The sequence below is a fragment of the Janibacter hoylei PVAS-1 genome (genome assembly GCF_004025845.1).
GTDB classification, from domain to species: Bacteria; Actinomycetota; Actinomycetes; order Actinomycetales; family Dermatophilaceae; genus Janibacter; species Janibacter hoylei.
On sequence record NZ_PIPF01000003.1, the window covers coordinates 111,629 to 166,755 of the forward strand.

Below are 55,127 nucleotides of genomic sequence, written 5' to 3' on the forward strand. Positions count from 1 at the left end.
GCTCACGACGAGACCGGCCACCTGGGAGATCCACCACAGGAGACTGCCCGGCGGCCCACCGATGCCCTTCGCGCGCTTCGACTCCGGCCCGGCCACGGTCAGCGGACGCTGTAGTTGGGTGCCTCGACGATCGCCTCGATGTCGTGCGGGTGGCTCTCCTTGAGGGAGGCGGAGGTGATCCGGACGAACTTCCCCTTCGCCTGCAGCTCGGGGATCGTGCCCGCGCCGACGTAGAACATCGACTGCCGCAGCCCGCCGACCATCTGGTGGGCGACCTGGGCGAGGGTGCCGCGGTAGGCGACGCGCCCCTCGATGCCCTCGGGGACGAGCTGGTCGTCGCTCGTCACCTCGGCCTGGAAGTAGCGGTCCTTGCTGAAGGACTTCTTGCCGCGGCTGCTCATGGCGCCGAGGCTGCCCATGCCGCGGTAGGCCTTGAACTGCTTGCCGCCGACGAAGATCAGCTCGCCCGGGCTCTCCTCGCAGCCGGCGAGGAGCGAGCCGACCATGACGCTGTCGGCACCGGCGACGAGCGCCTTGGCGATGTCACCCGAGTGCTGCAGGCCGCCGTCGGCGATGACCGGGACGCCGGCCGGGCGCGCGGCGAGGGAGGCGTCGTGGACCGCGGTGATCTGCGGGGCACCGACACCGGTGACGATGCGGGTCGTGCAGATCGAGCCCGGCCCGACGCCCACCTTGATCGCGTCGACGCCGGTGTCGATGAAGGCCTGCGCCCCCTCGCGGGTGGCGACGTTGCCGCCGATGATCTGGACGTGGCGGGTCGCCGGGTCCTTCTTGAGCCGCTCACACATCTCGAGCAGCAGGCGGACGTGCCCGTGCGCCGTGTCGGCGACGAGGACGTCGACGCCGGCGTCGATGAGGGTCGTCGCCCGCTCCCAGGCGTCGCCGAAGTAGCCGATGGCCGCGCCGACGAGCAGGCGGCCCTGCGCGTCCTTGCTCGCATTGGGGAACTGCTCGCTCTTGACGAAGTCCTTGACCGTGATGAGCCCGGCCAGCTTGCCCGCGTCGTCGACGATCGGCAGCCGCTCGCGCTTGTGCTGGCGCAGCAGCAGGGTCGCGTCCTCGTGGGAGATGCCGACCGGGGCGGTGATGAGGGGCATCGGGGTCATGACGTCGCGCACGAGTGTCGTGGACCACTCGGCCACGGGCGTGAAGCGCAGGTCGCGGTTGGTGATGATGCCGATGAGCACGTTGTCACCGTCGACGACGGGCAGACCCGAGACGCGGTACTCGCCGCACCGCTGGTCGAGGTCGTCGAGGGTGGCCTCGGGGCCAATGACGACGGGGTTGGTGATCATGCCGGTCTGGGTCCGCTTGACGAGGTCGACCTGGTAGGCCTGGTCCTCGATGGAGAGGTTGCGGTGGAGCACCCCGATGCCACCCTGGCGCGCCATGGCGATGGCCATCCGCGACTCGGTCACGGTGTCCATGGCCGCCGAGATGAGGGGCGTGCGGATGGAGATCTCGCGCGTCAGGCGCGTCGTCGTGTCCAGGTCCCCGGGCGCCAACTCGCTGTAGCCGGGCAGCAGGAGGACGTCGTCGTAGGTCAGCCCCAGCTTGGCGAAGGGGTCCGGGACACCGGCCCCGGAGTCGTCACGGGTGGTCGGGTCACCGAAATCCATCTCCATATCCTAAGCCACCTCGAGGGCGTCGCTGACCTGACCATTTCCTGACCAAAGGCCGCATTTCCGGGGGGAATCCATACCCTGCAGACGACCTGCGTTGGCCTCGATCTCCTTAGGTTGTCCCTCAGGAACGCGGAGGCGACGGGGTCCCTCCACACGGCTTCTCTGGAGGGACAGACATGGGACACGACGGCACCGCACCCGGACCGGTGGCAGACCTGTGGGAGTGGCAGTTCGAGGGAGCCTGCCGCGAGACCGGCAGCGAGTCCTTCTACCACCCCGACGGCGAGCGTGGCGCCGCCCGCCGTCTGCGTGACGCCGCCGCCAAGGAGATCTGCTCCTCCTGCCCCGTCATCGCCGCCTGCCGCGCGCACGCGCTGGCCATCCGCGAGCCCTTCGGGGTCTGGGGCGGCATGACCGAGGACGAGCGTCAGGTCGTCCTCGCCGGGCGGGACATCTCCCGGGCCGGCCTCGCGGGCTGAGCGCTCCCCCTTCGCCACCTAGTCTGGTGGCGTGAGCTCTCCCGCACCGGTCCACATCCGCGACGAGTCGATCCGCCTCGGCCAGCTGCTCAAGCTGGCCGGCCTGGTGGAGGACGGCGTCATGGCCCGTGAGGTCATCGCCGCCGGTCAGGTGAGCGTCGACGGCGCCCCCGAGACCCGCCGCGGCGCCCAGATCCGCGCCGGCAGCGTCGTCGAGATGGGCGGTCAGCAGATCGAGGTCGTCACCGGCGAGGCGGAGATCGACGTCCCCTGGTGACCACGGTCCCTGCCCTTCGAGAAGCTCGCCCGCTGCGCGGACTCGCTCCTGAGGGCGCGGAGGTCGCGCAGCGACCGTCTCCACCACCCACGGCCCCTGAGGAGGTCGCGCAGCGACCGTCTCCACCACCCACGGCCCCTGCCCTTCGAGACACTCGCCCGCTGCGCGGACTCGCTCCTCAGGACCCGGAGGTCGCGCAGCGACCGTCTCGAAGGGTCAGCCCTCCGCGAGCATCCAGGTGAGCGCCTCGTCGACGTGCACGGCCGTGGTGTCGTGCAGCGGCACCGGGCAGTCGTCCTCCTCGAGCAGCAGCCCGAGCTCGGTGCCCGCGAGCACGACGCCCTCGGCGCCCCGATCGGCCATGCCCTGCATGATCCGCCGCAGTTCCTTGCGCGAGCTGTCCTTGATGATCCCGGGGACGAGCTCCTCGTAGATCATCCGGTCGACCTCCGGCCGGTCGGCCGGGTCCGGCAGGACGACGTCGATCCCGCGCCGCTCGAAGGGGGTCGTGTAGAAGTCGCCCCCCATCGTCGTCGCCGTCGCGAGCAGACCGACCCGGCGCTGGTGGGCGCCGGCCACCCGCTCGGCCGTGGCCTCGGCGATGTGGAAGAAGGGGATGTCCAGGTCCGCCGAGATGCGGTCGGCGACCGCGTGCATCGTGTTGGCGGCCAGGAGGATGCCCTCGGCGCCACCGGCGCGCAGGCTCCGGGCGGCCTCGACGAGGATGTCGGCCATCGCGTCCCAGTCGCCGGACTCGTCTGCGTCGTCGACGGCCTGGAAGTCGACGCTGTGGATGAGCACCCGGGCGCTGTGCAGGCCCCCGAGCCGGGCCTCGACCCCTTCGTTGAGACGGCGGTAGTACTCCGCCGTCGCCGACCAGCCCATTCCACCGAGGACACCCAGGAGACGCATGCCCACACCCTAGCCAGCGGCCCTGCGCCCGTGGGGCCTTGGTTCCGCATGGCGGGCGCGTGCGAGGTCGCATCGGGGGCGGGCATACCCTGCCGACGTGAAGGTTCTGCTGCTGGAAAACATCCACGAGGCCGCCCGTGAGGCGCTCACCGACGCCGGCTTCGAGGTCGAGACCCGCTCCGGTGCGCTCGACGAGACCGAGCTGATCGCCGCGCTCGAGGGTGTCGACATGGTCGGTATCCGCTCCAAGACCAAGGTCACCCGGGCGGTCATCGAGGCCCGGCCCGAGCTCAAGGCCATCGGCGCCTTCTGCATCGGCACCAACCAGATCGACCTCGACGCCGCCGCCCAGGCCGGCACGGTCGTCTTCAACGCCCCCTTTTCCAACACCCGCAGCGTCGTGGAGCTCGCGCTCGGCGAGATCATCTCGCTGGCCCGCCGCCTGACGGACAAGAACGCCGCGCTCCACGCAGGCGTCTGGGACAAGTCGGCGAAGGGCGCGCACGAGGTCCGCGGACGCACCCTCGGCATCATCGGCTACGGCAACATCGGCGCCCAGCTGTCGGTCGTCGCCGAGGCCTTCGGCATGCACGTGTCCTTCTACGACCTCGAGGACAAGCTCCCGCTCGGCAATGCCAAGAAGTGCGAGACCCTCGACGAGTTGCTCGAGACCTGCGAGACGATCACCCTCCACGTCGACGGCCGCGCGGGCAATGCGGGCAACTTCGGCGCCGAGCAGTTTGCCAAGATGCGCCCGCGCAGCCTCTTCCTCAACCTCTCGCGCGGCTTCGTCGTCGACCTCGAGGCGCTGCGCGACAACCTCCTGTCGGGGCACATCGCCGGCGCGGCCGTCGACGTCTTCCCGAGCGAGCCCAAGAAGGCGGGCGACCCCTTCCACAACTGCCTGCAGGGCATCCCCAACGTCATCCTCACCCCCCACGTCGGCGGGTCCACCGAGGAGGCCCAGCTCGACATCGGGCGCTACGTCTCCGGCAAGCTGCGCGACTGGGCGAGCACCGGTGCGACAACCATGTCGGTCAACGTCCCGGCGGTCGCGGCACCGGTCGCCGACGGCGGCACCCGCATCCTCCACCTGCACAAGAACGTCCCCGGTGTCCTCGCCCGGGTCAACACGATCCTCTCCGAGGGCGACGTCAACATCGACAGCCAGCAGCTGAGCACCAAGGGCGAGTACGGCTACGCCGTCACCGACCTGGCGAGCGGCCTGCCCGCCGACACCGAGCAGCGCCTGCGCGACCTGCCCGAGACCGTCGAGGTCCGCGTCATCGTCACGGCCTGACACTCCCTTCGCGCGAACGGGGTCACTCCCGGTCGCGGATCCGTCGAGCACCGGTGGCGCTCGGCAGCGCACGGCCCCCGACCCACGCCGCGAGGCCGACCGCGGCCAGCAGAGCCACCCAGATCCCGGCGAGCCGAGCCCACTCGACCCGGCCCAGGAGTGAGGCATTGCCGGTGAGCGTCACCGAGAGCACCGGGACAGCCGCGCCGAGGAGCAGCGCCACCGTCGTCACAACGGCGGCTGGGGTGGCCGTCTCGACGACCAGTGCCGTGCGGATGACGCGACGTGGGACCCCCAGGGCCACCTGCCTGGCCAGGTCGGCGCCTCGCAGCGAGACCTGCTCGGCGACGGCGACGAGCAGACCGATCGCGGCGAGCCCGCCGGCCACCACGGCCAGCACCTGCGCGGCGACGACCGGCAGCGAGTAGTAGAGCAGGTCGAGCGTAGGCACGCTGTAGACGATGGACCCGCCATCGGTCCGCTGCGCCATGTACTCGGACTCGATGACACCCTGCAGCGGGACGGCCAGACCGGCGACGAAGCCGACGAGGACGAGGGAGACCGCTGACCGGGAGGCCAGACCCGGCTGCGCCTGCATCCGGCGCCCCGCGAGGAGACCCACGGCCCCACCCCGACGGACCAGGACCCGGCCCACCCGGGCCGCCGTACCGGAGGCGAGCACGACGAGGGTGCACAGCCCCAGGACGAAGGTCGCGAGCACGAAGGGGACGAAGAGCCACCCCATCACCTCGCCCTGCCAGCTGTCGCCGGCCACGGGGACGAAGATCATCGCCAGCACGCAGGCCCCGGCCACCACGGCGCTGCCGAGGTAGATCGCGGCGAGCCGCGGACTCATCGGGCGCCCGTCCGGGGGCGGGGCCGACGCGAGCACCGGCGCCCGTCGGACCACACGCGGCACGAGCAGCGAGGCGAGGCACGGGATGGCGGCTGCTGCCGCCACGAGCACGAGCGGGTGCGGCCAGACGTCGAGCCCGAGCACGGGCACGGTGCCGGCCAGCTCGCCGCTCCCTCGCACCTCGTCCTCGCGATCTGCGTACTGGACCTGCAGCACGTGCGGCGCGACGCGCAGGGCTGCGACGTAGGTGACGAGACCCGGCGCGGCACCGAGGGAGCACCAGACCAGCGCCTCCGTGCGCACGACCCGCCGCACGTCGGCGAGGGTCGCGCCAGCAGCCCTCAGGGCCATGAGCCGCCGGTCGCGCGCGGGCGCCCCGACCTGCACGGCCTGGACCGCCAGGTGGGCCACGGGCAGCGCCATGACGAGGAGGGCGACCAGCACCCCAACCGAGACGTCGCGGTCCACGAGCAGCAGGCCGAGCACCGAGGAGTTGCCGACGCCCTCACCCCACTGCGACGGCACGGTGGCGGCCGCGGCCGCGAGCACCGCCCCCAGTGCGGAGCAGACGAGCATCAGGCCACGGCGCAACCGGTCTGCGGGGCCTCCCTTCGCCCCGAGCCGGGCCGCCTCCGACCACGCGAGGCTCATCGGACCGGCGCCGTGTCGTCGACGTCGAGCCGGCCGTCGCGCAGGATGACCTCGCGGTCGGCGTAGGCCGCGATGCGGGCGTCGTGGGTGACGAGGACGACCGTCAGCCCCTCCTCGGCGGCGACGTCGGTGATGAGCTCCATGACAGACTCGCCGGCGCGCGAGTCGAGCGCCCCGGTGGGCTCGTCGGCGAAGAGCACCCCCGGGTTGGTCACGAGCGCTCGCGCGAGGGCGGCCCTCTGGGCCTGCCCGCCACTCACCTGCGTCGGCAGGTCATCGGCCAGGTCCCCGATGCCGACCCGGGCCAGCCAGGCCCCGGCCGTCTCGAGCGCCTCGCCCCGCCGGCGCCCCTCCAGCAGCAGCGGCAGGGCGACGTTGTCGGCCAGGGTCAGCTCGTCGAGCAGCTGCCCGAACTGGAAGAGCACGCCGACCTGCGTGCGGCGCAGTCGCGAGCGCTCGTCCTCCGACATCGAGGTGACCGCACGGTCACCGACCCTCACCTCCCCTTCGTCCGGCCGGATGACCCCGGAGAGGGCGTGCAGGAGCGTCGACTTGCCGGAGCCGCTCGGCCCGGTGACCGCGACGAGCTCTCCCTCCGCGACCGACAGGTCGACGCCGCGCAGCGCCGGCCGACGCCCGTAGTCGTGCACGACGCCTGTCGCGTCGACGGGTAGCGCGTGGCCCTCGTGCGGTGTCGTCATCCCTGCTCCCCTTCGAGGTCGTGGACGCGCTCGAGCGCGTCCTCCATCCACCGGACGTCGGCGTCGAGGTGGCTCAGTGCGTAGTCGGCGGCGAGGACCCGGTGCAGGTCCCCCTTCGCCTCCCGCTTGTCGCGGGTCAGCGAGCGCATGCGCTCGAGGTGGGCCGCGCGCTGGCGGCGCAGGTAGGTCGCGGCGGCGTCGGGTCCACCCACGAGCAGGGCGACCGCGACCTTGGTGGCGAGCGGGTTGGCGACGTGCTCGCCGGGACCGTCCGGGGCTCCTGCCCAGGCGTCCACCTCCGCGCGGCCGGCGTCGGTGAGCTCGTAGACGAGCCGCTCCGGGCCGCTCCCCTGCTCCGTCGTCGCCTCGGCCACGAGCCCCTTGCCGGCGAGCCGCCCCAGCGCCGCGTACACCTGCCCGAAGGCCATCGGTCGCGCCGCCGGGAGCAGCTCGTCGTGGTGACGCTTCAGGTCGTACCCGTGCTGCGGCCCCCTGCTCAGCAGCCCCATGAGCACGTGTCCGGTCGTCACGAGGGCCACTATTCACTATGTGAATAGTGGCGTCAAGGTCCCTTCGAGCAGTCAGGCCACGCCCGGTCCGACACATCAGGTGGGCGTGTCGTGCGGCATACCGACGCGTACCGAGCACGACACGCCCACCGGACTCCCCCCTCCGAGACGGGCGACCTCTCAGAGCACCGGCGGACGACGAAGGGGGCGGCGCACCGGATCGGTGCGCCGCCCCCTTCGTGGGGTCGGACGTCAGTGCGAGTGGCCGTGGCCCTCGTCCTCGTCTTCCTTCTTGTCCACGACGAGCGTGTCGGTGGTCAGGACCATCGACGCGATCGAGGCGGCGTTGACGAGCGCGGAGCGGGTGACCTTGACCGGGTCGATGACGCCCTGGCCGATGAGGTCGCCGTACTCGCCGGTCGCGGCGTTGAGGCCCTGACCGGGGGTCAGCTCCTGCACCTTGGCGACGGCGACGTAGCCCTCGAGACCGGCGTTCTCGGCGATCCAGCGCAGCGGCTCGACGCCGGCGGTCCGCACGATGTTGGCGCCGACCTGCTCGTCACCCTCGAGGCCGAGGCTCTCGACGACGGAGACCGCGTGGGCGAGCGAGGAGCCACCGCCGGCGACGATGCCCTCCTCGATGGCCGCGCGGGTCGCGGAGATCGCGTCCTCGATGCGGTGCTTCTTCTCCTTGAGCTCGACCTCGGTGTGGGCACCGACCTGGATGACGCAGACGCCACCGGCGAGCTTCGCGAGGCGCTCCTGGAGCTTCTCGCGGTCCCAGTCGGAGTCGGTCCGCTCGATCTCGGACTTGATCTGGTTGACCCGACCGGTGACGTCGTCGGCGGCACCCTGGCCGTCGATGATCGTCGTCGCGTCCTTGGTGACGACGACACGACGGGCCTGACCGAGGTCCTCGAGACCGACCTGGTCGAGCTTGAGGCCGACCTCCTCGGCGATGACCTGACCGCCGGTGAGGATGGCGATGTCCTGGAGCATCGCCTTGCGGCGGTCGCCGAAGCCCGGGGCCTTGACGGCCGCGACGTTGAAGACGCCCTTGAGCTTGTTCACCACGAGGGTGGAGAGGGCCTCGCCCTCGATGTCCTCGGCGATGATGAGCAGCGGCTTGCCGCTCTGGACGACCTTCTCCAGCACCGGGAGGATGTCCTGGATCGTGGAGATCTTGCCCTGGTTGATCAGGACGTAGGCGTCCTCGAGGACACCCTCCATGCGCTCCGGGTCGGTGACGAAGTAGGGGCTGATGTAGCCCTTGTCGAACTGCATGCCCTCGGTGAAGTCGAGCGCGGTCTCGGCGGTCGAGGACTCCTCGACGGTGATGACGCCGTCCTTGCCGACCTTGTCGAAGGCGTCGGCGATGATCCCGCCGATGCCCTGGTCCTGGGCGGAGAGGGAGGCGACCTGGGCGATCTCCTCCTTGCCCTCGACCTCGCGGGCGATCTCGAGGAGGCGCGCGGAGACGGCCTCGACGGCCTTGTCGATGCCCCGCTTGAGGCCGGACGGAGCGGCACCGGCGGCGACATTGCGCAGGCCCTCCTTGACCATGGCCTGGGCGAGGACGGTCGCGGTCGTCGTGCCGTCACCGGCGACGTCGTTGGTCTTGGTCGCGACCTCCTTGGCGAGCTGCGCGCCGAGGTTTTCGTACGGGTCCTCGAGCTCGATCTCGCGGGCGATGGTCACGCCGTCGTTGGTGATCGTCGGGGCGCCCCACTGCTTGTCGATGACGACGTTGCGACCCTTGGGGCCGAGCGTCACCTTGACGGCATTGGCGAGCTGGTCGACGCCGCGCTGGAGGGCGTCACGGGCGGAGTCGTTGAACTCCAGTTCCTTGGCCATGTCTGTCCTTAGGTTCTTGACGAAGGGAGATGAAGCGCGACGCCCCGGCGGGCCCGGGAGAGGGCCGCACCCGGGGCGTCAGCTGTGTGTCGTGCGCAGGCTCAGGCGAGGATCGCGAGCACGTCGCGGGCGGAGAGGATGAGGTACTCCTCGCCACCGTGCTTGATCTCGGTGCCGCCGTACTTGGAGTAGATGACGCGGTCGCCGACGGAGATGTCCATCGGGACGCGCTCGTCACCGTCGTCGTTGAAACGGCCGGGGCCGACGGCGACGACCTCGCCCTCCTGCGGCTTCTCCTTGGCGGTGTCCGGGATGACGAGGCCGGAGGCGGTGGTCTGCTGCGCCTCGATGCCCTTGACGACGATCCTGTCCTCGAGCGGCTTGATGGAAACCGACACGGTGACTCCTTCTGTGGGACGAATGTGAGTTCTGGGGCGAAGCCTGGCCGGGCGCCGTCGCGGGGGTCGTCCAACCGTGGCATCTGGCACTCGCCAGTGGTGAGTGCCAAGATCAATCTAGGACGCCATTTGGCACTCGGTCAACCCGAGTGCCAGCGAGGGTGGCGGCTGCGGATCGGGCACCCACCATGGACAATGCGCCTGTGGACATCCAGACCGTGCGTTGGCTCGCCTCCCCCGAGGGGCATGCCCACCTGCACGATCTCCCCGAGTACACGGAGGCGGAGGCCGTCACGGTCACCGACCGCCTGCGCAGGGATGGACTCACCGCCGAGCAGGCCGCCGGCCTGATGACGCAGAAGCGCCTCCAGGGCCGGGCCCGCGACAAGTTCGGCGAGTTCGCCGATGGCATGCTCTTCACCCCCGACGGCCTCGAGCAGGCCAGCCGGCTCGAGGTCGCCGCCACCCACGCCGGCCGCTACGCCGCGGCGAGCCTCGCGACGGTCCACGACCTCGGCTGCGGCATCGGCTCGGACGCAATGGCGATGAGCGCTCTCGGCGTCACCGTCCACGGCGTCGACGCCGACCCGCTCACTGCCGCCATTGCCGACGTCAACCTGCGGCCGTGGCCCGACAGCCGGGCGCGCACGGGCGTGGCCGAGGACTTCGAGGCGCCGCTGGACCCCCTTCGCTCCCGCGCCGGCGTGTGGCTCGACCCCGCCCGCCGCACCCCGGGCGTGGCCGACCGCTCCGGGCGCACCCGACGGGTCTTCCGGCTCGACGAGATCTCACCGTCGTGGGACTTCGTGCTCTCCGTCGCCCGCGACGTGCCCGCGACCGGGGCCAAGCTCTCCCCGTCGCTCCCCCACGACATCCCACCGCTCGGCACCGAGGCCCAGTGGACCTCGTGGCAGGGCACCGTCCTCGAGTGCACCGTCTGGTGGGGGCCGCTCGTCAAGGAGGCCGGCCGGTCCGCCCGCGTCCTGCGCAAGGGGGCCCCGCCCGTCGAGGTCGACCAGCGCACCTGCGAGGAGGACCCCGGCGTCGCGCACTCCCTCGACGACACGGGCACCTGGCTCTACGAGGCCGACCGTGCGGTCACGCGGGCCGGGCTCATCGGCACCGTCACCGGCGCGGTCTCGGGCATCGAGCTCGAGACCGGCCTGGGTTACGTCACGAGCGATCAGGCGCTCGACCTCGGCCACGCCCGCCGCTACGAGGTCCTCGAGGCGATGCCCTTCACCGTCAAGGGCCTGCGCGCCTGGCTGCGCGAGCGCGGCATCACCGGGCTGACGGTCAAGAAGCGCGGGATCCGGCTCGACGAGGACCAGCTGCGCAAGCAGCTGAAGATCGGCCGCGGCGCAGGGTCCGGCGAGAGCGCGACCATCGTGCTCACGCGCGTCGGCGGCGACCAAGTTGTCCTCGTCGTGCGCCCGGCTGCTCTCGCCGACGGCTAAGTCTGCCGCCCCGCGTCAGTGGCGTCGGCTCGGCCGCATCACGCTCCACCGCAGGGCGAGCAGCAGACCCAGACCGGCCGCACCGGCGAGGACCACGAGTGCGCCGCCTGACGCGGAGTCCATCGGCCCACCGTCGGTCTGGACGACGTCAGGTGTCTCCGGGCCACCGGAGACGGTCGCCGTCGGCCCCCCGGTCGTCGTCGAGGTCGGCTGGCTCGTGGTCGCCGTCGGGTCGCTCGTCGTCGTCGACGTCGGGGTGGAGCTGGTCGAGGTGGAGGTGGTGCTCGTCGACGTGCTGCTCGACGATGTCGTCGAGGTGGAGGTCGAGGTCGTCGAGGTGGCGGTCGTCGGGCTCGCTGCCGTGACGGTGACCGGGGCGGTGTCCTCGGCGGCGACGACGGTCACGCCCTCGCCCGTCGCACTGGCCGTGTTGGTGTACGTCCCTGCGACGTCGGAGACGGTGGCCCGGAAGCTCAACGACACCGAGCCCGGGGTGTCGCCCGTCGCCGCAGGTACCTCGATGTCATCCGTCCACGTCAGGTCGGTGGTGCCCGTCGGGTCGTTCGTCGTCGCGCCGGTCGTCGAGCCCGGCACGTAGGTGAACCCGGCGGGCAGCGAGTCAGTCACCGAGCTCACGACCTGGCTCGTCGCCCCGGGATTGGAGACCCGGATCGTGTAGGTGACCTCGGAGCCGGCCGACACCTCGGACTGGTCAACCGTCTTGCTCACGGTGAGCGGAGTCGTGCCGACGGGTGAGAAGAAGGTCAGGCTCGACAGCGTCACGGTGGCGCCCTGGCTGATCTCCCGAGTCCACGAGATCGCGATGCCGTTGTCGATCCGCTCGTCGCAGCGACAGGTGTTGGGCAGCATCTCGCCTCTGCCGATCGCCTCCCACACCTGGTTGTACCCGGCCTCGATGTAGGCGGCACCGCTGCTCAGTGGCCGCATGCCCTCGACCCGCTCGGGGTTGACGGAGTCAGGCTGCGCCTTGCAGACCGGGGAGTTGCCGTCGAGGACCTGCCCGAGCCCGAAGTCGCTGTCCTGGAGGTAGCAGTCGCCACCGCGGAAGACCACGGCATCACCGGTGGTCGCACCGCCGGTGATGCGGATGTCCGTCCGGTAGGCGGTCGCCCCGGCGACGTAGGTGTCGACCTGCGTTAGCGTCGCCCCGGTGTCACCCAGACCGACCGTCGTGGTGACGGTGTAGGGACTGGCACTCGTTCCGGCCCCGGTCGGCCCGCTCTGCGAGACCGCGGTGAAGGGCTCGTAGTTGTCGACCAGGGTGGCATCGCCACCCGCCGGGACCCTCTCGGGGCCGAAGAGCCGGTCGTCGAAGGCGACGAAGGTGCCGCAGGCGATGTCGTCGTACCACTCACCCATCACGTCGCCCTCGTAGCGCACGTCGCAGTTGAGCACCGGCGAGATGTCGATCGAGGTGAGCGGTCCCCCCGACTCGATCTCTGCGGCGGACGACGACGGCGCACCGGCCACGGCACCGAACATGGTCAGGACGGCGGCAAAGAACCACCGGGACATCGACGTACGTACACGCATCGCGCCTCCACAGACGTGTGTCGTGGGACACGGTAGCGGCAACGGCGCGCCGCGTACAGGGGTCTGCGCGCCCGAGCCCGGGGCCCCCCTTCGCCCTCGCAGGTAGCGTGCATGCCATGTCGACCCGAGCCCGTCACCTGACCCGCGCCGCCGCAGGCCTCGCCGTCCTCGCCCTCGTCGGGTGCGGCGGCGGGACCGGAGAGGACCCGACCGGCTCGACGTCGTCTCCGGCGAGCTCCGGGTCGAGCACGTCGACCTCGACCTCCGCGTCGTCGTCGCCGACCTCCTCGAGCACCTCCTCACGGTCCTCGAGCTCGGCCTCCGCGACCGCGGACGGCCCGAAGGCCAGCGCCTGCGTCTCGCGGGTACGCGACGCCATGACGCCCACCCAGCAGGCCGGCCAGCTGATCATGGCCGCCATGCAGCCGGGCCCGGCGACCAGCCTCGACCAGGTCATCGGGGCGCAGGGCCTGGGCTCGATGCTCTACCTCGGCGGCTGGCAGGACCGCTCCACCGCGGCTGCCGCCAGTCAGCACCTGCAGGAGGTCGCCCCGACCGTCGACGGCACCAAGGTCGGCATGCTCGTCGCGGCCGACCAAGAGGGTGGCGAGGTCCAGCAGCTCACCGGCACGGGCTTCACCCCGATGCCCTCCGGCCTCGAGCAGGCCCAGGACGCCGACCTGCGGGCCTCGGCCCAGGCGTGGGGCAGCGAGCTCAAGCAGGCGGGTGTCAACGTCAACCTCGCCCCCGTCGCCGACACCGTCCCGGCGGACATCGGACGGGCCAACGAGCCGATCGGCAAGTGGGACCGGCAGTACGGCTCGACCCCGGTGGCCGCCGGCAAGGGCTCGCTCGCCTTCGCCCGCGGCATGCAGGACGCCGGCGTGGAGCCGACGGTCAAGCACTTCCCGGGCATCGGTCGGATCACCGGCAACACCGACCTGCAGGCCACCGGCATCACCGACTCCACGGCGACGACGAAGGACCCCTACCTCGCCCCCTTCGCCGAAACCATCGAGGGCGGGACCAAGATCGTCATGGTCGGCTCCGCCAGGTACTCGAAGATCGACGGCGAGACGCCCGCCCTGTTTTCGCAGAAGATCGTCACCGGCATGCTCCGCGAGGACATGGACTTCGACGGCGTCGTCATCACCGACGACGTCGGTGCGGCCAAGGCGGTCGCCGCGACCCCGGTGCCGGAGCGGGCGACGAAGTTCGTCGCTGCCGGTGGCGACATCGTGCTGACCGCCGACCCGAGCCAGGTCCCGACGATGGTCTCCGCGATCGAGACCAAGGCGAAGGGCGACACGGCCTTCGGCAAGCAGGTCACGGCCTCGGTGACCCGGGTGCTGACTCTCAAGGAGGACATGGGCCTGCTGCGCTGCGGCTGAGCCCACCTGCGCATTTTCCTAGGGAAATACGGCCCCACCTACGCATTTCCCTAGGGAAATACGGCCCCACCTACGCATCTCCCTAGGGAAATACACAGGCGAAGGGGGTCAGTGGGCGTGGTCGTGGTCGACGTGCACCGGCAGGCCGGTGCGCACGTCGGTCACCGGCAGCGAGCTGTCGGCCGGCAGCGAGACATCGCTCGCCGGGCGCCCCTTGAGCATCATCTGCGCGCCGAGGCTCGCCACCATGGCGCCGTTGTCGGTGCACAGGCCGGGCCGCGGGACGCGCAGCTGGATGCCTGCGTCGTCGCAGCGCTGCTGTGCCATGGCCCGCAACCGCGAGTTGGCCGCCACCCCACCACCGACCTGCAGGGCAGCGACGTCGTGCTCGGTGCACGCGAGCACCGCCTTGCGGGTGAGCACGTCGACGACCGCCTCCTGGAAGGACGCGGCGACGTCGGCCACCGGCACCTCCCGACCAGCGGCGCGCTCGGCCTCGATCCACCGGGTGACGGCGGTCTTGAGCCCGGAGAAGGAGAAGTCGAAGCGGTGGCGCTCCATGTCCTTGCGATTGGACAGCCCCCGGGGGAAGTCGATGGCGATCTGCCCGTCGCTCGCCGCCCGGTCGATGTGCGGGCCCCCGGGGAAGGGCAGCCCGAGCACCCGGGCCACCTTGTCGAAGGCTTCCCCCGCCGCGTCGTCGATCGTCGACCCGAGGCTGCGGATGTCGTGCGTGACGTCGGGGACGAGCAGCAGCGACGAGTGCCCACCGCTGACGAGCATCGCCATCGTCGGCTCGGGCAGCGGGCCGTGCTCGACGATGTCGACGGCGACGTGGCTCGCGAGGTGGTTGACCCCGTAGATCGGCAGGCCGAGAGCGACGGCCAAGGCCTTGGCCGAGGCGACGCCGACCATGAGCGGACCGGCGAGCCCCGGGCCAGCGGTCACGGCGATGCCGTCGAGGTCGGTCAGGGCCACGCCGGCCTCACGGCAGGCCCGCTCGATGGTCGGGACCATCGCCTCGAGGTGCGCCCGGGAGGCGACCTCGGGCACGACGCCTCCGAAGCGGGCATGCTCCTCGACGCTCGAGGCGACGGCGTCGACGAGCAGCTCGGTGCCGTGGACGATGCCGACGCCGGTCTCGTCGCACGAGGTCTCGATGCCGAGGACGAGTGGTGCATCCGTCATGCCTGCGTCTCCTGCGTCAGGTCGAGGGCGAGGACGAGCGCGTCGACCCCACCCGGGTAGTAGCCGCGTCGGGACTGCAGCAGCCCGAACCCGGCGGAGTCGTAGAGCCCGCGCGCCGCGACGTTGTCGGCCCGGACCTCGAGCACGAGCCGCTCGGCCCCGGCGGCCCGGGCCCGGTCGACGAGCTCGGCGAGCAGCCGGCGGCCCAGGCCGGTGCCGCGCGCCCGGGGCAGCGTCGCGATGGTCATGACGTCGCTGGTGTCACCCGCGTGGTCGAGCCCGCCGTAGCCGGCGATGCCGTCGGCGTCCTCCGCAACGACGTACTCGCGCCGCGGCCGTCCGGCGAGCTCGCCCCACCACGAGGCGAGGCTCCAGGCCTCGGCCCCGAAGAGCTCCCGCTCGTGGTCGGCGAGCACCGCGAGGTCCTGCCACCGCGCCTCCCGCAGGCGAAGGGGGGTCACCGTCGCCGTCGTCACCGGGTCCCCCCGGCCGCGCCGGCTCCGCCGGCAGCAGCGGGCGCCACGGCATCGGGTCGGCGCAGGTAGAGCGGCTCGACGGGCATGTCCGCGCCGGCGGCGATGCGAGTGGCGGCGAGGGCCGCGAGCGCACCGGCGTCGACGTCGAGCAGGTCGACCCCCGGCAGGGTCAGGGCCGCGGGGAGCAGCTCGGGGTAGACCACGGGCCCACGGCCGATGGTCGGCAGGGCGCGCACGGGCTCGGGCAGGTCGGCCGGCTTGGTGACGGCGGGCCCCTCCTGGAGGACGACCTCCCCTGCGGTGCAGTCGTAGCGGGCCCAGTACACCTCCTTGCGACGGGCATCGGTGGCGACGAGCAGCTCGCCCTCGTGCCCGTGGGCGGCGGCGGCTGCCGCGAGCGCGTCGAGGGAGCAGACGCCGTGGACGGTGATGCCACGGGCGTGGGCGAAGGTCTGCGCGGTGACGAGACCGACGCGCAGCCCGGTGAAGGGCCCCGGCCCGGTGCCGACGGCGACGTGCGTGACCTCGGTGACGTCGGTGCCGGCCGCGGCGAGGGCGTCGACGATCATCGGCGCGAACAGCTCGGTGTGGCGTCGCGCGTCGACGGTGGTGCGGGTGGCGAGCACCTGCTCGCCGTCGTGGACGGCGACGGTGATCGCGGAGGTGGCGGTGTCCAGTGCGAGCAGCCTCATCGGTCGCTCCCTTCGTCACGCAGGTGGGCCTCGACGTCGACACCGGCCCAGCGGTCCCCGACGCCGACGACCTCGAGGGTGCGGGCCTCGGTGGCGGGGTCGGCGGTCAGGGTGATCTCGAGTCGGTCGTCGGCCAGGCCCTCGACGAGCCCTGCCCCCCACTCGACGACGGTCACCGCCTCGTCGAGCTCGGAGTCGAGGTCGAGGTCGTCGAGCTCGGCGGCCCCGCCGAGCCGGTAGGCGTCGACGTGCACGAGCTCGGGCCCCCCGACGAGCGAGGGGTGGACCCGGGCGATGACGAAGGTCGGTGAGGTCACCGCTCCCCGGACCCCGAGGCCCGCGCCGAGACCACGGGTGAGCGTGGTCTTGCCCGCGCCGAGGCCTCCGGTGAGCAAGACGAGGTCACCGGCGCGCAGCAGCGTCGCCAGGCGCCGCCCGAGGGCCGTCGTAGCGTCGGTGTCCGGCAGGAGCAGGCTCATGCGGTCTGCCCCGTGACCGCCTCGCCGGCCCGCTCCGCGTCCTCCTGGGGGTCGATGCCGCGCGGCCGCTCGAGCAGCCCGAGGATCGCGTCGGTGACCGCCGCGGGACGCTCGAGCTGGAGCAGGTGACCGACACCGGGGATGACGACGTGCTCGGCGGCGGGCAGGGCCTCGGCGAGCCGCTCGCTGTGCGCGGGCGGGGTGAGCACGTCCTTGGAGCCGGCGACGATGAGCACGGGGGTCTCGACGAGCCCCGCCAGGGCCTCGCGCACGTCGAGCTCGTCGAGCTCCGGCAGGAAGGCCCCGATCGTGTCCAGGCGCGTCCCGAAGACCATGGTGGCGACATTGCGCAGCATCTCGCGCGGCATCGCCCCGCCGAAGGCATAGCGCTGCACGGTGCGGTCCTCGACCGCGCGGCCGGCGGCCCGCAGGACCCCCCAGACGCCCTCGCGCGCACCGAGCCCGCCGAGGAAGCCGGGCCCGAGGCGGGCGATGATCCGGTCGAAGGTCCGCCCCAGCCCGAGCTGGACCAGACTGCCCCCGCCGGCACTCGTCGCGATGAGCGCCGCTCCGCTCACCCGGGCTCGGGTGAAGTCGGGGTAACGACCGGCGAAGCTCATGATCGTCATGCCGCCCATCGAGTGCCCGACGAGGACGAGCTCGCCCTCGTTCGTCGTCGCGTCGATGACTGCGCGCAGGTCCCTGCCGAGCTGGTCGATGGTGCAGTGCTCGAGGTCGCCGACCTCGGAGACACCGTGGTTGCGCTGGTCGTAGCTGACGACGCGATAGCCCTCGGCGACGAGCGCGCGCCGCTGGTGGACCCACGAGCTGAGGTTGAGCACGAACCCGTGGATGAGCACGACGGTGGGTCCCGCGGCGGGCGTCCACCCCTCCGGCTCGTCGATCTCGACGTGCAGCACCAGTCCGTCGCTCGCCGGCACCGCGAGCACCTTGTCCGCGACGAAGGGGAAGACGTGCACCCGGTCGTGGGCGGTCACGGCGTGGGCGCGCGAGCGCCGCACCGCCGATCGGCCGGCCCACCCGGCGCCGGCGATGACGACGCCCCCGGCCGCGGCGGCGGCCAGCCCGAGGCCGGTGGCGGCTGCTGCGCCGAGGCCCTTGTCGCCGGTCGTGCCGCCGTCAGTGTGCTGCGGGTCCATCACGCGCCCTCCAGGTAGCGGCGCGGGACACGGGGTCCGAGCCGGGTGACGATCTCGTAGTTGATGGTGTCGATGGCCGCCGCCCAGTCCTGCGCGGTCGGCTCGCCGTCGGCCTCGCGGCCGATGAGCACGACCTCGTCGCCGGCCTGCGCCGTGCTCTCGGGTCCGAGATCGAGGACGACCTGATCCATGCACACCCGACCGGCGACCGTGTACCGCTGCCCACCGACCTGCATCGGCCCGACGCCGGAGGCGTGCCGCGGTATGCCGTCGGCGTACCCCAGGGGGACGAGGCCGAGGCGGGTGTCCCCCGTCGTCGTGTAGAGGTGGGCATAGGAGACGCCCTGGTCGGCGGGGCAGTCCTTGACGTTGATGAGCCGGGCCACGACGCGCATGGCCTCGCGCAGGCCGAAGTGGGTCGGGCCGCCGATGTGCGGCACCGGGCTCAGCCCGTAGAGCGCGACGCCCGGGCGCACCATGTCGAAGTGCGACGACGGGTTGGTCAGCGTCGCCGCGGAGTTGGCCAGGTGGCGGATGCGTGGTCGCAGCCCCGCCCGCTCGGCGTCGGCGAGGATCGCGACGAAGGTCTCCTGCTGCGCCCGCACCGTCGGGTGGTCCGGCGCGTCGGCGTAGGCGAAGTGGCTGAAGATGCCCTCGACGTCGAGCACGCCCTCGGCCTCGAGCCGGGCGGACTCGACGAGCATGCCGGCGAGGTCGTCGCGCCAGGCACCGCCACGACCCAGGCCGGTGTCGACCTTGAGGTGCACGCGGGCGGTGCGGTCCGTCGCGCGGGCTGCGGCCGCGATCTCGGCGAGCGCCCACGGGGCGCCGGCCGAGAGGGTGAGGTCGGCGCGTACGGCGGCGGCGAGGTCGGCGCCGGGCGGGAAGAGCCAGGTGAGGATCGGCGCCGTGACCCCCGCGGCCCGGGCGGCGAGCGCCTCGCCGAGCTGGGCGATCGCAAGGTGCGTGGCGCCGCCGGCGAGCGCGGCCTCGGCGACCGGGACGAGGCCGTGGCCGTAGGCGTCACCCTTGACGACCGCCATGACGGCGGCATCGCCCGCGAGCTCGTCGAGGCGGGCCACGTTGTCGCGGATCGCACCGAGGTCGATGTCCGCCCACGCCGAGAGGCCGACCGTGGACGCATCGCTCGGCAGGACCGAGGGGGTCGCGACGGACGGGAGGGCGGTGTGCGGGGTCGAGGTGTCCATGGGCACCCAAGGAGTCTAGGACGGCGAAGGGAGGCAGACTGGCAGGCATGACCTACCGCACCGACGACTACCAGGCCGACCGCACCCGCTACGACGCCACGGACTACCGCCGGTGCGGGCGCTCGGGGCTGCTGCTGCCCCCGATCTCGCTCGGGATGTGGCACAACTTCGGGGACGCGGAGCCGCTCGCGACCCAGCGCGCCGTGCTGCGGCGCGCCTTCGACCGGGGCGTCACCCACATCGACCTGGCCAACAACTACGGCCCGCCCTACGGCGCCGCGGAGCGCAACTTCGGCACGATCTTCGCGCAGGACTTCCGCCCCTACCGCGACGAGCTGATCCTCTCGACCAAGGCGGGGTGGGACATGTGGCCCGGCCCCTACGGTCGGGGTGGCGGCTCGCGCAAGTACCTCCTCGCCTCGCTCGACCAGTCGCTGGAGCGGATGGGCGTCGACTACGTCGACATCTTCTACAGCCACCGCTTCGACCCCGACACCCCGCTCGAGGAGACGATGGGTGCGCTCGATGCCGCGGTCCGCGCCGGCAAGGCGCTCTACGTCGGCATCTCCTCCTACGGCCCCGAGCGCACCCGCGAGGCGCACGCGATCCTGCGCGAGATGGGGACTCCGCTGCTCATCCACCAGCCGTCGTACTCGATGATCAACCGCTGGATCGAAGACGAGCTGCTCGACACCCTCGACGAGCTGGGTGTCGGGACCATCGCCTTCACCCCACTCGCCCAAGGCCTGCTGACCGACAAGTACCTCCGCGGCATCCCCGAGGACTCGCGCGCCGCGCGCGAGGGCACCGGTATCGCCGACCAGCTGACCGACGACAACCTCACGCGCATCCGCGCGCTCGACGCCATCGCCCGGGAGCGGGGCCAGACCCTCGCCCAGATGTCGCTGGCCTGGGCGCTGCGCGACGAGCGGGTCACCTCGCTGCTCGTCGGCGCCCGCACCGTGGAGCAGCTCGACAACAGCCTGGACGCGCTGGAGCGGCGCGACTTCACCGACGCCGAGCTCGACCGCATCGACGACCACGCCGTCGACGGCGGGGTCAACTGGTGGGCGGAGTCGGCCGAGGGCTGACGGCTCAGGCCGTGAGCAGCCGCGCGACGGTCGCGCCGAGGGCGTGCGCGACGTCGAGCGCGCGCACGGGGCCCCCGGGGTTGGCGTCGTGCGCCGCCCGACCGTGGACGAGCGCGGCGAGCGACGCGGCCTCGGCGGGGTCGAGCCCGCCGGCGAGCAGCACCCCGGCGAGTCCGGCGAGGACGTCGCCCGACCCGGCCGTCGCCAGCCACGCCGGGGCGTCGTCCTGCACGTGTACCGGGCCGTCCGGGGCGACGACGAGCGTCGTCGCCCCCTTGAGCAGCACGGTCGCGCCGGTCAGGCCGGCGAGCATCCGCGCGTGCTCGAGCGGCGAGCCCTCGACCTCCTCGCGGGTGAGCTCGGTCGAGCGCCCGCGCAGCCGGGTGATCAGCCGCGCGCACTCCCCCGCGTGCGGCGTGAGGAGGGTGGGCGCCGCGCGCGGCCCGGTCACGAGGTCGAGGCCGCCGGCGTCGACGAGCACCGGCAGGTCGGAGGCCAGCGCCGCCCGGGCGACGTCGAGCTGCGCGCGGGCCGCGTCGTCGCTCGCCGTCGTCTCGAGACCGGGGCCGACGACCCAGGCCTGGACCCTCCCTTCGCCGACGACGGCCTCGGGGACCGCCGCGCGCACGAGAGCGGTGGGTGTCGGGGTCCCGACGTAGCGGACCATGCCGGCACCGGCGGTGACGGCCGCGGTCGTCGTGAGCATCGCTGCGCCGGTGTACTGCTCACCGCCGGCGACGACGCCGAGCACGCCGCGCGAGTACTTGTCGTCGTCGGGTCCGGGGGTCGGCCACAGCAGGGGCACGTCGTCGGGGGTGACCCGCACGACCGCAGGTGTCGCGTCGGTGAGGTCGAGCCCGATGTCGATCACCGTGAGCACCCCGCAGGCCGCCTCGGTCGGCGGCAGCAGGTGCACCGGCTTGGGCGCCCCGAAGGTCACCGTCTCGTCGGCGAAGACCGCTTCGGCGAGCGCGTCCCCGCCCTCGACGGGCTGACCGCTCGGGGTGTCGACGGAGATCACCCAGGTCCGGTCGCGGATCGCGTCAACCCACGGGCGGGCGAAGGGCGGCAGCCCCGGCCGTCCGCCGATGCCGGTGATGCCGTCGAGGACGACCTCGGCCCGGGAGATCGCGGTGAGCGCCTCGGGTCCGTCGTCGAGCAGTCGGACCCCGCGGGCGCGGGCGAGGTCGGCCGCCTCGGTCTGCACCTGCGAGGCGCTCGTGTCGACGCACACGGCCGCGGTCTCGAAGCCGCGCTTGGCCAGGCGGGCGATGGCGAAGAGGGTGTCGGCGCCGTTGTTGCCCGGCCCGACGAGGGCACACACCCGTCGGGCGCCGCGCTCGCGCATCCGCCCGGCGGCGATGCGCGCGACGCCCCGCGCCGCGCGCTGCATGAGCTCACCGCTCTCGAGCAGCTCGGGCAGGGCCGCCTCGGCGGCGCGGACGGTCTCGACGGAGTACCCGGTGATCACGCTCGCGACGGTAACGTTCCGCCCTTCGCCCGGTCGTGGCCGGTCCGACGTAGGGAGGTCAGGCCGACTCGGCGACGACCATCGCCGTGGCGATGCCCCCGTCGTGGCTCAGCGACAGGTGCATCCGGGCGACGCCGAGCAGCTCGGCACGCTCGGCGACGGCACCGCTGATGGCCAGCACCGGCTCGCCGTGCTCGCCGTTGGTCACCTCGACGCCCTGCCAGGGCAGGTCGCCGGGGGTGCGCAGCGCCTTGCCGACAGCCTCCTTCGCGGCAAACCGGGCCGCGAGGGAGTGCAGCGGCAGCCCCTGCTCGCTCGGCGTGAAGACGCGACCGCGCAGGGCCGGGGTGCGGTCGAGCCGCTCCCCCAGCCGGGCGATGTCGACGACGTCGACGCCCACCCCGACGATCATCGGGTCACTCGACGGTGACGGACTTGGCTAGGTTGCGCGGCTGGTCGACGTCCAGACCCTTGGCGGTCGACAGGTGCAGGGCGAAGATCTGCAGCGGGACGACGGTGAGCAGCGGCTGCAGCAGCGGCGAGGTGTGCGGGACGCGGATGACCTCGTCGGCGAAGGGCAGGACCTCCTCGTCGCCCTCCTGGGCGATGACGAGGGTGCGGGCACCGCGAGCGCGGATCTCCTGGATGTTGGAGACGACCTTCTTGTGCAGCTCGTTGGGCGTGTCCGGGCCCGGGACGACGATGAAGACCGGCTGGCCGGGCTCGATGAGCGCGATAGGGCCGTGCTTGAGCTCGCCCGCCGCGAAGCCCTCGGCGTGGATGTAGGCGAGCTCCTTGAGCTTGAGCGCGCCCTCCATGGCGATCGGGTAGCCGACGTTGCGACCGAGGAAGAGGACCGAGCGGGTGTCGGCCATGAAGCGGGCGATCTCCTTGACCCGGTCCATCTCGGTGAGCAGCGAGGCGATCTTGTCCGGCACCTCGTGCAGCTCGGCCATGACCGTCCGGGCGTCGTCGGCGAAGGTGCCGCCGCGCAGCTGGGCGAGGTAGAGACCGAGGACGTAGCAGGCGGTGATCTGGGCGAGGAAGGCCTTGGTCGAGGCGACGGCGATCTCCGGGCCGGCGTGCGTGTAGAGGACCGCGTCGGACTCGCGCGGGATCGTCGCCCCGTGGGTGTTGCAGACCGAGACGGTGAGCGCGCCGAGGGAGCGGGCATGGCGCACGGCCATCGCCGTGTCGGCGGTCTCGCCGGACTGGCTGATCGAGACGACCAGGGTGCGGTCGGAGACGATCGGGTCGCAGTAGCGGAACTCGTGCGCGAGGGAGACCTCGACCGGGATGCGGGTCCAGTGCTCGATGGCGTACTTGGCGACCATGCCCGCGTAGGCGGCGGTGCCGCACGCGACGATGGTGATCCGGTCGATGTCCTTGAGCTTGGCCTCGTCGATGCGCAGCTCGTCGAGGACGAGCTTGCCGTCGGCGTCGGTGCGGCCGAGGAGGGTGTCGCCGACCGCGTGGGGCTGGTCGTTGATCTCCTTCTCCATGAAGGTGTCGTAGCCGCTCTTCTCGGCAGCTGCGGCGTCCCAGGTGACCTCGTAGGGCTTGCCCTCGGCGGGCGTGCCGTCGAAGTTCATCACCGTGTGCGACGTCGGCGTGATCGTGACGATCTGGTCCTGGTCGAGCTCGACGGCCTGCTTCGTGTAGCCGATGAAGGCCGCCACGTCGGAGCCGAGGAAGTTCTCCCCTTCGCCCAGACCGACGACGAGCGGGCTGTTGCGGCGGGCCGCGACGACCGTGTCCGGGGCGTCGGCGTGCACGGCGAGGAGGGTGAAGGCGCCCTCGAGACGGTTGACGACCGAGCGCATCGCCTCGGTGAGGTCGCCCGACTCGGCGAAGGCCGCGGCGAGCAGCTGCGCGGCGACCTCGGTGTCGGTCTCCGACGTGAAGGTGACGCCCTGGGCCAGCAGCTCCTGCTTGAGCTGATGGAAGTTTTCGACGATGCCGTTGTGGACGACGGCGAGCTTGCCGTCCGCCCCACCGCGGTGGGGGTGCGCGTTTTCGTCCGTCGGGCCGCCGTGGGTGGCCCAGCGGGTGTGCCCGATCGCGGTCGCGGCGGAGGGCACCGTGTCGCCCTCGAGGGCCTCGCGGAGGTTCGCCAGCTTGCCGGCGCGCTTTTGCGTGTAGACCTCGTCACCGGCGACGAGCGCGACGCCCGCGGAGTCGTACCCGCGGTACTCGAGGCGCGCGAGGCCCTCCATGACGACGTCCAGGGGGCGGGCTCCCGTGTCGGGGCCGACGTATCCAACGATTCCGCACATGCGGGACAGGCTATCCGTCGGATCGCTCTGCGCAGAAAAGGTGGGACACAATGGGCGCGTGTCCACCGCCGCCACCTCGACCCTGCCCTCCCCCTTCGTCGAGCTCGACCGGCAGGCATGGGCCCACCTGCGCGAAAACCACCCGCTCAACCTCGACGAGGGCGACCTCTCCCGGCTGCGCGGCCTGAGCGACCCGATCGACCTCGAGGAGGTGCAGGAGGTCTACCTGCCGCTGTCGCGGCTGCTGACCTTCTACGTCTCGGCGACCACCCGCCTGCACCGCATCACCTCGACCTTCCTCGGCGAACGCCCGCCCAAGGCCCCCTTCGTCATCGGGGTCGCCGGGTCGGTGGCGGTCGGCAAGTCGACGACCGCCCGCATCCTGCGCGAGCTCATGCAGCGTTGGCCGGACACGCCCAAGGTCGACCTCGTGACGACCGACGGCTTCCTCCTGCCCAATGCCGAGCTCGAGCGACGAGGCCTGCTCCAGCGCAAGGGCTTCCCGGAGGCCTACGACCGGCGGGCGCTGCTGCGCTTCATCTCGGCGGTCAAGGCCGGCCAGCCGGAGGTCTCCGCGCCGGTCTACTCCCACCTGACCTACGACATCGTCCCGGACGAGCGCATCGTGGTGCGCCAGCCCGACGTGCTCATCGTCGAGGGGCTCAACGTGCTCCAGCCGCCGGGGGTGCGCAGCGACGGGCGCACCGGCCTCGCCGTCAGCGACTTCTTCGACTTCTCCGTGTACGTCGACGCCAACCTCACCGACATCAAGCGCTGGTACGTCGACCGCTTCCTGCGGCTGCGCCAGACCGCCTTCGCCGACCCCGCCTCCTACTTCCACCGCTACGCGGACCTGACCGACGAGCAGGCCGAGGCCCGCGCGCTGCACATCTTCGAGACGATCAACCAGCCCAACCTCGTCGACAACGTCCTCCCGACGCGCGGCCGCGCCACCCTCGTCCTGACGAAGGGGGCCGACCACCAGGTCCGCCGCATCCGCCTGCGGAAGCTCTAGCGCCTCCACGCCTCCGAGCCCGAGTGGCCGAGTCCCCTCTTCCGTGCCGGCGGGGTGTTGGTGACGTCGGCGCCGACAGCGACGGACGAAAGATGGTGTCGGCGCACATCAAGCCGAAGTCAGTCACGACGACCGCCGGCCATCGATGAACGCAGGACTTCGGCGGGCGCCGACATCTTCTTTCGTCCGGCGCCATCCAGCCAACGACGCAGCCCCCGCGACCTCGTGGTCGCGGGGGCTGCGTCGGGGGCGGCTCAGTACCAGTGCGGGTTGTTGCTGTCCCAGAAGGCCTTGGCCTGGCAGGGGCTGCCGTAGGAGGCCTTGATGTAGTCCATGCCCCAGATCATCTGGGTGACCGGGTTGGTCTTCCAGTCCGGGCCGGCGGTGGCCATCTTGTCGGCCGGCAGCGACTGCGGGATGCCGTAGGCGCCCGACGAGGAGTTGGTCGCGTCCCAGGTCCAGTTGCTCTCGCCGTTCCACAGGCTGATCAGGCAGGACCACTCACCCTCGCCCCAGCCGTACTCGCCGAGCAACTGCTTGGCGTAGGGCTGCGGGTCGCGCTGGATGATCTTGATCTCGGCGTCGGTGAAGTCGCGCTCGGAGATCGGCTTGGCCTTCTCCTCGGCGCGCTTCTTCTCCTCGGCCTTCTTCTTGGCGGCGGCCTTGCGCTCGGCAGCCGCCTTCTTCTTCGCGGCGGCCCGCTTCTTGGCCTCGACGGCCGAGAGGCGGTCCTGCTCGCGTGAGGCGCTGCGGGAGACGTTGGTGGCGCGGCGGCTCTCGGCCAGCCGCGCGGTGTCGACGGTCTCGGAGTCCGCGGCGGGGCTGGCCGACTGCTCGGGGGAGGTCAGGGTGGTGGCCGTCTCGCCGGTGTCGTGCGAGGGGTCGCCGATGGCGACGGTGGCGCCGACCGAGCCGAGCATCGCGACGGCGATGGCACCGCCGACGACGGGGCGACGGACGGCCGACAGGCCGGTGCGCTTGCGCGCGTGACGCGCCGCGCCGTGTCTGGGCGTGTAGCTGTCCGAGCGCACGTCACCAGCTCCTTCCATGGGACAGCCACCCGCGAGGAGTGGCTGTGGTGTGCCGGGCGCTTCAGGGGTGCGTGACCGGCCGTTATGCTTTTGAGACCCTAACCCACCGTCCGCGGCCGAGCAAAGGGCCGTCCACAACCCCAGCACGAAGGGGAGGCCCCGCCCGATCGCCGGGCGGGGCCTCCCCCTTCGTCCCGGCGTCAGACGTCCAGGCCCTCGAGCAGGTCCGTGACGAGTGCGGCGATCGGGCTGCGTTCGCTGCGCGTCAGGGTGACGTGGGCGAAGAGGGGGTGCCCCTTGAGCGTCTCGATGACGGCGGCGACGCCGTCGTGGCGCCCGACCCGCAGGTTGTCGCGCTGGGCGACGTCGTGGGTGAGCACGATCTTGGAGTTCTGCCCGATGCGCGACATCACCGTGAGCAGCACGTTGCGCTCGAGGCTCTGCGCCTCGTCGACGATGACGAAGGCGTCGTGCAGGCTCCGGCCGCGGATGTGGGTCAGCGGCAGCACCTCGAGCATCTCGCGGTCGATGATCTCGTCGACGACCTCCTTGGAGACGAGCGCCCCGAGGGTGTCGTGCACCGCCTGGGCCCACGGCCCCATCTTTTCCTGCTCGCTGCCGGGCAGGTAGCCCAGCTCCTGCCCGCCGACGGCGTAGAGGGGGCGGAAGACGACGACCTTGCGGTGCTGGCGGCGCTCCATGACCGCCTCGAGCCCCGCGCACATCGCGAGCGCGCTCTTGCCGGTGCCGGCCCGCCCGCCGAGGCTGACGATGCCCACGTCGGGGTCGAGGAGCAGGTCGAGGGCGATCCGCTGCTCCGCCGACCGGCCGTGCAGGCCGAAGGCGTCGCGGTCACCGCGCACGAGGCGCACCTGCTTGTCGGCACCGACCCGGCCCAGGGCGCTGCCCTGGGGCGAGAGGATCTTCAGCCCCGTGTGGCAGGGCAGCTCGGCGGCCGCGAGGTGCTCGACCCGACCGGTCTCGTAGAGGGTGTCGACCTCCTCGGCGGTCATGTCGAGCTCGCTCATGCCGGTCCAGCCGGAGTCCGACGGTCGCTGCTCGTGGCGGTACTCCTGGGCATCGATGCCGACGGCGGAGGCCTTGACCCGCATCGGCAGGTCCTTGGAGACGATCGTCACCGAGGCGCCCTCGAGGGAGAGGTTCTTGGCGACGGCCAGGATGCGGGTGTCGTTGTCCCCGAGGCGAAACCCGCTCGGCAGGGACGTGGGGTCGGTGTGGTTGAGCTCGACCCGCAGGGTCCCGCCGTCCTCCCCCACCGGCACCGGGGCATCGAGCCGGCCCGCGGAGACGCGCAGGTCGTCGAGGAGGCGCAGCGCGGTCCGGGCGAAGTACCCGAGCTCCGGGTGGTGCCGCTTGGCCTCGAGCTCGGTGACGACGACGACCGGCAGGACGACCTCGTGCTCCTTGAAGCGCAGCATCGCCCGCGGGTCCGACAGGAGCACCGAGGTGTCGATGACGTAGGTGCGCGGGCCCTCTTCCTCGGGCGGGAGGTCCACCGGATCGGGCGCGCCGTCGGGCTGCGCGAGCGAGGGGGTGACGGTCTGGGTCATCAGGTCGTCCACGTCGATCTCCTCCACGGGCGCCGCGCCGGCAGGCGCGCACGCGCCTACTCTCGGTGCTGGTGCCGGGACCGGGCCCTCGGCTGGAGCCGAGGCCGGGTCCGGCCTCTCCTGCTGTGCAGCAGCTCCATCGATGAGGCCTCCCGAACGCCCTGCCGTGTGCAGGTCGTCGTCATCAACGTACGACCGGCGCACGGTGGCACGCGCCACGTCGGCGGCGTGTCGGAGCGGGCTTCGCGATGTTCACCCCGTCGTCGCCTCAGGAGTCACACGGGCCACTCCAGGAGCACGCCGGCGGGACCGGAGGGAACGTCAGGCACCGTACCGACGGTGCCGGTCCGCGTAGGCCCGCAGGGCTCGCAGGAAGTCGACGCGGCGAAATTCCGGCCAGTAGACCTCGCAGAAGTAGTACTCGCTGTGCGCCGACTGCCACAGGAGGAACCCGGAGAGCCGCTGCTCCCCCGAGGTGCGGATGACGAGGTCGGGGTCGGGCTGGCCCTTGGTGTAGAGGTGTCCGCTGATGTCCTCGACGGTGAGCTCGCTGGCCACCTCCTCGAGGGTCGCACCCTCGGCCGCCCGGGTGCGCAGCAGCGAGCGCACCGCGTCGGCGATCTCCTGGCGGCCGCCGTAGCCGACCGCGACGTTGACGATGAGCCCCTCGACGTCGGCGGTCTCGTCCTCGGCCCGACGCAGCGCGGCCGCGGTCTGGACCGGGAGCATGTCGAGGGCGCCGGCCGCGTGCAGCTGCCACCGCTGGGCGGTCGCGAGGTCGGCCACCAGACCCTCGATGATGCGCAGCAGCTTGTCCAGCTCCTGCGGCGGACGGGTGAGATTGTCGGTCGAGAGCAGCCACAGGGTGACGACCTCGACGCCGGCCTCCTCGCACCACTCGAGGAAGCTGCCGACATTGGCGGCACCCGCCTGGTGCCCATCGGCAGCATTGCCCCCGCGCGCCTTGGCGAAGCGTCGGTTGCCGTCGACGATCATCCCGACGTGCCGCGGCACGCTGGCCTGGTCGAGCTGCCCGACGAGGCGTCGTTCGTAGGCGGTGTAGAGCGGGTTGCGCACTCGCGGGTCCCTTCAGGCGAGGTCAGTGTCCCCAACCTACCGTCGGGCCGTGGCACCCCTCACAAAGGCGCTCCGGAGCCCGTCCGGGCATGGCCGACCTACGGGTGCGTAGGTTACCGTCGATCCATGGACTCCCCCCGCGCCGAGATCAAGGAGATCGCGCACGACGTCGGCGAGCAGGTCGATGCCTTCGTCGATGCCGTCAAGCCGCACCTGCGCGGCTGGCTCCATCTCGTCATGGCGCCGCTGGCCCTCGTCGGCGGTCTGGTCCTCACCTCGACGGCGCCGACCCAGGGGGGGCGCATCGCGGCCATGGTCTTCACCATCACCGCCGGGCTGCTCTTCGGCACGTCCGCCGTCTACCACCGCGGCAAGTGGGGCGGCCGGATGGCCGGCGCCCTGCGCCGCTGGGACCACGCCAACATCTTCCTCATCATCGCGGGGAGCTACACCCCCTTCGCGCTGATGCTGCCGCGCACGCAGGCGATCACGCTGCTCGTCATCGTCTGGAGCGGCGCCATCATCGGTGTGCTCTTCCGTGTGCTGTGGGTCGGCGCACCGCGCTGGCTCTACGTGCCCGTCTACGTGGCCCTGGGCTGGGTCGCGGTCTTCTACATCAAGCCGCTGCTGACGCACGGCGGGTGGACGATCCTCGCCTTCGTCATCGCCGGCGGCGCCCTGTACACCGCCGGGGCCGTCGTCTACGGCCTCAAGCGGCCCAACCCGTCACCGCGGTGGTTCGGCTTCCACGAGATCTTCCACGCGCTGACGATCCTCGCCTTCATCTCACACTTCGTCGCCGCGACGCTCGCCCTCTTCGGGCCCATCGCCCAGACCGGCTGACCCCTGCTCCCGGCCCGAGGCGACGTCGCTCTCGCGGCTGCGCTCGGCGGACTCCTCACGCGCCCGCTCCTGCTCGGCCCGCTGCCGCTGCGCGTCCCGCTCGGCGAGGTTCATCCGGCGCAGCCGGGTGAACATGTTGCGCATGAGCAGCCACAGCGCCAGCGCGAGGACGAAGAAGACGATGAAGGCCCAGATCCCCGGGCTGACCTCGGTGCTCGGGGAGTTCACTTCCACTCCCTGACGGTCGACGCGGTCCGTCGGTCGAGGACCGGCTCACGCCTCGGACGAAGGGAGAGCGCGTCCGCCTCCGCGAGCGTCGCCGGGATCCCCGCGAAGAGGTCGTCCTCGCGCTCCGTCGTCTCCACGTGGCTGACCGCGAGCTCGTACTCCTCGGTGGGCCACAGGTCCGCCTGGACGTCGTTGGGCACGGCGAAGAAGAACCCGTCGGGGTCGATCTGCGTCGCGTGCGAGCGCAGGGCGTGGTCGCGAGCATCGAAGAAGTCCGCGCACGGCACCCACGTCGTGAGCTCGCGCTCCGGGCGGCCCTCGATGCGCTTCATCCACTCGTCGAAGGGGGACTCCTTGCCCTGAGCGAGGATCGCCTCGTGGAAGGTGCGGATCCGCTCGCTGCTGAACCCGCCGATGTAGTAGAGCTTCAGCGGCTGCCAGGGCTCCCCGGCGTGCGGGAAGGCCTCGGGGTCGCCGGCCGCGGCGAAGGCCGCCTCGGAGACGCGGTGGGTCATCACGTGGTCCGGGTGCGGGTAGCCGCCGTTCTCGTCGTACGTCGTGATGACGTGCGGCCGGAACCGCCGGATCTCGCGCACGAGAGCCTCCGTCGACACCTCGAGCGGCTCCAGGTAGAAGCAGCCCGCCGGCAGGTCCGGGAGGGGGTCGCCCTCCGGGAGGCCGGAGTCGACGAAGCCGAGCCAGGTGTGCTGCACCCCGAGGTGGGCGGCGGCACTGGCCATCTCCTCGCGGCGCACCTGCACGATGTCGCGCAGGATGTGCGGGTCGTCCTTGAGCTTGGGGTTGAGCACGTCGCCACGCTCACCGCCGGTGCACGTCACGACGAGCACCTCGGCACCCTCGTGGACGTAACGTGCGGTCGTCGCCGCGCCCTTGCTCGACTCGTCGTCGGGGTGGGCGTGGACCGCCATGAGCCTGAGTGCTTCCACTGCTGGGTTCCTCCCGGGGAGGGTGCGCCGCACGGCCCGGTGTGCCGTCGCGGACTGGTGTCACGGACAATGGCTCCATCCTCTCACCGCTCGCCGACCGCTTCGACGGGGCCGGTGACACCCCCCTTCGTCCCGCAGGAGCAGTCATGACGCCCGACGCCTCGCCGACCGAGCCCGGCTGGGACCCGGAGCGCGAGGAGGCCGAGGCCGAGGCCAACCCCGACCGGGGCAGCCGACGCTGGTGGCTCATCGGCGGTGTCGCGGTGGTCGCGGCCGTGGCGATGTCGATCTGGTACGGGCTGTCGATGACGTCGGGCGCGATCACGACGACCGACGTGGGCTTCGAGCGCAACGGCGAGCGGGAGATCGTCATGGTCTTCGACGTGACCCGCCCGACCGGCACCGCCCTGTCGTGCACCGTCACCGCGATGGACAGCACCTACGGGCGGGTCGGCACCAAGGAGCAGGCCGTGCCCGCGAGCGACGAGCGCACGACGCGGGTGCGGGCTGCGGTCCGCACGACGACACGGGCCGTCACCGCGACGGTCGCTGACTGCACGGTCGTGGACTGACACCTGCGCGCGGCCCCGCTGCGCGGTACACTGGACCTTTACACGCAACCGTGGGTCTGGACCGATGGGTCCAGACCTTTGTGCATCGTCCCCCACCCGGGAGAGCAGCGGTTCACCGTCTGTGGGGGCCCGACCCCGGTTCCCCACGACCTGAGGCAAGGAGTGTCCCGTGACCCAGACGTCCAACGCGTCGTACCTGACCCAGGAGGCCTACGAGCGTCTCCAGGCCGAGCTGCGCGAGCTCTCGGGCCCGGGTCGCGTCGAGATCGCCAAGCGCATCGAGGCCGCCCGCGAGGAGGGCGACCTCAAGGAAAACGGCGGGTACCACGCCGCCAAGGAGGAACAGGGCAAGATGGAGGCCCGCATCCGCCAGCTCAAGCAGATCCTCGACACGGCGACGGTCGGCGAGGCCCCGCCGGACGACGGTGTCGTCGAGCCCGGCATGGTCGTCACCGTCGAGATGTTCGGCGACGAGGAGACCTTCCTCCTCGGCTCCCGCGAGATCGCCGACGGCAGCGACAGCATCGACGTCTACTCCGAGCAGTCGCCCCTCGGCGCCGGCATCAACGGCCACAAGGTCGGCGAGACGGTCACCTACGAGGCGCCCAACGGCAAGTCCATCGAGGTCACGATCATCTCGGCGAAGCCGTACTCGGCCTGAGCCCACCCGCACCGAAGGGCGTCACGACCAGTGGTCGTGACGCCCTTCGTCGTCGGTGCTTGCGGTGCGGTGGTCAGCGGTTCCAGGGCTGCAGGTCGAGATCGTCGATGCCGAGCCACCCGCCCATCTGGGAGCCGTCCACCCCGCTGCCGCCCGACAGCACGTCGAGGAAGGGGTTGAAGGCGACGCTGCGCTGCCCGGCCGAGTCGCTCGCGGTCGTCACGTGGGCGCCCTCGTCCGTCGCCAGCTGGGCTGGCACGGCCGTCTCTCCGGACGTCGTCGGGGCGCTGGCGGCACCCCCGTCCGCTGGCGCCGGGGCCGCGCTCGTCTCCGGCTGGGCCGGGGCGGGGTCGACCTGGGTGGAGGCCGCCGGCGCACCCGAGGTGGTCGCCGGCTCCGGGACGGCCTGCGCCGCGTCGGACCGCTCGAAGGCCCCGTAAGGGTGCTCGGCCGGACCGTCGACCCGCTCGAAGGCCGTGCCCTCCGGCGGGCCCGTCGTCAGGTCGAGCCGCTCGAAGGCGGGGGGCTCCAGGTCCGCGAGCTCGAGAGACTCCCCTTCGTCGGTCGGGAGATAGGGCACGAGGTCGCAGCCGACGAGGGGCAGGTCCGGGGGTGAGATCCGGATCGGCTCGCCGTGCACCTCGAGCTGGACCTCGGAGTTGCCGTCGGCCCGCGGGCACACGACGAAGTGGTGCCGGTCCGAGAGACTGGTCCCCGTCGGGAAGAAGGCCATCGGGCCCTGACCGTCGTCGCGCCGGCGGGCTCCGCCGGACCCGTCGTCGCCCGCGGCCCCGCCACCACCGCCGCCCGATCCGCCCGATCCGCCCGAGCCGCCGGAACCACCGCCCGACGGGACGCCGGAGGCACCGCGCTGAGCGTCGGACTCCTCCGCGAGCAGGCGGGAGGCGCCGCGCAGGGAACCCTCGGCAGCGTCGATGGCCCGGTGGGCCGAGCGCCACGAGCGGGCGAACTCCTCGAAGTCGGGGCCCTCCCACTTCGCACGGAGCACCTCGAGCAGCACGGCGCCACGACCGCCGACCTCGCTCAGGCGCTCGCTCTGACGCCGCAGTCCCACGGCGATGTCGTCGAGTTGTTCGACGTCTGCACCGTGGCTGATGTGCCTGGCCATCGACCTGCCTCCCGGAAGTTCTTGCCCTCAGACTAGAGAGCCGACCGGCGGCCGGACGATGGGGAGCACTCCCCCACACGAGCGGCTGCGACAATGGAGACATGTTCGGACGCCAGATCCCGCCCATGCCGACCGCCGAGTCCGCCCTGCCGGGGCGCGCGGAGCGGCCCTTCGACGTCCCGCAGCGTCACGAGGTGCTCGGGACACCGCTCGAGGGCCCGTGGCCCGAGGGCACCGAGGTCATCTACGTCGCCATGGGCTGCTTCTGGGGCGCCGAGCGGATCTTCTGGCAGCAGGCGGGCGTCGTCACGACGGCAGCCGGCTACATGGGCGGGCACACCCCAAACCCCACGTACGAGGAGACGTGCACCGGGCTCACCGGCCACACCGAGAGCGTCCTCGTCGCCTACGACCCCGAGCAGACGCGACCGGAGCTGCTGCTCAAGGCCTTCTGGGAAAACCACGACCCGACGACGCCCGACCGGCAGGGCAACGACGTCGGCACGCAGTACCGCTCGGCGATCTACTGGACGACCCCGGGGCAGCAGGCCGCGGTCGAGGCGACCGCCGCGGCCTTCGGCGAGGAGCTGCGCCGCCACAACCTGCCGCCGGTCGTCACCGAGATGCGGCCGGCGAACGAGGCCGGCACCTTCTGGTACGCCGAGGACTACCACCAGCAGTACCTCCACAAGAACCCCGGCGGCTACTGCAACCACGGCCCCAACGGCCTCACCTGCCAGGTCGGGATCCTCCGCCAGGACGAGGTGCCGAGCCAGGAGTCGGTGCTGCGTCAGGAGGGCTGAGCGGGCTCACTGCCCCCGGGCCGAGATGACGACGACCTCGCGGTCTGCCGCGACCCAGGCATCGACCTGCCACGTGTCGGGTCCGGCGAGCGCCACCTCGTCGAAGGTCCCGTCGCCGAGCTCGTCGCCCACCGCGTCGACGAGGTGCATGGGGCGGTCGCCGTCCGGGGAGGGCTGCGCGCGAAGGGAGTCCGCCACCTCCGGCTCGACGGTGACCGCGGCGTCGATCCAGTAGGTCGCCGGGCCGGGTGCCGTGCGGGAGTCCCCCAGCGTGCCGGACTGCCACGTCGCCGACACGGGGTCACCGAGGTCGGGGAAACGCTGCGTCAGCGGCGCGACGTCGGAGCGGGTGCCGCGCTCGTCGACCTGCTTGTCCGCGACGTGCCTCTCGTCGTCGCTCGAGGCACCGCACGCGGACCCCAGCACGACGACGAGGCCCAGCACGAGCAGCAGCCCGATGCGGCGGATCGCCGTGCTCATCGCACCGTGAGCATCCCGGTGGCGGTCGACCCCGACACCGTCGCATCGCGGGAGAAGGCCCGGCCCGTGGCGTCGTTGGCCAGGGCCGGGGTCCGCAGACGCACCACCCTGACGTCATCGCCCTCGACGACGACGACCAGCGCCGGCGACGCCGTCCACCGGTCCGAGATCGCCTCGCTGGCGACGACGGAGTTGACCCGCTCAGCGGTGACCCCCTCGTGGAAGAACGCCGCGCGGTCCCAGTGCCCCTCGACGACCTCGCCGAGGGGGGCCGAGGTGTCGTCGCGGACGAGCTCGGCCAGACGTGCGTCGACGGCCTCCCCGGACTCGGGCTCGGGAGTGCTCGAGCAGCCGGTCACGGTCGTCATCGTCACCAGCGCCATCATGCCGATGCACAGCCTCACGGTCATCGCCATGTCTGTCGTCCCCTCGTCCGTCTCGGCATCCCCGTCACGAGGAACCTAGGCCCAGTCGGCCCTCACGGCGATGGGGACGACTCCCCTCACAGGCTCGCGGCCAGCTCCGTGCCCTGCCGGATCGCCCGCTTGGCGTCGAGCTCGGCGGCGACGTCGGCGCCACCGATGACGTGGACGGTCACTCCCTTCGCCTGCAGCGGCTCGACGAGGTCACGCACGGACTCCTGCCCGGTGCAGACGACGACGTTGTCGACCGCGAGGGTGCGCGGCTTGCCGTCGACCGTGATGTGCAGGCCCTCGTCGTCGATGCGCTCGTAGGCGGCGCCAATGATCTGGTGGACCCCCTTCGCCTTGATCGCCGCGCGGTGGACCCAGCCGGAGGTCTTGCCCAGCCCGGCACCGATCTTGGTCTCCTTGCGCTGCACGAGGTAGACGGTGCGGGGTGAGGGCGCTGGGTGGGCGTCCTTGAGGCCACCACGCTCCGGCGAGAAGGGGTCGACGCCCCACTCGTCCTGCCACTCCTTGAGGTCGAGCGTCGGCGAGGCGCCCGTGGTGAGCAGCTCGGTGACGTCGACGCCGATGCCTCCGGCGCCGATGACCGCCACCCGCTCACCGATCTCCCGCGTGCCGAGCACGGCCTCCGGGTAGGTGACGACCATCGGGTGGTCGATCCCCGTGATCTCGGGGACGCGAGGCGTCACCCCGGTCGCGAGGACGACCTCGTCGAATCCGGTGAGGTCATCGACGCCGACTCGACGGCCGAGGTGCAGGGCCACCGCTCGACGCTCGAGCTCGCCGCGGTAGTAGCGGATCGTCTCGGCGAACTCCTCCTTGCCCGGGATGCGCATGGCGAGCGCGAACTGGCCACCGATGTCGTCGCCGGCCTCGAAGAGCTCGACGGCGTGGCCCCGCTCTGCGGCCGACACCGCGGCCGCCAGGCCCGCCGGCCCGCCACCGACCACGGCGACCCGCTTGCGGCGCGTCGTCGGCGAGAGCACGAGCTGCGTCTCGTGGGCCGCCCGCGGGTTGACGAGGCAGGAGGCGACCTTGCGCTGGAAGGTGTGGTCGAGGCAGGCCTGGTTGCAGGCGATGCAGGTGTTGATCGTCTCGGCTCGGCCCGACTCCGCCTTCGTCGCCCACTGCGGGTCGGCGAGCCAGGGCCGCGCCATCTGGACGAGGTCGGCCTGACCGGCGGCGAGCGCCTGCTCGGCCTGATCGGGCATGTTGATCCGGTTGCTCGTGACGACCGGCAGGTCGACGTGCGGCCGCAGCCGCTCGGCGACTTCGGTGAAGGCCATGCGCGGCACCGAGGTGACGATCGTCGGCACCCGGGCCTCGTGCCACCCGATGCCGGTCGAGAGGATCGTCGTGCCGGCCGCCTCGATCTCCTGGCCGAGGGCGACGATCTCCTCCCAGGTCTGCCCGCCCTCGACGAGGTCGAGCACGGAGAGGCGGTAGACGATGATGAAGTCGTCGCCGACGGCCGCCCGCACCGCCCGGACGATCTCGGTCGCGATCCGACGCCGGTTGGCCGGCGTGCCACCCCACCCGTCCTCGCGCGCGTTGGTGCGCGGCGCGAGGAACTGGTTGATGAAGTAGCCCTCGGAGCCCATGATCTCGACGCCGTCGTAGCCCGCGGAGCGGGCCAGCTCGGCGGCCCGGGCGAAGCCCCGGATCTGCCGACGGACGCCCTTTTCGCTCAGGGCGCGCGCGCCGAAGGGGGTGATGGGCGACTTCGTCGCCGACGCCGAGACCGAGAAGGGGTGGTAGGCGTAGCGGCCGGCGTGGAGGATCTGCAGCGCGATCTTGCCGCCCTCGCGGTGCACCGCGTCGGTGACCTGCTCGTGGTGGCGCGCCTCCCGCCGCGTGGTCAGCTTCGAGGCGAAGGGGTAGAAGCTGCCCTCGATGTTGGGCGCGAAGCCCCCAGTGACGATGAGGCCGGCACCTCCCTTCGCCCGCTCGGCGTAGAAGGCGGCCAGCCGCTCGAAGTTGCTGGCGCGGTCCTCCAGACCGGTGTGCATCGACCCCATGATCGTGCGGTTGCGCAGGCTGGTGAACCCCAGGTCGAGGGGCTCGAAGAGGTGCGGGTACTCGGTCATCGTCGTCCTCGCTCGTGCATCGGCAGTCGGCTGCGACGCTACCCAACGCCACGACGCCCGGCGCACCGCTCGTTGGCATTGTCACGCAGGGATGACAAGGTTGGGCGCACATGGGACCGATCGGAGGACTGGCATGGCTGAGCTGGGACGTGTGGCAGCCCGTGCGGCGCTGGGTGCCGTCGGGACCGCGGCCGCGAGCGCGACTCTCGCCGGTCTGGGCTACGGCCTCATCCAGGCTGAGGCCAAGATCACCCGCAAGATCGTCGGCAACCCCTTCGACGGCGCACCCGACGACGACGGGGTCTACGGGGCCGCGCCCGGCGAGCCGGTCCAGCTGCTCGTCCTCGGCGACTCCACCGCTGCCGGGATGGGCGCGGACACCCGCTACCAGACGATCGGCGCGATCCTCGCGACCGGCCTCGCCGCGATCATGGGGCGCCCGGTCGAGCTGACCAACGAGGCGGTCGTCGGCGCCGAGTCCTCCGACCTCAGCTCGCAGCTGTCCAAGGCCCTGGCCCGGGTCGACCAGCCCGACGTCGCGGTGATCCTCATCGGAGCCAACGACGTCACGCACCGCATCGACCGCTCGGTCTCCGTGCAGCACCTGCAGCGGACCGTGCGCTACCTGCGCACCCTCGACGTGCCCGTCGTCGTCGGCACCTGCCCCGACCTCGGGACGGTGGAGCCGGTGCCCTTCCCCCTCAACAAGCTGCTGCGCCAGTGGAGCCGCGAGCTGGCCGCCGCCCAGACCGTCGCCGCCGTCGAGGCCGGTGCCCGCACCGTCTCGATGGGCGACCTGCTCGGCCCGGAGTTCGCCGCGAGCCCGGCCGTGATGTTCAGCCAAGACCGCTTCCACCCCTCGGCCGCCGGGTACGCGCGGGTCGCCTCGGCCCTGCTCCCTTCGGTCGCAGCCGAGGTGGACGCCTGGCCCGAGGGTGCCACCCACGACTCCGAGCCCGAGGCGAGCCTCGGCGAAGGCATCGGCGCGCTCGACGACGCCGCCGAGCGCGCGGCCTCGACGCCGGGCACGGAGGTCGGGCCGGCCGAGCTGCGCGGTCGCCGCACCGGCCCCCGCGGCCCGTGGGCGATGCTCCGACGACGCGGCGAGCACGAGGTCACCGACCTCTGACCGTCTTTCCCTAGGGAAATACGGCCCCACCTGCGCATTTCCCTAGGGAAATACGACCCCACCTGCGCATTTGCCTAGGGAAATACGGCTTCCGTGCGGTACAGGTCAGGCCCACCCCAGGCGAAGGGAGGCCAGCTGCTCCGCGAGGTGCGGAGGTCCCCCTTCGACCCGGCAGGCATCGAAGACGACCACTCTCAGCTGGTCCATGACCACGGCCGGGCCGAGGTCCGGCAGCGGCTCCCCCGCGAGCTGGGCCATGAGCTCGTGCACGCCGACAACGCGCTCGGCCGCGCGGTCCAGCGGCAGCTGCTGCCACCTGCGGACCGCGCGGCCGAGCTCGGTCGCGACGTCGTCGGGGATCAATCCGAGCGGAGCCGGGCCAGCAGGCGCAGCAGCTCGAGGTAGAGCCAGACGACGGTGATGACCAGGCCGAGCGCCAGGGTCCAGCCGTAGTTGACCGGAGCCTGGGTGCGGATCGCGAGCGAGATGTTGTCGAAGTCGATCGCGAGGTTGACGGCGGCCAGGCCGGTGGCGAAGAGCGAGATGCCGATGCCGAGGAGCCCGGAGCCGCCGATGCCGAAGGGCGCCCCGCCGAAGAAGAGCGCGTAGCCGAGGTTGATGAGCGCGAAGACGAAGTAGCCGAGCGTCATCATGCCGACGATGGCGCGGAACTTCTGCGTCACCTTGATGATGCCGGTCGAGTACAGCAGGAGCATCGCGCCGAAGACGCACAGCGTCGCGAGGACGGCCTGGACGACGATCGACTCGAAGATCGGGGTGCCCGGCGGGTCGAAGGCTGCGCCGTAGCTCTGGCTGATCGCGCCGACGAAGAGCCCCTCGAAGGCGGCGTAGACGACGGCCAGCACGACGCCCACCGGCTTGCGCCGGAAGGCGAGGAAGATCCCCATGCCGAGCGTGGCGACCAGGCCGACCAGCAGCGCGAGCCCGCCGAGGGCGGGGCTGATGGCGCTGGCGGTCCAGGCGCCCGCGGCGACGACGAGCAGCACTCCGAAGAGGGCGCCCGTGCGCATGAGGACGTCGTCCAGGGTCAGCGATCGACCGCCGCCCCCGTCCCCGCCGAAGCCGCCGACCGGACCGGGCTGGCCGAAGCCGGGCTGCGGCTGGCCATAGCCCTGCTGGCCATAGCCCTGCTGGCCGTAGCCCTGCGGGTGGCCGGGCTGCTGGTATCCCTGCGGGGCCTGGCCGTAGCCGGTCTGGTAGCCCTGCTGCGGGGCCGCGCTCGAGTCCCGGAAGCCCGCGTATCCGCTCTGGGCGTCCTTCTCGACCCGGCCGAGGATCGGGTTGCTCATGTCTTGCTCCTCAAGAGGGGCGCGGCCATCTTGCCGCTGACTGTCACCAGACTAAGCGGTCGGCAGGCCGCGGATGTTCCCGCTGTCCACATGTGCGAGGTCAGCCGATGCCGTCGAGCGCCTGCTCGAGGTCGGCGAGGAGGTCGGCGACGTCCTCGATGCCGACGGACAGGCGCACCAGGTCGTCGGGCACCTCGAGCATGGACCCCGCGGTGGACGCGTGCGTCATCGCCCCCGGGTGCTCGATGAGCGACTCGATGCCACCGAGCGACTCGGCGAGGGTGAAGATCTCGGTCCGCGCGCACAGCTGCTGCGCGGCCTCGCGCCCACCGGCCATGCGCACCGAGATCATCCCGCCGAAGCGGGACATCTGCCGGGCCGCCACCTCGTGGCCGGGGTGTTCGGGCAGCCCCGGGTAGAGGATCGAGGTGATCTCCGAGCGGGTCGAGAGCAGGTCGACGACCGCCTCGGCGTTGTCGCAGTGCCGGTCCATGCGCACCCCGAGCGTCTTGATGCCGCGCATCGTCAGGTAGGCGTCGAAGGGACCGGGCACCCCACCGGAGCCGTTTTGCAGGAAGGCGACGTCGGCGTCGATTTGCTCGTCGTCGGTGACGAGCAGGCCCCCGACGACGTCGCTGTGGCCGCCGAGGTACTTGGTGCTCGAGTGGAGCACCACGTCGGCGCCCCGCGTGAGCGGCTGCTGCAGGTAGGGGCTGGCGAAGGTGTTGTCGACGACGAGCCGCGCGCCACCGGCGTGGGCGGCCTCGGCGACGGCCTCGATGTCGCCGATGTTGAGCAGCGGGTTGGTCGGCGTCTCGAGCCACACGAGCTTGGTCGCCGGCCGCATCGCCGCGCGGATCGCGTCGACGTCACCGACGGGCGCGGGCGTGTGCTCGATGCCCCACTGGGAGAAGACCTTGTCGATGAGCCGGAAGGTGCCGCCGTAGGCGTCGTCGGGGATGACGAGGTGGTCCCCCGGACGAAGGGAGGCCCGCAGGATCGCGTCGGTCGCCGCCATGCCGGAGGCGAAGGCACGACCGAAGGTGCCCGACTCGATGGACGCGGCATTGGCCTCGAGAGCCTGCCGGGTCGGGTTGCCGGTGCGGGCGTACTCGAAGCCGCCGCGCATGCCGCCGACGCCGTCCTGGGCAAAGGTCGAGCTGGCGTAGATCGGGACGTTGACCGCCCCCGTCAGCGGGTCGGGCTCGTAGCCCGCGTGGATCGCCCGGGTGGCGAACCCCTGGGTCGCGTGCGCGTCGGCCGCGCTCTTGCGCTCGGACATCGTCAGCCCTTCGCTCGGTGGGACAGGTGGCCCAGCAGGTCCTGCCGGGTGATGACGCCGGCGGGCTTGCCGCCCTCGACGACGAGCAGGGCATCGGCCTGCTCGAGCGCCTCGGTGGCCGCCGAGACGGGCTCGGCGGCACCGATCTGCGGCAGCTTGGCGCCCATGTGCGCGCTCACCGGATCGGCGAGCGAGGCGTGCCCCTCGAAGACTGCGGTGAGCAGCTCACGCTCGGTGACCGCACCGGCGACCTCGCCGATGACGACCGGCGGCTCGGCACCGACGACGGGCATCTGCGAGACGCCGTACTCCCGCAGGATGTCGATGGCCTCGCGGATCGTCTCGTTGGGGTGGGTGTGCACGAGCTCGGGCAGCTCGCCACCCTTGCCGCGGAGCACGTCGCCGACAGTGGCATCGCTCCCTTCGTCACCGGGGAGGAAGCCGTAGCTGGCCATCCAGTCGTCGTCGAAGATCTTGGCCAGGTAGCCGCGACCGCCGTCGGGCAGCAGGACGACGATCTTGGCGTCGGGGCCCTCACGCTCGGCGACGCGCAGCGCCGCGACGACGGCCATGCCGCTGGAGCCGCCGACGAGCAGGCCCTCCTCGCGGGCCAGGCGCCGGGTCATCGCGAAGGCCTCGGCGTCGTCGACCGCGATGACCTCGTCGGGCACCTCGGGGTCGTAGGCCCCCGGCCACATGTCCTCGCCGACGCCCTCGACGAGGTAGGGGCGCCCGGTGCCGCCGGAGTAGACCGAGCCCTCGGGGTCGGCGCCGATGATCTTGACCCGGCCCTCGCTGACCTCCTTGAGGTAGCGGCCGGTGCCGGTGATCGTGCCGCCGGTGCCGATGCCCGCGACGAGGTGGGTGACCTCACCGCCGGTCTGCTCCCAGATCTCCGGGCCGGTGCTCTCGTAGTGGGCCTGCGGACCGTTGAGGTTGAAGAACTGGTTGGGCTTCCACGCCCCGTCGATCTCCTCGGTCAGCCGGTCGCTCACCGAGTAATAGCTGTCCGGGTGGTCCGGCGCGACGGAGGTCGGGACGATCTGGACCTCGGCGCCGTAGGCCCGTAGCACGTCGATCTTGTCCTTGCCCACCTTGTCGGGGCAGACGAAGATGCATCGGTAGCCGCGCTCCTGGGCGACGAGCGCCAGGCCGACGCCGGTGTTGCCGGAGGTGGGCTCGACGATGGTGCCGCCGGGCCGCAGCTCGCCGGAGGCCTCGGCCGCGTCGATGAGCTTGCGGGCGATGCGGTCCTTGATGCTGCCGCCGGGGTTGAGGTACTCGACCTTGGCGGCGACGAGGGCGCCCTCGGCCGGTGCGACGGAGGAGAGCCTGACCAGCGGGGTGTTGCCGATCAGGTCGGTGATGTGGTCTGCGATCTGCATGTCCGCATCGTGGCACGGATCACCCGAGGCCGACACCGCGCCCCCGGGCACTAGTCGATCTGCCCGATCGGGGTGCGCTTCTCGGCCTGGAAGGCGTCCTCGGTGCGCCCCCGCGCCCAGTAGCCCGAGATCGAGATCGCCTCGCGCGGCACCCCGCGCGCCTTGAGCACCCGGCGGACCGCCTTGATCGACTCGCGCTCCCCGTGGGCGAAGACCTGCACGGCCTCGCGCCAGTCGACCGCGTCGACGGCCCGGGCAAGGAAGGCCGCGTCGGCGCCCGGGTTGGTCAGCCACCGCACCTCGACCCCCTCGGGAGAGCGAAGGGGGATGACGTCGCCCTCGCTCTCGACCTCCAGCAGGGCCACCCCCTGCGCCTGCGCGGGCATGGCCTCGAGGGCGGCGGCGATGGCCGGCAGGGCCGACAGGTCGCCGGCGAGCAGATGCCAGGCGGCCTGCGGGTCGGAGGCGTAGCCGCTGCCCGGGCCGGTGGCGACGATGCGGTCTCCTCCCTTCGCCTGCTGGGCCCAGGGGCCGGCGTAGCCGACGTCGCCGTGCGTCACGAAGTCGATCGTCAGCCGGCGGGCGGCCCGATCGATCGATCGCACCGTGTAGGTGCGGGTGAGCGGGGCACCCTCGGCGTCGGTGAACTGCAGCTTGACGTAGGCGTCAGTGTGATCGGCTGCGCCGAAGTCGGCGAGGGAGTCGCCGGTGAGGACGACCCGCACGAGATGGGGACCGACCTGCTCGGTCGAGACGACCGTCAGCTCGTGCTGGGGGCGGGGCGGACGGACGGGTCGATCGGGAGAAGCCATGAGATAAGGCTAACCTCACCCTCCGGCGGGATGGCCACCTCCCCTCGGCCCGACGGGCCGGCACCGCTCACGTACCCCCGGCGGGACTCGAACCCGCACCGATCGCCATTTTAAGTGGCGCGCCTCTGCCAGTTGGGCCACGGGGGCCAGACGCCCGGATGCTACGCGCTCGCCGCCTCGTCGTCGGCGACGACCGGACGCACGACGGACCGGGCGATGCCGTCGAGGATGTCGCGCTCGGAGACGGTGACGACGAGGTCCGGGCCGTTGGCGCCGCGGGCCCGCTCGAGGATCTCCCACCAGATGAGCGCGCCCGCCCCGATGACGTCGACCCGGCCGGGGTGCATGAAGGGCTGGGCGGCGCGCTCGGCGCGCGTGCTGAGGATGAGTCGCTCGCAGGCGACCATCATGTCGTCGATGGGGATGCGGGCGAGGTGGATCGCTGCGGGGTCGTAGGAGGTCAGCTCCAGCGCCAGCGCCGCGACGGTCGTCACGGACCCGGCGAGCCCGACGACGGTGGCCACTCCCCCGAGGCCGACCTCGGCCTCGGCCACGTCGAGCGCCTCGGCGATGTCGAAGCGGGCGGCGTCGACGACCTCCTGCGTCGGCGGGTCGGTGCGGTGGTGGCGCTCGGTGAGTCGGACGGAGCCGATGTCGAGTGAGGTGCCGGCGACGACCTCGTGGATGCCCCGCACGATCTCCGTCGATCCGCCGCCGATGTCGGCGACGAGGTAGGGCCCCTCGAAGCCGGCCTCCGCGAGACCGGCGGTCGCCCCGTCGAAGCTGAGGGCGGCTTCCTCCGCGCCGGCGATGACCTCGGGGGTGACGTCCAGGTCACCGAAGGCGGCCCGGACACCGGCAACGAACTCGTCGGCATTGCTCGCATCGCGCGAGGCGGAGGTGGCGACGAAGCGGATGTTGCCTGCGGTCACCCCGTGCTCCCGGCAGACCGCGGCGTAGTCGTCGCACATCGCCAGGGTCCGCGCGAGCGCCTCGGGCGCGAGCCGGCCGGTCGTGTCGACACCCTGCCCCAGGCGCACGACCTCCGAGCGGCGCAGGACGTCGACGAGCACGCCGGGCGCGGCTTCGTCGACCTCGGCGACGAGCAGACGGATCGAGTTGGTCCCACAGTCGATGGCGGCGACTCTCATCGCTCGCTCCCTTCGTCCGTGCCGACACACGGGCTGGTGTGCCACCACTCCGGCAGCAGGTCGAGCGCCTCGTCCCCGAGGGGGTTGACCCCGGGGCCGGCGGCGAGTGAGTGCGCGACGAGCACGTGCAGGCACTTGACGCGGGTCGGCATGCCGCCGGCCGAGATGCCGTCGATCTCGGGGACGTCACCGAGCTCCGCGCGCCGGGCGAGGTAGTCCTCGTGGGCCGCCCGGTAGCGCGCAGCGAGGTCCTCGTCCTCGAGCAGCCGCTGCGACATCTCCGCCATGAGCCCGCTCGACTCGAGCGTCGAGATCGGGCCGGTGAGACGCGGGCACGTCGCGTAGTAGCTCGTCGGGAAGGGGGTGCCGCCGGGCAGCCGCGGGGCGGTCCGCAGCACCGTCGGGCCCCCGCACGGGCAGCGGTGGGCGACGTCGACCGTCGCGCGGGCCGGCCGCCCGAGTTGCTGGTGGACGGTCTCGAGGTCCTTCGGGTCGACCCGGTCCAGGTCGTTGCCCCGTTCGTCGGCCCTCATCGCGGCGAGTTGGGGTCGTCAGCCGCAGCGACGGACGAGCTGATCTGTTCGTACCACGGCTGGGTGGAGGGGGCCTTGACCGCACCCGTCTCCGGGTCGACCTCCGGCGCGTCCGCGGACGGGTCGATGACCGTGTAGGTCCGCTCCCCCGGCTTGACGAACTTCAGCCGCTTGCGGGCCTGGGCCTCGACGTACTCGTCGGTCTGCCACAGGTCACGCTGCCGCTGCAGGTCCTCGACATTGGCCTCCTGGGCGGTGACCTGCTGGTCGAGGGCCTCGAGGCGCTGGCGCTGGTCGTACCAGGACTTGCCGGTCGGCAGCAGCATGACTGCGAGCAGGAGCAGCAGCGAGCCGAGGACCACCCAGCGCCGGGTCGTCATCGCCGCCCGGCGCTTCTGGGCCTCGCGCGCCGCTGCACCGGTGCGAGGACGGGGCGTCCGCGCACCGGTCGTGCGCCCGGCTGGCCGGGTCGTGCCGGGTCGCCGCGTCGCCCCCGACGCACCAGGGCGTGCGGGGCGACGGCGCGGCGTACCGACCATGACCGACCTCAGCCCTTGAAGCGCGGGAAGGCGCCCGCGCCGGCGTAGACCGCGGCGTCGTCGAGCTCCTCCTCGATGCGCAGGAGCTGGTTGTACTTGGCGACGCGCTCGGAGCGGGCCGGTGCGCCGGTCTTGATCTGGCCGCAGTTGGTCGCCACGGCGAGGTCGGCGATGGTGACGTCCTCGGTCTCGCCGGAGCGGTGGCTCATCATCGACGTGTAGCCGCTGCGGGTGGCCAGGGCGACGGCGTCCATCGTCTCGGTGAGCGAGCCGATCTGGTTCACCTTGACCAGCAGCGCGTTGGCCGCGCCGTCCTGGATGCCCCGGGCGAGGCGCTCCGGATTGGTGACGAAGAGGTCGTCACCGACGAGCTGGACCTTGTCACCCAGCTGCGTCGTGAGCTCCTGCCAGCCAGCCCAGTCGTCCTCGTCGAGCGGGTCCTCGATGGACACGAGGGGGTAGGCGTCGACGAGCTCGCCGTAGTAGGCGGCCATGTCCGCGGCGGTCTTCTGCTGGCCCTCGAAGGTGTAGGTGCCGTTGTCGCAGAACTCGCTGGCCGCGACGTCGAGCGCGAGCGCGATCTGCGTGCCGGGCTCGTAGCCCGCCTTGCGGATGGCGTCGAGGATGAGGTCGAGCGCCTCGCGGTTGCTGTCGAGGTTGGGCGCGAAGCCGCCCTCGTCACCGAGGCCGGTCGACAGGCCCTTGTCCTTGAGCACCGACTTGAGCGAGTGGTAGACCTCCGTGCCCCAGCGCAGCGCCTCGCGGAAGGAGGGCGCGCCGATCGGAGCGATCATGAACTCCTGGATGTCGACGTTGGAGTCCGCATGGGAGCCACCGTTGAGGATGTTCATCATCGGCACGGGCAGGACGTGCGCGTTGGGGCCGCCGACGTAGCGGAAGAGCGGCAGGCCGGCCGACTCGGCCGCGGCCTTGGCGACGGCGAGCGAGACGCCGAGGATCGCGTTGGCACCGATCGAGCCCTTGTTTTCGGTGCCGTCGATGGCGAGCATCTCGCCGTCGACGAGGCGCTGCTCGCTGGCGTCGAAGCCGACGAGGCGCGGGGTCAGGTCGTCCTCGATCGCGCGGACGGCGTCCTCGACACCCTTGCCCAGGTAGCGGTTCTTGTCGCCGTCTCGGCGCTCGACGGCCTCGAAGGCGCCGGTCGACGCACCGCTCGGCACCGCGGCGCGGGCGATGGTGCCGTCGTCGAGGGCGACTTCGACCTCGACGGTCGGGTTGCCGCGGGAGTCGAGGATCTCGCGGGCGCCAATTGCTTCGATGCTGGCCACTACCGGCTCCTTGGTGGTGCTCGATACACGGGGAAGGTCGCCACGAGCGTAACGGCTCGGCCACGGGGCTTCGTGCTGCGACCCGCCCCTCGGGCGCGGGCGAAGGGAGGTCACCCCGCCACGAGCAAGTCGGCCAGTCGTCGTTGCTGGACGCCGTCGACGAAGTTGGCCGGCTCCAGCCACGTGTCGTGCGCGGCCCGCACCCGCGGCCAGTCGTCGACGGTCATGGCGAACCACGCGGTGTCGCGGGACCTCCCCTTCGTCACGACGTGCCGGCGGAAGGTGCCCTCGTGGGCGAAGCCGAGCCGCCCGGCAGCCCGGCGGGAGGGGGCGTTGAGGCTGTCGCACTTCCACTCCAGGCGCCGGTAGCCGAGGTCGAAGACGTGCCGCGCGAGCAGCGACATCGCCTCGGTCGCGGCGGTCGTGCGCCGCAGCCGCGGGCCGAACACGACGTTGCCGATCTCGACGACGCCGTGGGCCCGGTCGATGCGCATGAGGCTCACGAGACCGCAGGCGATCCCGTCACCGTCGCGGACGAGCACCTCGACGGTGTCGCCGGCGAGCCGGCCGGCGACGTAGGCGTCGACGTCGAGGGGCCGCTCCACGGGCAGGTAGGTCCACAGGGCGTCGTGGTCCGGGCTGGCGACCTCGGGCGCCAGCTCGACGGCGTGGGCGGGCGCGAGCGGTTCGACGGTGCACCAGCGACCGACGGTCGCCGGTAGGTCGGGTCGAGGCGGCGGGGTCCAGCCGTCGACCGCGGGACCGATCAGCTGGTCGAAGGGAGTGAGCCGCTCTTCGTCGCGGGACGCGGGCGGCAGCACAGTCTGCCCGATGGGCCCGGGGTTGACCGCGATCTCCCAGCGAAACCCGTCGGGGTCGGCGAAATAGCCCGTGTACCCACCCCAGTCACGCTGCTGGGCCGTCGAGATCTCCGGCGAGCCCGCGCTGCGCGCTAGGGCGAGGATCTCGTCGACCTCCTCGGGTCGGGCGACGTTGTGCGCCAAGGTGATCGGCGCCAGGCCCTCCCCACGACGAAGGGGGCCGACCTCCCCTTCGAACTCGGCGGCGTCCCACAGCGAGAGGATCAGCCGCTCCCCCGCGCGGATCATGAGGACCTCGTCCGGCACGTCGAGCTCCGCCCGCCAGCCGAGGCCGTCGAGGTAGAAGCGGCGGCTCGCCGCGAGGTCGCCGACGGCGAGGGTGACGAGGCTGATCCGCTGGTCCATGCCCCCGACCCTAGGGACCCGCCCCGGACCTGCGCATTTCCCTAGGGAAATGTGGGGTTGGTGGTGATTTCCCTAGGGAGATGTGGGGTTGGGTGGTGATTTCCCTAGGGAATGCGTCAGTCCTGTGCCTTCTCCTGCGCCTTGATCGCCTGCCACTGCGCCTCGATCTCCTCGAGGGTCTCGGCCGTGGCGTCGCCGAAGACGTGGGGGTTGCGCCGCACGAGCTTGTCCACGAGGGCCGCGGCGGCGTCGTCGACGGTGAAGGACGCCGACGGGTGGTCGGCGGCGACCCGGGCGTGGAAGAGCACCTGGAAGAGCAGGTCGCCGAGCTCGTCGACGAGCTCTCCGCGCAGCCGCACGTCGTCGGGGTCGGCGACGACCGCCTCAAGCGCCTCGGTCACCTCGTGCGCCTCCTCCAGGACGAAGGGGACCAGGCTCGCGTGGTCCTGCGCCGCCACCCAGGCGCACCCGCCCGGCGAGCGCAGCCGGTCCATGACGGCGACGGCGTCGAGCAGGCGCCCGCCCTCGACGTCCCAGGACCCGACGAGCACCTCGACCTCGGGCGCGTCGTCGAGCCGGGAGACCTCGGCGGCGAGGGCGTCGCTCAGGCCCGGGTCCCCGTCCGGCGAGCCGACCCAGACGACCACACCTCCCGTCGTCGCGTCGACGAGCGCGCGGGCCCGCTCGTCGGGCGAGCTGGCCTCGATGCGCTCGACCGTGACGCCGTCGTCGACGAGCGCGACCGGCAGGGCATCATCGGGGTCGGCCACCAGCACACGGTCGGCGGACTCGAGGGCCCGCCACGCGTCGCGGCTGAGGAGCCCGGGCGAGACCCGTGGGCTCGTCGCGAGCAGGACGACCCGCCCGGCGGTCAGGGCGTCTCCAGCGGGGTCTGCTGCTCGACGGGGGCCTTGATCCAGTCGGGCGTCTCGTCGCGGGCGGCGGCATAGCGCGGGCTGACGGAGACCCGCTGGCTCTCGATGTGCTCGACCAGCTCGGTGCGCTCGGTCTCGTCGAGCTGCGCGCTCACGGCATTGGCGCGCAAGAAGTCGATGGTCACGTCGGAGGCACTCGGCAGGACCTGCTCGAGGCTCTTGCGGACCGAGCCCGCCGAGGGGACGCTCTTGCCCTGCTCCTGCGCGTAGTCGAGCACCCCGGGCGTCTGCACGAGCAGCGTGACGACGCCGTCGGTGTCGAGCTGCTGCGGCTGCTGGCCCGAGCTGGCGGCCTGCGCCTCGAGGAAGGTCCGCAGCTCACGAGTCGTGCGCTGCACGTCACCGACGGTGATCTCCTGACCATCGACGGTGGCGGCGACGGCACTGCTGCCCTCGGCCGGCGGACCGCCGTCGTCGCTCCCCCCGCACGCGGTGAGCACCAGGGTCGCGCCGGCCGCGAGGGCGGCGAGCCGGGCAGGCCGACGGATGGGGAGTCGAGCGGGCACGGGTGGTCCTTTCGTCCGATCCTCAGCGCGAGCGCGAGGTGTCTCGGGGCGCCGTCGCCCCGCTGTCCACAATGACATCATCGAGCATGACCTGACGGATGAGGTCGGTGGCCCAGGAGAGCACCGCCGTGTCGCGAAGGGGGGAGCCCCCGATGCGTGCCGTCGTGGGCTTCGGGACGAGCACCGTCTGGGTGCCCTCCTTGTAGCTCGACTTCGGGTAGAGGCGGGCCAGACGCAGCTGCTGGCTCTCGCGCAGCTGCACCGGCGCGAAGCGCACGTTGTTGCCCACCGCGACGACATCGGTGAGGCCGGCGGACCGCACGACGATGCGCAGCCGCGCGACCTCGACGAGGTTGCGCACCGGCTCCGGCGGCTCGCCGTAGCGGTCGGTGAGCTCCTCCACGATCTCGGCGAGGTCGGCCTCGGTGTCGGCGGACGCCAGCTTTTTGTAGGCCTCGAGGCGCAGCCGTTCCCCCGGGACGTACTCGTGCGGCAGGTGCGCGTCGACGGGCAGCTCGATCTTCACCTCGGCGGGGGCGGACTCCCCTTCGCCCTTGAAGTCGGCGACCGCCTCGCCGACCATCCGGACGTAGAGGTCGAAGCCGACGCCGGCGATGTGGCCGGACTGCTCGCCACCGAGCAGGTTGCCGGCGCCGCGGATCTCGAGATCCTTCATCGCGACCTGCATGCCGGCACCGAGGTCGGTGTTGCTCGCGATCGTCTGCAGCCGGTCGTGCGCCGTCTCGGTCAGAGGCTTGTCCGGCGGGTAGAGGAAGTAGGCATAGGCCCGCTCCCGACCTCGACCGACGCGCCCGCGCAGCTGGTGCAGCTGGCTCAGGCCGAAGCGGTCGGCCCGGTCGAGGATCAGCGTGTTGGCATTGGAGATGTCCAGGCCGGTCTCGACGATCGTCGTGCACACGAGGACGTCGAAGCGTCGCTCCCAGAAGTCGAGGACGACCTGCTCGAGCCGGTGCTCGCCCATCTTGCCGTGGGCGGTCTCGACCCGGGCGTCGGGGACGAGCTCGCGGATGCGGGCCGCTGCCTTTTCGATCGTCCCGACGTTGTTGTGGACGTAGAAGACCTGCCCCTCGCGCATGAGCTCGCGGTGGATCGCGGCCGCCACCTGCTTTTCCTCGTACCCGCCGACGAAGGTGAGCACCGGGTGCCGCTCCTCGGGCGGAGTGGCGAGCGTCGACATCTCCCGGATGCCGGTCACCGCCATCTCGAGGGTCCGCGGGATCGGGGTGGCCGACATCGCGAGCACGTCGACGTTGGTGCGCAGGGCCTTCAGCTGCTCCTTGTGCTCGACGCCGAAGCGCTGCTCCTCGTCGATGATGACCAGGCCGAGATCCTTGAACTTCACCTCGTTGCCGAGGATGCGGTGGGTGCCGATGACGAGGTCGACGGCACCGCTGGCCATCCCCTCGAGCACCTCCTTGGCCTGCTTGTCGGTCTGGAAGCGGCTGAGCGCCTTGACCGTCACGGGGAAGCCGGCGTACCGCTCGGAAAAGGTGTTGAGGTGCTGCTGGACGAGCAGCGTCGTCGGCACGAGCACCGCGACCTGCTTGCCGTCCTGGATCGCCTTGAAGGCGGCCCGGACGGCAATCTCGGTCTTGCCATAGCCGACGTCACCGCAGATGAGACGGTCCATCGGGACCGTCTTTTCCATGTCCGCCTTGACCTCGTCGATGGTGCTCAGCTGGTCGGGCGTCTCGATGTGCGCGAAGGCGTCCTCGAGCTCGCGCTGCCACGGCGTGTCCGGCCCGAAGGCGTGACCGGGGGTCGCCATGCGCGCGCTGTAGAGACGGATGAGCTCGCCGGCGATCTGCTTGACGTGCCGCTTGGCCCGCGACTTCGTCTTCTGCCAGTCACTGCCGCCCATCTTGTTGAGCTGGGGCGCTTCACCGCCGACGTAGCGGGTCACCTGGTCGAGCTGGTCGGTCGGCACGAAGAGCCGGTCGCCCGGGTGGCCGCGCCGCGACGGCGCGTACTCGATGACGAGGTACTCGCGGGTGGCGCCCTGCACGGTGCGCTGGATCATCTCGACGAAGGAGCCGACGCCGTGCTGCTCGTGGACGACGTGGTCGCCGGGCCGCAGCTGGAGGGGGTCGACCTGCTTGCGTCGCCGCGAGGGCATGCGGCGCATGTCGCGGGTCGTCGCGCCGGCACCGCTCGAGCCGAGCAGGTCGGCCTCGGTGAGCACGGCGAGCCGCTGCTCGGGTGCGACGAAGCCGGTGCCGAGGCTGGCCCGCACGAGCGTGACCACGCCGTCGGAGAGCTCGACCGGCTCGCCGGCAGCCGTGGTGCGGGTGGCGATCCCGGCCTCGCCGAGCACCTGCGCAACGCGGGTGACCAGTCCGGCACCGTCGGTGGCGACGAGGATCCGCCAGCCGGCGCCGGCCCACTCGGCCAGCTGGGCGACGGCCTGCTCGGTGTTGCCGCGGAAGCGCGGCGGCTCCTCGGCTGGCACCCGCAGGCCGACGTGGTCGTGGTCGACCCTGTCGTCGAGGTCGGCGGCGATGGCGTCGAGCTCGTCGTCGACGGCGAAGGGGGTGACCGTCCACCACGGCAGGCCGAGGTCGAGGGCGTGCTCACGGGCCTGCGCGAGGGTCCAGTGGGAGGCGGTGCCGAGGACCCCTTCGAGGTCGATGGGCACGGCATTGCCCGCGGCAGCGTTGGCCCAGCTCGCCTCGAGGAACTCGGCGCTCGTCGAGACGAGGTCGTGGGCACGTGCCCGCACCCGCTCGGGGTCGAGCAGGACCACGCCTGCTCCCTCGGGCAGCACGTCGAGGATCGACTCCATCCCGTCGACGAGCACCGGGCCGAGCGACTCCATGCCCTCGACGGCGATGCCCTCGGCGACCTTGAGCAGCATGTCGGCGACGCCGGGAAGCTCCTGCGCGAGCGAGGCGGCACGGCGTCGGACGTCGTCGGTGAGCAGGATCTCGCGGCACGGGGGCGCCCACAGCTCCTCCGCGGTCTCGAGGCTGCGCTGGTCGGCGACCTTGAACCACCGGATCTCGTCGACGGTGTCGCCGAAGAACTCGACGCGCACCGGGTGCTCCTCGGTGGGCGGGAAGACGTCGAGGATGCCGCCGCGCACCGCGAACTCCCCCCGTCGCTCGACGAGGTCGGTGCGCACGTAGGCCGCAGCCGCGAGCGCAGCGGTCACCTCGGCCAGAGCCCGCTCGTCGCCGACGCGCAGGCGCACCGGCTCGAGGTCGGCCAGCCCCCGGGCGATCGGCTGGAGCACGGCCCGCACGGAGGCGACGACGTAGCCGGGGCGGTCGTGCCCCTCCCCCGTCGGGTCGGGGTGGCGCAGCCGGCGCAGCACGGCCAGACGCCGGCCGACCGTGTCGCTGCGCGGGCTGAGCCGCTCGTGCGGCAGCGTCTCCCAGCTCGGGAAGGTGACGACGGCCTCCGGGCCGACGAGCTCCCCGAGCGCGGCCGCGACGTCGTCGGCTTCGCGAGCCGTCGAGGTGACGACGAGTCGCGGGGCGTCGTGCGCCGACTCGCCGCCGATGCAGGCGACGGTCGGCGCGCGCAGCCCGGTGGGCGCGACGACGTCGACCTGATCGCTCGCGGAGCGGTGTCGGGGGATGTCCGCGAGGCCGGGAAGGGCGGCGATCGCGCTGAGGAGGGGGGCGAGGGAGGCACTCATGCTGCTCAGGATTCTGCCGCACTCGTCTGCAATACTCAGCAGGCACCGACGCCGGTGGACCGACGGGCGTCTCGCACCAGGGGGTTTGGCCAGCGCATGAGCGACCGCGGACGACGTCTCGGTGGTGCGGTGTGCGCCCTCGCCGGCACGACCATCCTCCTGCTCGGCAGCGCCCCCGCCGTCGCGGCGACGAGTCCGGCCACGGCGCCGGTGACCGTCTCCGCCGTGCCGGCGGACGCCCCCTTCGCCCTCCGGGACCGGATCACCGACCGGGCCGACGTCCTCGACGAGGCCGCCCTCCAGAGCGACCTGGAGACGCTCGAGGAGGAGCACGACATCCAGCTGTGGGTCGTCTTCGTCGACAGCTTCGACGGCCGCAGCGGTGACCAGTGGGTCCAGGACACCTACGAGGAGTCCGGCTTCGGCGGCAACGACGTGCTGCTCGCCGTCGCCGTCGAGGACCGCGCCTACGGCATGTGGGCCACCGAGGGCTACGGCGTCACCGAGTACGGCATCAGCCGCACCCAGTCCCGCTACGTCGAGCCCGAGCTCGGCGACGACGACTGGGACGGCGCCGTCACGGCCGCGGCCGAGGGGCTCGGCGAGATCGGCGACACCGAGGCGTACACCGGCGGGTCGAGCTCCGGCGGGTACGACAGCGGCGGCGGGATCTTCGGCGGCTTCAACCTCTTCAGCTGGTTTCCCATCCTCTTCGTCCTCATGGCCGTCGGCCCGGTCGCCATGCGGGTCGTCCGCAACCTCCGGGGCCTGAAGGACCGGCAGCAGCCGGCGCCCCCGCCGATCGACCAGCCGGCTGGTGTCATGTCCTCGGTGCCGATCGACCAGCTCCGGCGCGACGTCGCGACCGCCCTCGTCGACCTCGACAACGCAATCCGCTCCTCCGGCGAGGAGCTCGCCTTCGCGCAGGCACAGTTCGGCGAGCAGGCCACGCAGCAGTTCACCTCCGCCCTCGAGTCCGCCCGCTCGCGCTCGGCCGAGGCCTTCCGCATCCAGCAGGAGCTCGACATCGCCCGCGGCGCCGGCCGCCTCGTCGAGGCCGAGGAGCGGGCCCGGCTCGCGCAGATCCTCGACCTGACCCGGGCCGCCGATGACGAGCTCGACGCCCAGGAGGCGGAGTTCACCCAGCTGCGCGACCTCGAGGCCTCCGTCCCGCAGTTCCTCGCCTCCCTGCGCACCCGCACCACCGAGGTCGAGCAGCGCCTGCCGGTCGCCCGCCAGGAGCTCGACGGGCTCGGCGCGACGCACGCGCGCAGCTCCCTGGCGACCTTGGCGGGCAACCTCGAGCAGGCCCCGCGCCTCGTCGAGGCGGCCCGCGGTTTCGTCACCTCCGGCGAGCAGCACCTGCAGGCCGACGACCGCCCCTCCGCAGTCGCCGCGGCCCGCGCCGCCGAGGACGCCCTCGGCCAGGCCGATGCCCTCGTCGACGCTGTGCTCTCGGCCCGCTCCGTCCTCGCCGACGCGACGAGCGCCCTCGACACGGCCCTCGCGTCGATCTCCTCGGACCTGCTCGACGTCAAGCGGCTGCAGGCCAACGACCAGATGACGATCTCCGCGGCCAGCGAGGCCCAGCGGGCTGTCGAGCTCGGCACCGCAGCCCGTGCCGGTGCCGGCGGTGACGTCATTGCCGCGCTCGGTGCCCTCGAGCGCGCCGAGCACTACCTCGACTCGGCGCTGGAGCGCTACCGCAAGGACGCCGACCGCACGGCAGCCCGCACCGAGAAGTTCAACCGGCGCTACGAGCACGTGCGCGCGCGGATCAACACCGTCCAGCGGCAGATCGACTCGATGCGCGGGATCCTCGACGCCCCGCCCCGCGCGCAGATCGCCGAGGCCTCGCGCCAGCTCGCCGCAGCGCACAGCGAGCGGGAGCGCAACCTCGACCTCGCCTCCGAGCACCTCACCGACGCCGAGGTCCTCGTCGAGCGCGTCGTCGCCACCCTGAGCAGCCGCTCCGACGACTACCAGGGCTTCGGGGGCGGCATCGCCGGCGGCATGTCGGGCACGAGCTCGGGCGACCTCGCCACGGCCATCCTCGGCGGCATCTTCGGCGGTGCCGTGAGCGGCCGCGGCGGTGGCTGGGGCGGCTCGTCCGGCGGCTTCGGCGGCAGCAGCCGCAGCCGCAGTCACAGCCGGCCCAGCGTCGGAGGCCGCGGCATCGGCGGAGGTGGTCGCTTCTGACCGGCCGGCCGCACCAGCTCGACCAGCACTCCCTTCGACCACCACGCACCACGACCGGCGGTCCCACCGCCAGGAGGAACGCACGATGACCCAGAAGCAGACCATCCTCGGCCGCGTCAGCCAGCTCGCCAAGGCCAACATCAACGCCCTCCTCGACCGCGCCGAGGACCCCGAGAAGATGCTCGACCAACTCGTCCGGGACTACACCAACTCCATCGCCGAGGCGGAGGAGGCCGTTGCGCAGACGATCGCCCACGTGCGCATGGCCGAGG

Annotated in this window: 55 protein-coding genes and 1 tRNA gene (2 of these 56 running past the window's edge); 14 read left to right on the forward strand and 42 right to left on the reverse strand. The window is 72.1% G+C overall.

Annotated elements, in window-relative coordinates:
* A protein-coding gene (locus CWN80_RS03905) for a hypothetical protein (RefSeq protein ID WP_128276917.1) crosses the window boundary here: on the reverse strand, window positions 1-96 show its 5' end (the start). 906 nt of this gene lie to the left of the window's left edge; the window shows 96 of its 1,002 coding nt (coding positions 1-96); its start codon is at window positions 94-96; its stop codon lies off the left edge, out of view.
* Between the two features lie 2 nt (window positions 97-98).
* Window positions 99-1,646 carry an IMP dehydrogenase gene (guaB, locus tag CWN80_RS03910; protein WP_007924350.1) on the reverse strand — a complete coding sequence of 516 codons (1,548 nt, stop codon included), beginning with the start codon at window positions 1,644-1,646 and terminating at the stop codon, window positions 99-101.
* Between the two features lie 176 nt (window positions 1,647-1,822).
* Here guaB and CWN80_RS03915 point away from each other — a divergent pair, with 176 nt between their 5' ends.
* Together CWN80_RS03915 and CWN80_RS03920 are read left to right on the forward strand one after the other, a co-directional pair.
* Complete coding sequence (locus CWN80_RS03915) at window positions 1,823-2,125, forward strand: WhiB family transcriptional regulator (RefSeq protein WP_007924349.1); 303 nt, start codon at window positions 1,823-1,825, stop codon at window positions 2,123-2,125.
* A gap of 31 nt (window positions 2,126-2,156) precedes the next feature.
* Complete coding sequence (locus CWN80_RS03920; protein WP_007924347.1) at window positions 2,157-2,402, forward strand: RNA-binding S4 domain-containing protein; 246 nt, start codon at window positions 2,157-2,159, stop codon at window positions 2,400-2,402.
* A gap of 216 nt (window positions 2,403-2,618) precedes the next feature.
* Here the strand turns inward: CWN80_RS03920 and CWN80_RS03925 are convergent, their stop codons facing one another.
* Entirely contained in the window at window positions 2,619-3,314 is a 696-nt protein-coding gene (locus CWN80_RS03925) for an aspartate/glutamate racemase family protein (protein ID WP_040880531.1), read from the reverse strand.
* A gap of 97 nt (window positions 3,315-3,411) precedes the next feature.
* Here CWN80_RS03925 and serA point away from each other — a divergent pair, with 97 nt between their 5' ends.
* On the forward strand, window positions 3,412-4,614 hold the full coding sequence (serA, locus tag CWN80_RS03930; protein WP_007924345.1) for a phosphoglycerate dehydrogenase: 1,203 nt from the start codon (window positions 3,412-3,414) through the stop codon (window positions 4,612-4,614).
* A gap of 22 nt (window positions 4,615-4,636) precedes the next feature.
* On the opposite strand, the gene CWN80_RS03935 is transcribed toward serA, so the two are convergent.
* From CWN80_RS03935 to groES, 5 genes are all read right to left on the reverse strand, one after another.
* The gene (locus tag CWN80_RS03935) at window positions 4,637-6,121 is read right to left on the reverse strand and encodes a hypothetical protein (RefSeq protein ID WP_007924344.1); all 1,485 of its coding nucleotides are present in this window, start codon (window positions 6,119-6,121) and stop codon (window positions 4,637-4,639) included.
* Window positions 6,118-6,822: an ABC transporter ATP-binding protein gene (locus CWN80_RS03940; protein WP_007924343.1), complete on the reverse strand. Its 705-nt coding sequence runs from the start codon at window positions 6,820-6,822 to the stop codon at window positions 6,118-6,120. Before CWN80_RS03940 ends, CWN80_RS03935 begins: the two co-directional genes overlap by 4 nt.
* Window positions 6,819-7,352 carry a PadR family transcriptional regulator gene (locus tag CWN80_RS03945; protein WP_128276919.1) on the reverse strand — a complete coding sequence of 178 codons (534 nt, stop codon included), beginning with the start codon at window positions 7,350-7,352 and terminating at the stop codon, window positions 6,819-6,821. The genes CWN80_RS03940 and CWN80_RS03945 overlap by 4 nt, the downstream gene beginning before the upstream one ends.
* Window positions 7,353-7,583: 231 nt before the next feature.
* Window positions 7,584-9,185 (reverse strand): chaperonin GroEL, encoded by a 1,602-nt coding sequence (gene groL, locus CWN80_RS03950; RefSeq protein WP_007924340.1) that lies wholly within the window; start codon window positions 9,183-9,185, stop codon window positions 7,584-7,586.
* Window positions 9,186-9,286: 101 nt separating this feature from the next.
* Entirely contained in the window at window positions 9,287-9,583 is a 297-nt protein-coding gene (groES, locus tag CWN80_RS03955; protein ID WP_007924339.1) for a co-chaperone GroES, read from the reverse strand.
* A gap of 203 nt (window positions 9,584-9,786) precedes the next feature.
* Between groES and CWN80_RS03960 the strand changes: the two genes are divergently transcribed.
* Window positions 9,787-11,040, forward strand: a complete 1,254-nt coding sequence (locus tag CWN80_RS03960) for a class I SAM-dependent methyltransferase (protein ID WP_128276920.1) — start codon at window positions 9,787-9,789, stop codon at window positions 11,038-11,040.
* Between the two features lie 15 nt (window positions 11,041-11,055).
* Here CWN80_RS03960 and CWN80_RS03965 read toward each other — a convergent pair whose 3' ends face one another.
* Both CWN80_RS03965 and CWN80_RS15745 read right to left on the reverse strand, forming a co-directional pair.
* A complete protein-coding gene (locus CWN80_RS03965) occupies window positions 11,056-12,594 on the reverse strand; it encodes a DUF11 domain-containing protein (protein WP_083853583.1) in 1,539 nt (512 codons plus the stop codon).
* A 133-nt stretch (window positions 12,595-12,727) separates the two neighbouring features.
* On the reverse strand, window positions 12,728-12,973 hold the full coding sequence (locus tag CWN80_RS15745) for a hypothetical protein (protein ID WP_007924336.1): 246 nt from the start codon (window positions 12,971-12,973) through the stop codon (window positions 12,728-12,730).
* Here CWN80_RS15745 and CWN80_RS03970 point away from each other — a divergent pair.
* Window positions 12,972-13,985 (forward strand): glycoside hydrolase family 3 N-terminal domain-containing protein, encoded by a 1,014-nt coding sequence (locus tag CWN80_RS03970; protein ID WP_007924335.1) that lies wholly within the window; start codon window positions 12,972-12,974, stop codon window positions 13,983-13,985. The two genes, CWN80_RS15745 and CWN80_RS03970, sit on opposite strands and share 2 nt — an antisense overlap.
* A 108-nt stretch (window positions 13,986-14,093) precedes the next feature.
* Here CWN80_RS03970 and tsaD read toward each other — a convergent pair whose 3' ends face one another.
* The 6 genes from tsaD to alr are packed head-to-tail and all read right to left on the reverse strand — an operon-like array spanning window position 14,094 to window position 19,188.
* Window positions 14,094-15,173 (reverse strand): tRNA (adenosine(37)-N6)-threonylcarbamoyltransferase complex transferase subunit TsaD, encoded by a 1,080-nt coding sequence (gene tsaD, locus CWN80_RS03975; protein ID WP_007924334.1) that lies wholly within the window; start codon window positions 15,171-15,173, stop codon window positions 14,094-14,096.
* Window positions 15,170-15,649: a ribosomal protein S18-alanine N-acetyltransferase gene (gene rimI, locus CWN80_RS03980; protein WP_238148057.1), complete on the reverse strand. Its 480-nt coding sequence runs from the start codon at window positions 15,647-15,649 to the stop codon at window positions 15,170-15,172. Before rimI ends, tsaD begins: the two co-directional genes overlap by 4 nt.
* Window positions 15,646-16,341 carry a tRNA (adenosine(37)-N6)-threonylcarbamoyltransferase complex dimerization subunit type 1 TsaB gene (gene tsaB, locus CWN80_RS03985; RefSeq protein ID WP_128276922.1) on the reverse strand — a complete coding sequence of 232 codons (696 nt, stop codon included), beginning with the start codon at window positions 16,339-16,341 and terminating at the stop codon, window positions 15,646-15,648. The genes rimI and tsaB overlap by 4 nt, the downstream gene beginning before the upstream one ends.
* Window positions 16,338-16,820: a tRNA (adenosine(37)-N6)-threonylcarbamoyltransferase complex ATPase subunit type 1 TsaE gene (tsaE, locus tag CWN80_RS03990; RefSeq protein ID WP_007924332.1), complete on the reverse strand. Its 483-nt coding sequence runs from the start codon at window positions 16,818-16,820 to the stop codon at window positions 16,338-16,340. The genes tsaB and tsaE overlap by 4 nt, the downstream gene beginning before the upstream one ends.
* Window positions 16,817-17,980 (reverse strand): alpha/beta fold hydrolase, encoded by a 1,164-nt coding sequence (locus CWN80_RS03995; RefSeq protein WP_128276923.1) that lies wholly within the window; start codon window positions 17,978-17,980, stop codon window positions 16,817-16,819. The genes tsaE and CWN80_RS03995 overlap by 4 nt, the downstream gene beginning before the upstream one ends.
* A complete protein-coding gene (gene alr / locus CWN80_RS04000) occupies window positions 17,980-19,188 on the reverse strand; it encodes an alanine racemase (protein WP_128276959.1) in 1,209 nt (402 codons plus the stop codon). The genes CWN80_RS03995 and alr overlap by 1 nt, the downstream gene beginning before the upstream one ends.
* A 47-nt stretch (window positions 19,189-19,235) precedes the next feature.
* Here alr and mgrA point away from each other — a divergent pair, with 47 nt between their 5' ends.
* Window positions 19,236-20,279, forward strand: coding sequence for an L-glyceraldehyde 3-phosphate reductase (mgrA, locus tag CWN80_RS04005; RefSeq protein WP_007924312.1), 1,044 nt, complete (start codon window positions 19,236-19,238; stop codon window positions 20,277-20,279).
* A 4-nt stretch (window positions 20,280-20,283) separates the two neighbouring features.
* Here mgrA and CWN80_RS04010 read toward each other — a convergent pair whose 3' ends face one another.
* From CWN80_RS04010 to glmS, 3 genes are read right to left on the reverse strand one after another with little or no spacing between them, the layout of a single operon-like run.
* The gene (locus CWN80_RS04010; protein ID WP_128276924.1) at window positions 20,284-21,750 is read right to left on the reverse strand and encodes a bifunctional ADP-dependent NAD(P)H-hydrate dehydratase/NAD(P)H-hydrate epimerase; all 1,467 of its coding nucleotides are present in this window, start codon (window positions 21,748-21,750) and stop codon (window positions 20,284-20,286) included.
* A gap of 58 nt (window positions 21,751-21,808) precedes the next feature.
* The gene (locus CWN80_RS04015; RefSeq protein ID WP_007923909.1) at window positions 21,809-22,162 is read right to left on the reverse strand and encodes a holo-ACP synthase; all 354 of its coding nucleotides are present in this window, start codon (window positions 22,160-22,162) and stop codon (window positions 21,809-21,811) included.
* Window positions 22,163-22,166: 4 nt separating this feature from the next.
* Window positions 22,167-24,026 (reverse strand): glutamine--fructose-6-phosphate transaminase (isomerizing), encoded by a 1,860-nt coding sequence (gene glmS, locus CWN80_RS04020; protein WP_040880438.1) that lies wholly within the window; start codon window positions 24,024-24,026, stop codon window positions 22,167-22,169.
* 58 nt (window positions 24,027-24,084) lie between these two features.
* On the opposite strand from glmS, the gene coaA reads away from it, so the two are divergent.
* The gene (gene coaA, locus CWN80_RS04025; protein WP_007923913.1) at window positions 24,085-25,041 is read left to right on the forward strand and encodes a type I pantothenate kinase; all 957 of its coding nucleotides are present in this window, start codon (window positions 24,085-24,087) and stop codon (window positions 25,039-25,041) included.
* A gap of 254 nt (window positions 25,042-25,295) precedes the next feature.
* Here coaA and CWN80_RS04030 read toward each other — a convergent pair whose 3' ends face one another.
* The 3 genes from CWN80_RS04030 to CWN80_RS04040 all read right to left on the reverse strand — a co-directional run bounded on the left by CWN80_RS04030 (window position 25,296) and on the right by CWN80_RS04040 (window position 28,720).
* Entirely contained in the window at window positions 25,296-26,072 is a 777-nt protein-coding gene (locus CWN80_RS04030; protein ID WP_007923914.1) for an aggregation-promoting factor C-terminal-like domain-containing protein, read from the reverse strand.
* 200 nt (window positions 26,073-26,272) lie between these two features.
* Window positions 26,273-27,643, reverse strand: a complete 1,371-nt coding sequence (locus CWN80_RS04035; protein ID WP_051987781.1) for a PhoH family protein — start codon at window positions 27,641-27,643, stop codon at window positions 26,273-26,275.
* A 321-nt stretch (window positions 27,644-27,964) separates the two neighbouring features.
* Window positions 27,965-28,720 carry an isoprenyl transferase gene (locus CWN80_RS04040; RefSeq protein WP_007923919.1) on the reverse strand — a complete coding sequence of 252 codons (756 nt, stop codon included), beginning with the start codon at window positions 28,718-28,720 and terminating at the stop codon, window positions 27,965-27,967.
* Window positions 28,721-28,846: 126 nt separating this feature from the next.
* Here CWN80_RS04040 and trhA point away from each other — a divergent pair, with 126 nt between their 5' ends.
* On the forward strand, window positions 28,847-29,563 hold the full coding sequence (gene trhA, locus CWN80_RS04045; protein WP_007923921.1) for a PAQR family membrane homeostasis protein TrhA: 717 nt from the start codon (window positions 28,847-28,849) through the stop codon (window positions 29,561-29,563).
* On the opposite strand, the gene CWN80_RS04050 is transcribed toward trhA, so the two are convergent.
* Window positions 29,507-29,791, reverse strand: coding sequence for a hypothetical protein (locus tag CWN80_RS04050; protein WP_007923930.1), 285 nt, complete (start codon window positions 29,789-29,791; stop codon window positions 29,507-29,509). The genes trhA and CWN80_RS04050 overlap by 57 nt on opposite strands.
* On the reverse strand, window positions 29,788-30,720 hold the full coding sequence (gene mca, locus CWN80_RS04055) for a mycothiol conjugate amidase Mca (RefSeq protein WP_007923934.1): 933 nt from the start codon (window positions 30,718-30,720) through the stop codon (window positions 29,788-29,790). The genes CWN80_RS04050 and mca overlap by 4 nt, the downstream gene beginning before the upstream one ends.
* A 164-nt stretch (window positions 30,721-30,884) precedes the next feature.
* On the opposite strand from mca, the gene CWN80_RS04060 reads away from it, so the two are divergent.
* Window positions 30,885-31,310, forward strand: coding sequence for a DUF4307 domain-containing protein (locus CWN80_RS04060; RefSeq protein WP_007923936.1), 426 nt, complete (start codon window positions 30,885-30,887; stop codon window positions 31,308-31,310).
* A gap of 169 nt (window positions 31,311-31,479) precedes the next feature.
* The gene (gene greA, locus CWN80_RS04065) at window positions 31,480-31,971 is read left to right on the forward strand and encodes a transcription elongation factor GreA (protein ID WP_007923937.1); all 492 of its coding nucleotides are present in this window, start codon (window positions 31,480-31,482) and stop codon (window positions 31,969-31,971) included.
* A 73-nt stretch (window positions 31,972-32,044) separates the two neighbouring features.
* Here the strand turns inward: greA and CWN80_RS15320 are convergent, their stop codons facing one another.
* Window positions 32,045-33,100, reverse strand: coding sequence for a WXG100 family type VII secretion target (locus CWN80_RS15320; protein ID WP_157986905.1), 1,056 nt, complete (start codon window positions 33,098-33,100; stop codon window positions 32,045-32,047).
* Between the two features lie 101 nt (window positions 33,101-33,201).
* Between CWN80_RS15320 and msrA the strand changes: the two genes are divergently transcribed.
* Window positions 33,202-33,903 carry a peptide-methionine (S)-S-oxide reductase MsrA gene (msrA, locus tag CWN80_RS04075; protein ID WP_007923948.1) on the forward strand — a complete coding sequence of 234 codons (702 nt, stop codon included), beginning with the start codon at window positions 33,202-33,204 and terminating at the stop codon, window positions 33,901-33,903.
* 6 nt (window positions 33,904-33,909) lie between these two features.
* On the opposite strand, the gene CWN80_RS04080 is transcribed toward msrA, so the two are convergent.
* The 3 genes from CWN80_RS04080 to CWN80_RS04090 form a co-directional block, all read right to left on the reverse strand.
* Window positions 33,910-34,383, reverse strand: a complete 474-nt coding sequence (locus CWN80_RS04080) for a hypothetical protein (RefSeq protein ID WP_007923949.1) — start codon at window positions 34,381-34,383, stop codon at window positions 33,910-33,912.
* On the reverse strand, window positions 34,380-34,799 hold the full coding sequence (locus CWN80_RS04085) for a hypothetical protein (RefSeq protein WP_007923950.1): 420 nt from the start codon (window positions 34,797-34,799) through the stop codon (window positions 34,380-34,382). The genes CWN80_RS04080 and CWN80_RS04085 overlap by 4 nt, the downstream gene beginning before the upstream one ends.
* A gap of 86 nt (window positions 34,800-34,885) precedes the next feature.
* Window positions 34,886-36,898 (reverse strand): NADPH-dependent 2,4-dienoyl-CoA reductase, encoded by a 2,013-nt coding sequence (locus tag CWN80_RS04090; protein WP_007923952.1) that lies wholly within the window; start codon window positions 36,896-36,898, stop codon window positions 34,886-34,888.
* A 133-nt stretch (window positions 36,899-37,031) separates the two neighbouring features.
* On the opposite strand from CWN80_RS04090, the gene CWN80_RS04095 reads away from it, so the two are divergent.
* Window positions 37,032-38,027 (forward strand): SGNH/GDSL hydrolase family protein, encoded by a 996-nt coding sequence (locus CWN80_RS04095; RefSeq protein WP_007923961.1) that lies wholly within the window; start codon window positions 37,032-37,034, stop codon window positions 38,025-38,027.
* 105 nt (window positions 38,028-38,132) lie between these two features.
* Here CWN80_RS04095 and CWN80_RS04100 read toward each other — a convergent pair whose 3' ends face one another.
* The 14 genes from CWN80_RS04100 to mfd form a co-directional block, all read right to left on the reverse strand.
* The gene (locus CWN80_RS04100) at window positions 38,133-38,390 is read right to left on the reverse strand and encodes a hypothetical protein (RefSeq protein ID WP_007923963.1); all 258 of its coding nucleotides are present in this window, start codon (window positions 38,388-38,390) and stop codon (window positions 38,133-38,135) included.
* Window positions 38,387-39,337: a Bax inhibitor-1/YccA family protein gene (locus CWN80_RS04105; RefSeq protein WP_007923964.1), complete on the reverse strand. Its 951-nt coding sequence runs from the start codon at window positions 39,335-39,337 to the stop codon at window positions 38,387-38,389. Before CWN80_RS04105 ends, CWN80_RS04100 begins: the two co-directional genes overlap by 4 nt.
* A gap of 100 nt (window positions 39,338-39,437) precedes the next feature.
* Entirely contained in the window at window positions 39,438-40,619 is a 1,182-nt protein-coding gene (locus CWN80_RS04110) for a cystathionine gamma-synthase (RefSeq protein ID WP_007923966.1), read from the reverse strand.
* A 2-nt stretch (window positions 40,620-40,621) separates the two neighbouring features.
* Window positions 40,622-42,004, reverse strand: coding sequence for a cystathionine beta-synthase (locus tag CWN80_RS04115; RefSeq protein ID WP_007923968.1), 1,383 nt, complete (start codon window positions 42,002-42,004; stop codon window positions 40,622-40,624).
* A 50-nt stretch (window positions 42,005-42,054) separates the two neighbouring features.
* The gene (locus CWN80_RS04120) at window positions 42,055-42,816 is read right to left on the reverse strand and encodes a siderophore-interacting protein (protein ID WP_007923970.1); all 762 of its coding nucleotides are present in this window, start codon (window positions 42,814-42,816) and stop codon (window positions 42,055-42,057) included.
* Between the two features lie 72 nt (window positions 42,817-42,888).
* Window positions 42,889-42,963, reverse strand: a tRNA-Leu gene (locus CWN80_RS04125).
* A gap of 14 nt (window positions 42,964-42,977) precedes the next feature.
* Window positions 42,978-43,967, reverse strand: a complete 990-nt coding sequence (locus tag CWN80_RS04130) for a Ppx/GppA phosphatase family protein (protein WP_007923976.1) — start codon at window positions 43,965-43,967, stop codon at window positions 42,978-42,980.
* Entirely contained in the window at window positions 43,964-44,500 is a 537-nt protein-coding gene (locus CWN80_RS04135; RefSeq protein ID WP_007923977.1) for a DUF501 domain-containing protein, read from the reverse strand. Before CWN80_RS04135 ends, CWN80_RS04130 begins: the two co-directional genes overlap by 4 nt.
* Window positions 44,497-44,880, reverse strand: coding sequence for an FtsB family cell division protein (locus CWN80_RS04140; protein WP_040880441.1), 384 nt, complete (start codon window positions 44,878-44,880; stop codon window positions 44,497-44,499). Before CWN80_RS04140 ends, CWN80_RS04135 begins: the two co-directional genes overlap by 4 nt.
* A 167-nt stretch (window positions 44,881-45,047) precedes the next feature.
* Complete coding sequence (gene eno / locus CWN80_RS04145) at window positions 45,048-46,328, reverse strand: phosphopyruvate hydratase (RefSeq protein ID WP_128276927.1); 1,281 nt, start codon at window positions 46,326-46,328, stop codon at window positions 45,048-45,050.
* A gap of 110 nt (window positions 46,329-46,438) precedes the next feature.
* Window positions 46,439-47,554: a GNAT family N-acetyltransferase gene (locus tag CWN80_RS15750; protein WP_128276928.1), complete on the reverse strand. Its 1,116-nt coding sequence runs from the start codon at window positions 47,552-47,554 to the stop codon at window positions 46,439-46,441.
* Between the two features lie 116 nt (window positions 47,555-47,670).
* On the reverse strand, window positions 47,671-48,474 hold the full coding sequence (locus CWN80_RS04155) for a MazG nucleotide pyrophosphohydrolase domain-containing protein (RefSeq protein WP_337590126.1): 804 nt from the start codon (window positions 48,472-48,474) through the stop codon (window positions 47,671-47,673).
* Window positions 48,426-48,995 carry a SurA N-terminal domain-containing protein gene (locus CWN80_RS04160; protein ID WP_128276929.1) on the reverse strand — a complete coding sequence of 190 codons (570 nt, stop codon included), beginning with the start codon at window positions 48,993-48,995 and terminating at the stop codon, window positions 48,426-48,428. The genes CWN80_RS04155 and CWN80_RS04160 overlap by 49 nt, the downstream gene beginning before the upstream one ends.
* 22 nt (window positions 48,996-49,017) lie before the next feature.
* Entirely contained in the window at window positions 49,018-52,656 is a 3,639-nt protein-coding gene (mfd, locus tag CWN80_RS04165; RefSeq protein WP_007923984.1) for a transcription-repair coupling factor, read from the reverse strand.
* Window positions 52,657-52,752: 96 nt separating this feature from the next.
* Between mfd and CWN80_RS04170 the strand changes: the two genes are divergently transcribed.
* Complete coding sequence (locus CWN80_RS04170) at window positions 52,753-54,855, forward strand: TPM domain-containing protein (protein ID WP_007923986.1); 2,103 nt, start codon at window positions 52,753-52,755, stop codon at window positions 54,853-54,855.
* 85 nt (window positions 54,856-54,940) lie between these two features.
* A protein-coding gene (locus CWN80_RS04175) for a PspA/IM30 family protein (protein ID WP_007923990.1) crosses the window boundary here: on the forward strand, window positions 54,941-55,127 show its 5' portion. It continues 530 nt past the right edge of the window; 187 of the gene's 717 nt are visible here — the first part of the coding sequence; it begins with the start codon at window positions 54,941-54,943; its stop codon lies beyond the right edge, outside the window.

Excerpts from the sequence above, each read along its gene's own strand:
- CWN80_RS04130 (WP_007923976.1), bottom strand. The coding sequence starts at position 43,967 with ATGAGAGTCGCCGCCATCGACTGTGGGACCAACTCGATCCGTCTGCTC.
- CWN80_RS03940 (WP_007924343.1), bottom strand. The coding sequence starts at position 6,822 with ATGACGACACCGCACGAGGGCCACGCGCTACCCGTCGACGCGACAGGC.
- CWN80_RS15320 (WP_157986905.1), bottom strand. The coding sequence starts at position 33,100 with ATGGCCAGGCACATCAGCCACGGTGCAGACGTCGAACAACTCGACGAC.
- CWN80_RS03965 (WP_083853583.1), bottom strand. The coding sequence starts at position 12,594 with ATGCGTGTACGTACGTCGATGTCCCGGTGGTTCTTTGCCGCCGTCCTG.
- CWN80_RS04140 (WP_040880441.1), bottom strand. The coding sequence starts at position 44,880 with ATGACGACCCGGCGCTGGGTGGTCCTCGGCTCGCTGCTGCTCCTGCTC.
- guaB (WP_007924350.1), bottom strand. The coding sequence starts at position 1,646 with ATGGAGATGGATTTCGGTGACCCGACCACCCGTGACGACTCCGGGGCC.
- CWN80_RS15745 (WP_007924336.1), bottom strand. The coding sequence starts at position 12,973 with ATGGCGTCGCGTACCCGCGAGACGCAGGCGCTGGCCTTCGGGCCGTCC.
- mca (WP_007923934.1), bottom strand. The coding sequence starts at position 30,720 with ATGGCGGTCCACGCCCACCCCGACGACGAGTCGAGCAAGGGCGCGGCG.
- CWN80_RS03970 (WP_007924335.1), top strand. The coding sequence starts at position 12,972 with ATGACGCCCACCCAGCAGGCCGGCCAGCTGATCATGGCCGCCATGCAG.
- mfd (WP_007923984.1), bottom strand. The coding sequence starts at position 52,656 with ATGAGTGCCTCCCTCGCCCCCCTCCTCAGCGCGATCGCCGCCCTTCCC.
- CWN80_RS03915 (WP_007924349.1), top strand. The coding sequence starts at position 1,823 with ATGGGACACGACGGCACCGCACCCGGACCGGTGGCAGACCTGTGGGAG.
- tsaB (WP_128276922.1), bottom strand. The coding sequence starts at position 16,341 with ATGAGGCTGCTCGCACTGGACACCGCCACCTCCGCGATCACCGTCGCC.
- CWN80_RS04035 (WP_051987781.1), bottom strand. The coding sequence starts at position 27,643 with ATGACCCAGACCGTCACCCCCTCGCTCGCGCAGCCCGACGGCGCGCCC.
- trhA (WP_007923921.1), top strand. The coding sequence starts at position 28,847 with ATGGACTCCCCCCGCGCCGAGATCAAGGAGATCGCGCACGACGTCGGC.
- CWN80_RS04120 (WP_007923970.1), bottom strand. The coding sequence starts at position 42,816 with ATGGCTTCTCCCGATCGACCCGTCCGTCCGCCCCGCCCCCAGCACGAG.
- alr (WP_128276959.1), bottom strand. The coding sequence starts at position 19,188 with ATGGACACCTCGACCCCGCACACCGCCCTCCCGTCCGTCGCGACCCCC.
- tsaE (WP_007924332.1), bottom strand. The coding sequence starts at position 16,820 with ATGAGCCTGCTCCTGCCGGACACCGACGCTACGACGGCCCTCGGGCGG.
- CWN80_RS04110 (WP_007923966.1), bottom strand. The coding sequence starts at position 40,619 with ATGTCCGAGCGCAAGAGCGCGGCCGACGCGCACGCGACCCAGGGGTTC.
- CWN80_RS04085 (WP_007923950.1), bottom strand. The coding sequence starts at position 34,799 with ATGGCGATGACCGTGAGGCTGTGCATCGGCATGATGGCGCTGGTGACG.
- CWN80_RS15750 (WP_128276928.1), bottom strand. The coding sequence starts at position 47,554 with ATGGACCAGCGGATCAGCCTCGTCACCCTCGCCGTCGGCGACCTCGCG.
- glmS (WP_040880438.1), bottom strand. The coding sequence starts at position 24,026 with ATGTGCGGAATCGTTGGATACGTCGGCCCCGACACGGGAGCCCGCCCC.
- CWN80_RS04135 (WP_007923977.1), bottom strand. The coding sequence starts at position 44,500 with ATGAGGGCCGACGAACGGGGCAACGACCTGGACCGGGTCGACCCGAAG.
- mgrA (WP_007924312.1), top strand. The coding sequence starts at position 19,236 with ATGACCTACCGCACCGACGACTACCAGGCCGACCGCACCCGCTACGAC.
- CWN80_RS03935 (WP_007924344.1), bottom strand. The coding sequence starts at position 6,121 with ATGAGCCTCGCGTGGTCGGAGGCGGCCCGGCTCGGGGCGAAGGGAGGC.
- CWN80_RS04080 (WP_007923949.1), bottom strand. The coding sequence starts at position 34,383 with ATGAGCACGGCGATCCGCCGCATCGGGCTGCTGCTCGTGCTGGGCCTC.
- groL (WP_007924340.1), bottom strand. The coding sequence starts at position 9,185 with ATGGCCAAGGAACTGGAGTTCAACGACTCCGCCCGTGACGCCCTCCAG.
- CWN80_RS04105 (WP_007923964.1), bottom strand. The coding sequence starts at position 39,337 with ATGAGCAACCCGATCCTCGGCCGGGTCGAGAAGGACGCCCAGAGCGGA.
- msrA (WP_007923948.1), top strand. The coding sequence starts at position 33,202 with ATGTTCGGACGCCAGATCCCGCCCATGCCGACCGCCGAGTCCGCCCTG.
- CWN80_RS04170 (WP_007923986.1), top strand. The coding sequence starts at position 52,753 with ATGAGCGACCGCGGACGACGTCTCGGTGGTGCGGTGTGCGCCCTCGCC.
- CWN80_RS04090 (WP_007923952.1), bottom strand. The coding sequence starts at position 36,898 with ATGACCGAGTACCCGCACCTCTTCGAGCCCCTCGACCTGGGGTTCACC.
- tsaD (WP_007924334.1), bottom strand. The coding sequence starts at position 15,173 with ATGACGGATGCACCACTCGTCCTCGGCATCGAGACCTCGTGCGACGAG.
- CWN80_RS03925 (WP_040880531.1), bottom strand. The coding sequence starts at position 3,314 with ATGCGTCTCCTGGGTGTCCTCGGTGGAATGGGCTGGTCGGCGACGGCG.
- CWN80_RS04095 (WP_007923961.1), top strand. The coding sequence starts at position 37,032 with ATGGCTGAGCTGGGACGTGTGGCAGCCCGTGCGGCGCTGGGTGCCGTC.
- CWN80_RS04060 (WP_007923936.1), top strand. The coding sequence starts at position 30,885 with ATGACGCCCGACGCCTCGCCGACCGAGCCCGGCTGGGACCCGGAGCGC.
- CWN80_RS04015 (WP_007923909.1), bottom strand. The coding sequence starts at position 22,162 with ATGATCGTCGGGGTGGGCGTCGACGTCGTCGACATCGCCCGGCTGGGG.
- CWN80_RS04115 (WP_007923968.1), bottom strand. The coding sequence starts at position 42,004 with ATGCAGATCGCAGACCACATCACCGACCTGATCGGCAACACCCCGCTG.
- CWN80_RS03995 (WP_128276923.1), bottom strand. The coding sequence starts at position 17,980 with ATGGACCCGCAGCACACTGACGGCGGCACGACCGGCGACAAGGGCCTC.